The organism is Priestia sp. P5_B4 (assembly GCF_056400385.1).
On the sequence record NZ_JBFULJ010000002.1, the window covers coordinates 1 to 57,671 of the forward strand.

At 38.6% G+C, this 57,671-nt stretch carries 59 protein-coding genes, 2 pseudogenes, 2 riboswitches and 1 other annotated feature (1 of these 64 running past the window's edge); of the genes and pseudogenes, 21 read left to right on the forward strand and 40 right to left on the reverse strand.

Features of this window, described 5'->3' with window-relative positions:
* The 3 genes and pseudogenes from AC1DRF_RS00535 to thpR all read right to left on the reverse strand — a co-directional run.
* Positions 1 to 548, reverse strand: a pseudogene (locus AC1DRF_RS00535) (type I pullulanase); the annotation flags it as partial.
* Positions 549 to 640: 92 nt separating this feature from the next.
* On the reverse strand, positions 641 to 1,567 hold the full coding sequence (locus AC1DRF_RS00540) for a hypothetical protein (protein WP_477740230.1): 927 nt from the start codon (positions 1,565 to 1,567) through the stop codon (positions 641 to 643).
* A 135-nt stretch (positions 1,568 to 1,702) separates the two neighbouring features.
* Complete coding sequence (gene thpR, locus AC1DRF_RS00545) at positions 1,703 to 2,257, reverse strand: RNA 2',3'-cyclic phosphodiesterase (protein ID WP_043975930.1); 555 nt, start codon at positions 2,255 to 2,257, stop codon at positions 1,703 to 1,705.
* Positions 2,258 to 2,447: 190 nt separating this feature from the next.
* Here thpR and cysK point away from each other — a divergent pair, with 190 nt between their 5' ends.
* Positions 2,448 to 3,380: a cysteine synthase A gene (gene cysK, locus AC1DRF_RS00550; RefSeq protein WP_013085245.1), complete on the forward strand. Its 933-nt coding sequence runs from the start codon at positions 2,448 to 2,450 to the stop codon at positions 3,378 to 3,380.
* A gap of 32 nt (positions 3,381 to 3,412) precedes the next feature.
* Here the strand turns inward: cysK and pepV are convergent, their stop codons facing one another.
* Entirely contained in the window at positions 3,413 to 4,816 is a 1,404-nt protein-coding gene (gene pepV / locus AC1DRF_RS00555; protein ID WP_043975928.1) for a dipeptidase PepV, read from the reverse strand.
* Positions 4,817 to 5,224: 408 nt separating this feature from the next.
* Here pepV and AC1DRF_RS00560 point away from each other — a divergent pair, with 408 nt between their 5' ends.
* Positions 5,225 to 5,446 carry a DeoR family transcriptional regulator gene (locus AC1DRF_RS00560; protein WP_013059517.1) on the forward strand — a complete coding sequence of 74 codons (222 nt, stop codon included), beginning with the start codon at positions 5,225 to 5,227 and terminating at the stop codon, positions 5,444 to 5,446.
* Positions 5,447 to 5,669: 223 nt separating this feature from the next.
* On the opposite strand, the gene AC1DRF_RS00565 is transcribed toward AC1DRF_RS00560, so the two are convergent.
* Together AC1DRF_RS00565 and AC1DRF_RS00570 are read right to left on the reverse strand one after the other, a co-directional pair.
* Complete coding sequence (locus AC1DRF_RS00565; RefSeq protein WP_427075357.1) at positions 5,670 to 6,389, reverse strand: pseudouridine synthase; 720 nt, start codon at positions 6,387 to 6,389, stop codon at positions 5,670 to 5,672.
* 51 nt (positions 6,390 to 6,440) lie between these two features.
* Positions 6,441 to 8,084: a putative polysaccharide biosynthesis protein gene (locus AC1DRF_RS00570; protein ID WP_043975924.1), complete on the reverse strand. Its 1,644-nt coding sequence runs from the start codon at positions 8,082 to 8,084 to the stop codon at positions 6,441 to 6,443.
* Between the two features lie 211 nt (positions 8,085 to 8,295).
* Here AC1DRF_RS00570 and AC1DRF_RS00575 point away from each other — a divergent pair, with 211 nt between their 5' ends.
* A complete protein-coding gene (locus AC1DRF_RS00575) occupies positions 8,296 to 9,567 on the forward strand; it encodes a BaiN/RdsA family NAD(P)/FAD-dependent oxidoreductase (protein ID WP_057244945.1) in 1,272 nt (423 codons plus the stop codon).
* 4 nt (positions 9,568 to 9,571) lie between these two features.
* Here the strand turns inward: AC1DRF_RS00575 and AC1DRF_RS00580 are convergent, their stop codons facing one another.
* The 9 genes and pseudogenes from AC1DRF_RS00580 to AC1DRF_RS00620 form a co-directional block, all read right to left on the reverse strand.
* Complete coding sequence (locus AC1DRF_RS00580) at positions 9,572 to 9,751, reverse strand: sporulation protein Cse60 (protein ID WP_013059521.1); 180 nt, start codon at positions 9,749 to 9,751, stop codon at positions 9,572 to 9,574.
* A gap of 210 nt (positions 9,752 to 9,961) precedes the next feature.
* A pseudogene (locus AC1DRF_RS00585) lies at positions 9,962 to 10,144 on the reverse strand (hypothetical protein).
* Positions 10,145 to 10,245: 101 nt separating this feature from the next.
* Positions 10,246 to 10,557 (reverse strand): rhodanese-like domain-containing protein, encoded by a 312-nt coding sequence (locus AC1DRF_RS00590; protein ID WP_013085250.1) that lies wholly within the window; start codon positions 10,555 to 10,557, stop codon positions 10,246 to 10,248.
* A 238-nt stretch (positions 10,558 to 10,795) separates the two neighbouring features.
* Complete coding sequence (gene leuS, locus AC1DRF_RS00595; protein WP_477740231.1) at positions 10,796 to 13,210, reverse strand: leucine--tRNA ligase; 2,415 nt, start codon at positions 13,208 to 13,210, stop codon at positions 10,796 to 10,798.
* Between the two features lie 64 nt (positions 13,211 to 13,274).
* Positions 13,275 to 13,493 (reverse strand) — a binding site (T-box leader).
* A gap of 197 nt (positions 13,494 to 13,690) precedes the next feature.
* Positions 13,691 to 13,933, reverse strand: a complete 243-nt coding sequence (locus AC1DRF_RS00600) for a hypothetical protein (protein WP_427075358.1) — start codon at positions 13,931 to 13,933, stop codon at positions 13,691 to 13,693.
* A gap of 64 nt (positions 13,934 to 13,997) precedes the next feature.
* Positions 13,998 to 15,320 carry a GntP family permease gene (locus AC1DRF_RS00605; protein WP_427075359.1) on the reverse strand — a complete coding sequence of 441 codons (1,323 nt, stop codon included), beginning with the start codon at positions 15,318 to 15,320 and terminating at the stop codon, positions 13,998 to 14,000.
* A 156-nt stretch (positions 15,321 to 15,476) separates the two neighbouring features.
* A complete protein-coding gene (locus tag AC1DRF_RS00610; RefSeq protein WP_427075360.1) occupies positions 15,477 to 16,664 on the reverse strand; it encodes an MDR family MFS transporter in 1,188 nt (395 codons plus the stop codon).
* 158 nt (positions 16,665 to 16,822) lie between these two features.
* On the reverse strand, positions 16,823 to 16,978 hold the full coding sequence (locus AC1DRF_RS00615) for a hypothetical protein (RefSeq protein WP_013059527.1): 156 nt from the start codon (positions 16,976 to 16,978) through the stop codon (positions 16,823 to 16,825).
* Between the two features lie 12 nt (positions 16,979 to 16,990).
* Entirely contained in the window at positions 16,991 to 17,254 is a 264-nt protein-coding gene (locus AC1DRF_RS00620) for a YtzC family protein (protein WP_013059528.1), read from the reverse strand.
* A 169-nt stretch (positions 17,255 to 17,423) separates the two neighbouring features.
* On the opposite strand from AC1DRF_RS00620, the gene mnmL reads away from it, so the two are divergent.
* Both mnmL and mnmM read left to right on the forward strand, forming a co-directional pair.
* Positions 17,424 to 18,386: a tRNA modification radical SAM protein MnmL/YtqA gene (mnmL, locus tag AC1DRF_RS00625; RefSeq protein WP_230183015.1), complete on the forward strand. Its 963-nt coding sequence runs from the start codon at positions 17,424 to 17,426 to the stop codon at positions 18,384 to 18,386.
* Entirely contained in the window at positions 18,383 to 18,952 is a 570-nt protein-coding gene (gene mnmM, locus AC1DRF_RS00630; RefSeq protein ID WP_043975906.1) for a tRNA 5-(aminomethyl)-2-thiouridylate-methyltransferase MnmM, read from the forward strand. Before mnmL ends, mnmM begins: the two co-directional genes overlap by 4 nt.
* A 12-nt stretch (positions 18,953 to 18,964) precedes the next feature.
* On the opposite strand, the gene AC1DRF_RS00635 is transcribed toward mnmM, so the two are convergent.
* Both AC1DRF_RS00635 and AC1DRF_RS00640 read right to left on the reverse strand, forming a co-directional pair.
* Positions 18,965 to 20,023 carry a tetraprenyl-beta-curcumene synthase family protein gene (locus AC1DRF_RS00635; RefSeq protein ID WP_013059531.1) on the reverse strand — a complete coding sequence of 353 codons (1,059 nt, stop codon included), beginning with the start codon at positions 20,021 to 20,023 and terminating at the stop codon, positions 18,965 to 18,967.
* 31 nt (positions 20,024 to 20,054) lie between these two features.
* Complete coding sequence (locus AC1DRF_RS00640; RefSeq protein WP_013059532.1) at positions 20,055 to 20,831, reverse strand: alpha/beta fold hydrolase; 777 nt, start codon at positions 20,829 to 20,831, stop codon at positions 20,055 to 20,057.
* A gap of 107 nt (positions 20,832 to 20,938) precedes the next feature.
* Between AC1DRF_RS00640 and AC1DRF_RS00645 the strand changes: the two genes are divergently transcribed.
* From AC1DRF_RS00645 to AC1DRF_RS00655, 3 genes are all read left to right on the forward strand, one after another.
* Entirely contained in the window at positions 20,939 to 21,466 is a 528-nt protein-coding gene (locus tag AC1DRF_RS00645; protein ID WP_014457969.1) for a gamma carbonic anhydrase, read from the forward strand.
* A gap of 191 nt (positions 21,467 to 21,657) precedes the next feature.
* Positions 21,658 to 22,182: a phosphatase PAP2 family protein gene (locus tag AC1DRF_RS00650; RefSeq protein ID WP_043975902.1), complete on the forward strand. Its 525-nt coding sequence runs from the start codon at positions 21,658 to 21,660 to the stop codon at positions 22,180 to 22,182.
* 18 nt (positions 22,183 to 22,200) lie between these two features.
* The gene (locus tag AC1DRF_RS00655; RefSeq protein WP_427075361.1) at positions 22,201 to 23,346 is read left to right on the forward strand and encodes a glycosyltransferase family 4 protein; all 1,146 of its coding nucleotides are present in this window, start codon (positions 22,201 to 22,203) and stop codon (positions 23,344 to 23,346) included.
* 31 nt (positions 23,347 to 23,377) lie between these two features.
* Here AC1DRF_RS00655 and metK read toward each other — a convergent pair whose 3' ends face one another.
* A complete protein-coding gene (gene metK, locus AC1DRF_RS00660) occupies positions 23,378 to 24,580 on the reverse strand; it encodes a methionine adenosyltransferase (protein WP_013059536.1) in 1,203 nt (400 codons plus the stop codon).
* A gap of 132 nt (positions 24,581 to 24,712) precedes the next feature.
* A riboswitch (SAM riboswitch) is annotated at positions 24,713 to 24,830 on the reverse strand.
* 374 nt (positions 24,831 to 25,204) lie between these two features.
* On the opposite strand from metK, the gene pckA reads away from it, so the two are divergent.
* The gene (gene pckA, locus AC1DRF_RS00665) at positions 25,205 to 26,794 is read left to right on the forward strand and encodes a phosphoenolpyruvate carboxykinase (ATP) (protein WP_427075362.1); all 1,590 of its coding nucleotides are present in this window, start codon (positions 25,205 to 25,207) and stop codon (positions 26,792 to 26,794) included.
* Between the two features lie 34 nt (positions 26,795 to 26,828).
* On the opposite strand, the gene AC1DRF_RS00670 is transcribed toward pckA, so the two are convergent.
* Together AC1DRF_RS00670 and AC1DRF_RS00675 are read right to left on the reverse strand one after the other, a co-directional pair.
* Positions 26,829 to 27,071 (reverse strand): DUF2584 domain-containing protein, encoded by a 243-nt coding sequence (locus AC1DRF_RS00670; protein ID WP_025750711.1) that lies wholly within the window; start codon positions 27,069 to 27,071, stop codon positions 26,829 to 26,831.
* Between the two features lie 54 nt (positions 27,072 to 27,125).
* Positions 27,126 to 27,908, reverse strand: coding sequence for an alpha/beta hydrolase family protein (locus AC1DRF_RS00675; protein ID WP_230183012.1), 783 nt, complete (start codon positions 27,906 to 27,908; stop codon positions 27,126 to 27,128).
* A 172-nt stretch (positions 27,909 to 28,080) separates the two neighbouring features.
* On the opposite strand from AC1DRF_RS00675, the gene AC1DRF_RS00680 reads away from it, so the two are divergent.
* From AC1DRF_RS00680 to AC1DRF_RS00690, 3 genes are read left to right on the forward strand one after another with little or no spacing between them, the layout of a single operon-like run.
* Positions 28,081 to 29,079, forward strand: a complete 999-nt coding sequence (locus tag AC1DRF_RS00680; RefSeq protein WP_427075363.1) for an ABC transporter substrate-binding protein — start codon at positions 28,081 to 28,083, stop codon at positions 29,077 to 29,079.
* A 1-nt stretch (position 29,080) separates the two neighbouring features.
* Positions 29,081 to 29,851: an ABC transporter ATP-binding protein gene (locus AC1DRF_RS00685; RefSeq protein ID WP_075419758.1), complete on the forward strand. Its 771-nt coding sequence runs from the start codon at positions 29,081 to 29,083 to the stop codon at positions 29,849 to 29,851.
* Positions 29,838 to 30,644: an ABC transporter permease gene (locus tag AC1DRF_RS00690; RefSeq protein WP_427075364.1), complete on the forward strand. Its 807-nt coding sequence runs from the start codon at positions 29,838 to 29,840 to the stop codon at positions 30,642 to 30,644. Before AC1DRF_RS00685 ends, AC1DRF_RS00690 begins: the two co-directional genes overlap by 14 nt.
* 46 nt (positions 30,645 to 30,690) lie before the next feature.
* On the opposite strand, the gene ytkD is transcribed toward AC1DRF_RS00690, so the two are convergent.
* From ytkD to AC1DRF_RS00715, 5 genes are all read right to left on the reverse strand, one after another.
* Positions 30,691 to 31,161, reverse strand: a complete 471-nt coding sequence (gene ytkD / locus AC1DRF_RS00695; RefSeq protein WP_013059543.1) for an RNA deprotection pyrophosphohydrolase — start codon at positions 31,159 to 31,161, stop codon at positions 30,691 to 30,693.
* 104 nt (positions 31,162 to 31,265) lie between these two features.
* Positions 31,266 to 31,586, reverse strand: coding sequence for a hydrolase (locus AC1DRF_RS00700; protein ID WP_477740232.1), 321 nt, complete (start codon positions 31,584 to 31,586; stop codon positions 31,266 to 31,268).
* Positions 31,587 to 31,660: 74 nt separating this feature from the next.
* Entirely contained in the window at positions 31,661 to 32,086 is a 426-nt protein-coding gene (locus AC1DRF_RS00705) for a phage holin family protein (RefSeq protein WP_477740233.1), read from the reverse strand.
* 81 nt (positions 32,087 to 32,167) lie between these two features.
* Positions 32,168 to 32,608, reverse strand: coding sequence for a Dps family protein (locus tag AC1DRF_RS00710; protein ID WP_013085268.1), 441 nt, complete (start codon positions 32,606 to 32,608; stop codon positions 32,168 to 32,170).
* Positions 32,609 to 32,769: 161 nt separating this feature from the next.
* Positions 32,770 to 33,243 (reverse strand): S-ribosylhomocysteine lyase, encoded by a 474-nt coding sequence (locus AC1DRF_RS00715; RefSeq protein ID WP_013059547.1) that lies wholly within the window; start codon positions 33,241 to 33,243, stop codon positions 32,770 to 32,772.
* Between the two features lie 150 nt (positions 33,244 to 33,393).
* On the opposite strand from AC1DRF_RS00715, the gene yidD reads away from it, so the two are divergent.
* The gene (gene yidD, locus AC1DRF_RS00720) at positions 33,394 to 33,621 is read left to right on the forward strand and encodes a membrane protein insertion efficiency factor YidD (protein ID WP_013059548.1); all 228 of its coding nucleotides are present in this window, start codon (positions 33,394 to 33,396) and stop codon (positions 33,619 to 33,621) included.
* Between the two features lie 3 nt (positions 33,622 to 33,624).
* Here yidD and AC1DRF_RS00725 read toward each other — a convergent pair whose 3' ends face one another.
* Positions 33,625 to 34,197, reverse strand: a complete 573-nt coding sequence (locus tag AC1DRF_RS00725; RefSeq protein ID WP_013085269.1) for a beta-class carbonic anhydrase — start codon at positions 34,195 to 34,197, stop codon at positions 33,625 to 33,627.
* Between the two features lie 119 nt (positions 34,198 to 34,316).
* Here AC1DRF_RS00725 and AC1DRF_RS00730 point away from each other — a divergent pair, with 119 nt between their 5' ends.
* A complete protein-coding gene (locus tag AC1DRF_RS00730; RefSeq protein WP_477740234.1) occupies positions 34,317 to 35,504 on the forward strand; it encodes a GTP-binding protein in 1,188 nt (395 codons plus the stop codon).
* An 83-nt stretch (positions 35,505 to 35,587) separates the two neighbouring features.
* A complete protein-coding gene (locus AC1DRF_RS00735; RefSeq protein ID WP_427075367.1) occupies positions 35,588 to 36,547 on the forward strand; it encodes a metal ABC transporter substrate-binding protein in 960 nt (319 codons plus the stop codon).
* A 29-nt stretch (positions 36,548 to 36,576) separates the two neighbouring features.
* Here AC1DRF_RS00735 and AC1DRF_RS00740 read toward each other — a convergent pair whose 3' ends face one another.
* Complete coding sequence (locus AC1DRF_RS00740; protein WP_013059552.1) at positions 36,577 to 36,822, reverse strand: type B 50S ribosomal protein L31; 246 nt, start codon at positions 36,820 to 36,822, stop codon at positions 36,577 to 36,579.
* Between the two features lie 152 nt (positions 36,823 to 36,974).
* Between AC1DRF_RS00740 and AC1DRF_RS00745 the strand changes: the two genes are divergently transcribed.
* The gene (locus tag AC1DRF_RS00745) at positions 36,975 to 38,309 is read left to right on the forward strand and encodes a cytochrome ubiquinol oxidase subunit I (protein ID WP_013059553.1); all 1,335 of its coding nucleotides are present in this window, start codon (positions 36,975 to 36,977) and stop codon (positions 38,307 to 38,309) included.
* A 15-nt stretch (positions 38,310 to 38,324) separates the two neighbouring features.
* Positions 38,325 to 39,362 carry a cytochrome d ubiquinol oxidase subunit II gene (locus AC1DRF_RS00750; RefSeq protein WP_016765774.1) on the forward strand — a complete coding sequence of 346 codons (1,038 nt, stop codon included), beginning with the start codon at positions 38,325 to 38,327 and terminating at the stop codon, positions 39,360 to 39,362.
* Between the two features lie 30 nt (positions 39,363 to 39,392).
* On the opposite strand, the gene AC1DRF_RS00755 is transcribed toward AC1DRF_RS00750, so the two are convergent.
* The 3 genes from AC1DRF_RS00755 to AC1DRF_RS00765 form a co-directional block, all read right to left on the reverse strand.
* Positions 39,393 to 39,851, reverse strand: coding sequence for a flavodoxin (locus tag AC1DRF_RS00755; protein WP_477740235.1), 459 nt, complete (start codon positions 39,849 to 39,851; stop codon positions 39,393 to 39,395).
* A gap of 15 nt (positions 39,852 to 39,866) precedes the next feature.
* Positions 39,867 to 40,607: a hypothetical protein gene (locus AC1DRF_RS00760; RefSeq protein ID WP_477740236.1), complete on the reverse strand. Its 741-nt coding sequence runs from the start codon at positions 40,605 to 40,607 to the stop codon at positions 39,867 to 39,869.
* Positions 40,608 to 40,676: 69 nt separating this feature from the next.
* On the reverse strand, positions 40,677 to 40,958 hold the full coding sequence (locus tag AC1DRF_RS00765; protein ID WP_043975879.1) for a DUF2325 domain-containing protein: 282 nt from the start codon (positions 40,956 to 40,958) through the stop codon (positions 40,677 to 40,679).
* A gap of 207 nt (positions 40,959 to 41,165) precedes the next feature.
* Between AC1DRF_RS00765 and AC1DRF_RS00770 the strand changes: the two genes are divergently transcribed.
* Positions 41,166 to 41,324: a DUF1540 domain-containing protein gene (locus tag AC1DRF_RS00770; RefSeq protein ID WP_013059558.1), complete on the forward strand. Its 159-nt coding sequence runs from the start codon at positions 41,166 to 41,168 to the stop codon at positions 41,322 to 41,324.
* A 66-nt stretch (positions 41,325 to 41,390) separates the two neighbouring features.
* Entirely contained in the window at positions 41,391 to 41,594 is a 204-nt protein-coding gene (locus tag AC1DRF_RS00775) for a hypothetical protein (RefSeq protein WP_013059559.1), read from the forward strand.
* Positions 41,595 to 41,623: 29 nt separating this feature from the next.
* Here the strand turns inward: AC1DRF_RS00775 and AC1DRF_RS00780 are convergent, their stop codons facing one another.
* The 8 genes from AC1DRF_RS00780 to AC1DRF_RS00815 form a co-directional block, all read right to left on the reverse strand.
* Entirely contained in the window at positions 41,624 to 42,667 is a 1,044-nt protein-coding gene (locus AC1DRF_RS00780) for a ribonucleotide-diphosphate reductase subunit beta (protein WP_477740237.1), read from the reverse strand.
* 16 nt (positions 42,668 to 42,683) lie between these two features.
* Complete coding sequence (locus AC1DRF_RS00785; RefSeq protein WP_016765778.1) at positions 42,684 to 44,927, reverse strand: ribonucleoside-diphosphate reductase subunit alpha; 2,244 nt, start codon at positions 44,925 to 44,927, stop codon at positions 42,684 to 42,686.
* A gap of 133 nt (positions 44,928 to 45,060) precedes the next feature.
* A riboswitch (cobalamin riboswitch) is annotated at positions 45,061 to 45,246 on the reverse strand.
* 280 nt (positions 45,247 to 45,526) lie between these two features.
* Positions 45,527 to 46,630, reverse strand: coding sequence for an o-succinylbenzoate synthase (menC, locus tag AC1DRF_RS00790; RefSeq protein ID WP_427075369.1), 1,104 nt, complete (start codon positions 46,628 to 46,630; stop codon positions 45,527 to 45,529).
* A gap of 3 nt (positions 46,631 to 46,633) precedes the next feature.
* On the reverse strand, positions 46,634 to 48,097 hold the full coding sequence (locus tag AC1DRF_RS00795) for an o-succinylbenzoate--CoA ligase (RefSeq protein ID WP_477740238.1): 1,464 nt from the start codon (positions 48,095 to 48,097) through the stop codon (positions 46,634 to 46,636).
* A gap of 82 nt (positions 48,098 to 48,179) precedes the next feature.
* Entirely contained in the window at positions 48,180 to 48,998 is an 819-nt protein-coding gene (gene menB, locus AC1DRF_RS00800) for a 1,4-dihydroxy-2-naphthoyl-CoA synthase (protein ID WP_013059564.1), read from the reverse strand.
* Between the two features lie 16 nt (positions 48,999 to 49,014).
* The gene (gene menH, locus AC1DRF_RS00805) at positions 49,015 to 49,824 is read right to left on the reverse strand and encodes a 2-succinyl-6-hydroxy-2,4-cyclohexadiene-1-carboxylate synthase (protein WP_477740239.1); all 810 of its coding nucleotides are present in this window, start codon (positions 49,822 to 49,824) and stop codon (positions 49,015 to 49,017) included.
* 3 nt (positions 49,825 to 49,827) lie between these two features.
* A complete protein-coding gene (menD, locus tag AC1DRF_RS00810) occupies positions 49,828 to 51,582 on the reverse strand; it encodes a 2-succinyl-5-enolpyruvyl-6-hydroxy-3-cyclohexene-1-carboxylic-acid synthase (protein WP_477740240.1) in 1,755 nt (584 codons plus the stop codon).
* Positions 51,569 to 52,990, reverse strand: a complete 1,422-nt coding sequence (locus AC1DRF_RS00815; RefSeq protein ID WP_477740241.1) for an isochorismate synthase — start codon at positions 52,988 to 52,990, stop codon at positions 51,569 to 51,571. Before AC1DRF_RS00815 ends, menD begins: the two co-directional genes overlap by 14 nt.
* Positions 52,991 to 53,342: 352 nt before the next feature.
* Between AC1DRF_RS00815 and AC1DRF_RS00820 the strand changes: the two genes are divergently transcribed.
* Positions 53,343 to 54,095 carry a TraR/DksA C4-type zinc finger protein gene (locus AC1DRF_RS00820; protein WP_097824722.1) on the forward strand — a complete coding sequence of 251 codons (753 nt, stop codon included), beginning with the start codon at positions 53,343 to 53,345 and terminating at the stop codon, positions 54,093 to 54,095.
* A gap of 94 nt (positions 54,096 to 54,189) precedes the next feature.
* On the forward strand, positions 54,190 to 54,987 hold the full coding sequence (locus AC1DRF_RS00825; protein ID WP_477740242.1) for a TIGR00266 family protein: 798 nt from the start codon (positions 54,190 to 54,192) through the stop codon (positions 54,985 to 54,987).
* 38 nt (positions 54,988 to 55,025) lie between these two features.
* Here the strand turns inward: AC1DRF_RS00825 and AC1DRF_RS00830 are convergent, their stop codons facing one another.
* Both AC1DRF_RS00830 and glgA read right to left on the reverse strand, forming a co-directional pair.
* Positions 55,026 to 57,437 (reverse strand): glycogen/starch/alpha-glucan phosphorylase, encoded by a 2,412-nt coding sequence (locus tag AC1DRF_RS00830; RefSeq protein ID WP_016765785.1) that lies wholly within the window; start codon positions 57,435 to 57,437, stop codon positions 55,026 to 55,028.
* A gap of 13 nt (positions 57,438 to 57,450) precedes the next feature.
* Positions 57,451 to 57,671: the final stretch of a glycogen synthase GlgA gene (gene glgA / locus AC1DRF_RS00835; protein WP_097824723.1), read on the reverse strand. The gene runs 1,210 nt beyond the window's last position; the window shows 221 of its 1,431 coding nt (coding positions 1,211-1,431); the start codon falls outside the window, past its right edge; the stop codon is at positions 57,451 to 57,453.

Below are 57,671 nucleotides of genomic sequence, written 5' to 3' on the forward strand. Positions count from 1 at the left end.
GTATAAGGATCCACCGCTTCATTTGTCCGGCCGTTTACATCTATTAAAAATCGATAATAATACCCTTCTTTATCTAAGGGAAGTTTCTTTTCCCATACGCCTTTTCTTTGACGAGCCATGACGTACAGTTCTTCTTTGCCGCTGTTTGCATGTATTAATTTTAAAATCACTGCTGATGCAGTCGGAGCCCAAATTTTTATCATAATATGATCTGAATAAAAGGCTGCACCCAAATCATTTTGATTATAATAAAATCTCTCATCAAACTCTTTGGTTCGTATAACAGCCCCTACCTGCAGCGGAACTTTCTCTCCGTAATTATCACAGATAACGTACGACTGTCCAATTTCTATGCTACCTTCAACCTTGCCTTCATATTTGATAAAACCTTCTAATTCATGTACGTTTTCAATAGAGATGGTCTCATGCATTTGTGTACTTTTAATCACAAAAAAATCAATTTGACCTTCATGATAAGAAGTTGGAACTAAAAGAGTAATACGATCTATTTGATCTAAATAAGCTTGAAACTTATTATCACCAGTCATCCTTTTCTCCTCCTTATGCCAATTACCTCTTTAGTAGCATTATATGTAGTAAACGCAAAAACGAAAGCACTTTCACAGCGTGAATGTTCGTATTATTCACCTGCTTTGAATTCCCGGTCAAAATAAATACTCTGGCTGTGTTCGAGCAATACTTGAGCTGCTTTCATCTGCTTAAACTTTAAAGGTGCTTTAGATTTCCTAAGTTCATAAAACCATTCTTCATACTTTCTAGCATCTACAAATTCAACCTGATAAGGCTCCGCAGCGTAATCAATGTATCCATTTCTGCTCAGTAATATTTTCTTTACGTTATGTTCAATATCGTGAATACGATAGATGCTTCGGACAATTTGCTCCGTTCGATTTAACCCAATTAAAGGATTTAATATCTTTTTTTGATCTCTTCCTCTTAACTCTGTCCAAAAATTTTCTTTTGAATACTGAAAAACAGCACTTTTATATGTTTCTATTAAACAAATACAGAGGGTTTCCGTTGGAGTAACAATAATGATATCTCCTTCTACCGGAGCTTTATTAATCAGGAAAACAGGCTTGTACATCACGAGACATGTATCAGGAAGGCGCTGAATAAAATAACGGAGAGCTTCATCATGGTAATATTTACGATCTGCTTGTGAGAACTCAAATAAAGTGGATGTAGCCCATTTCATTTGAAGATCAAATACATTTTCTAAAAACAATATTTTCAAGTCTTCCGCTGTTTGTGGAAGAGTTGTAAACCTCAATAGCTCTTGATTTTCCACGCTATCGCTAGAGAACGCTTCTTCCACTTCACACGTTTCTTTTTTTCTTGTAAACCGCTCTTTTGCTTTTTGCAAAAATGAACGTTGAGCTTTTGTTTCTTCTTGTACAGGCGGCTCATGTAATAGCCCTTCTTCAAATAATTGCTTTGCTTTCTTCCAATTATGCTTTTTTAAGTGATTAAACTGAGACGTATAGTGATAAACGTCTTTTTCATAACGGGAAATATAATCTTGCACCTTAAGTAGCTGCGCCACGTTTACATCAATCCCCTAATTAAAATTCCTCTAAAACTTTGTTCGCCGATGATTTCTCTATTATCATCGGCGTTTTCTTTCCTTTGATAAGAGCGATTTTTAAATAACCTCTCTCCATGCTTGTATGTTCATATGCTACTGTGACTGCAAGGAAAAAGATAGTATTTTTTTATATTTAGGTTTGCTAGCAGGATGAACTTCAAAAAGGGCAAATGAACTTACTTGAAACTGTTCTTCAATCGACGTTTGCTTTAACTGTTCTTCCAAAAGTCCGGCTTCCCCTCCCCACTTCTTTGCAATCGTAATATGAGGACGATAAGGACGTTTTTCGTATAAGCCGCTTAGATCTCCCCATACGGCCTGTATATCCCTTTGCAGATTCATAAGCTTATCATTTGGCCTAAGGCTTACATAAAGCACTCTAGGCTTGTTATACGCGCCGAACACATCGTACTGACCTGTCTGCAGCGAAAAACTTGAATGACGGGAGGCTACTTCTTTTAAGCGCGTAATCAGCTTTTCCTTTTTGTCATCTAAAAACCCTAAAAATTGTAGCGTTATATGATAATCGTCAGGGTATGTCCATTGTTTGAAAGGAAAAGGTATTAATTCCTTTGCCCAATTTTCTGCCTGATGTGCAATGGATACAGGCACGTTGATTCCAATAAAATAATGTTTATCGCCTTTCATCAAATCGCTCCTTTTCTTTTTATTATCTTTCCCCAATTGGTTATGTTCAAAAAGAGCTAGATCTATTTTAAAGGTTTTTTCCGATGAAATAGAGAGGTTTTTCTGAAAATTTGTCATGTGCTTAAAAAATAAGAATTTGTGTTATCATAGAAACAATACAGAGAATTTTTATAAGAAAAGGATGAGAAAAATGAAAGTTGTTAACAATATGGCTGATTTGATTGGCGAAACACCTCTTGTTAAGTTGAATCGTCTTCAACCTGCAGATGGAGCATCCGTTTACTTAAAACTAGAATTTTTTAATCCAAGCCGTAGTGTAAAAGACCGTGCTGCTTTTAATATGATCGTGGAAGCTGAAAAAGCAGGCTTACTCAATGAAAATTCTACTATTATTGAACCAACGAGCGGAAATACAGGTATTGGCTTAGCAATGAATGCAGCGGCAAGAGGTTATCGTTCTATTTTAGTTATGCCAGATACCATGACTCAAGAACGAATTAACTTGTTAAAAGCATATGGTGCTGAAGTTGTTCTAACACCGGGCGATGAGAAAATGCCTGGAGCAATTCGCAAGGCAGAAGAGCTTACAAAAGAAATTCCAAATGCATTTATGCCCATGCAGTTTGAAAATAATGCAAACCCTGACGCTCATCGAAAAACGACTGCTAAAGAAATTATCGAGGCAATGAACGAGTTAGGCAAAGACTTATCTGCTTTTGTTGCTACTGCTGGAACAGGCGGAACGATTACAGGAACTGGTGAAGTACTAAGAGAAAACTACCCAAATATGACCGTTCATGTTGTGGAACCAGCTGGGTCTCCTGTATTATCTGGAGGAAGACCTGGGAAGCACAAGCTTGTAGGAACAAGCCCTGGATTTATTCCTGATACGCTTAATGTAGATGTTTACGACGAAATTTTAAAAATTAAAGATGAACAAGCCTACGATATTACGCGACGCTTGGCTTCTGAAGAAGGAATTTTAGTCGGTCCTTCATCTGGCGCTGCGTGCTATGCTGCTATCGAGGTAGCCAAAAAATTATCTCCTGATCAAGTGGTCGTATGTATTGCTTGCGATACAGGTGAACGTTATTTATCAAGCGACCTGTTCTCATTTGAATAATAAAAAAGCGAACGCAAAGGCGTTCGCTTTTTTTATTTAGCTAATTCGTAAATAGCCTGTGCATAAATAGCTGTTGCACGAAGTAAATCTTCAATTACCATGTACTCGTCTTTTTCGTGCGCTACTTCTTCACGGCCTGGGAAAAGAGGTCCAAATGCCACCCCCGCTTCCAATGCTCTGGCATACGTTCCTCCTCCAATTGAAATAAGTGTAGGTTCTTCATTTGTTTGTTCTTGGTAAACCTTTTGAAGCGTTTGAATAAGCTCATGTTTTTGATCGACATGATGTGGTTTAGAATCTGTAAAATGTTTGATGGTCATTTGATAAGATTCACTTTTTTCTTTAATCGTATCAATAATGTCGTCAATATGAGCTGATACAGGATAGCGAATGTTTAAACCAAAGTGCCCCGCTTCTTCTTGATTGTAAGACATGATTCCAACATTTATCGTTAAATCACCCGTGACCTCATCTTTGCGATTTAAGCCCATTTTTTCTCCTAATGCATCTTGAACTAAATACGCATTTGCATAACCTACAAACTGATTAGCTTGTTCATCAAGTTCTAATGTGTGTAAAAAGCGAAGAAGCGTAAGTCCAGCATTTTTCCCTTTATCAGGCACACTGCCATGTGCTGAAACGCCTTCTAAAGTAAGTGTGTATACACCGCTCTTTTCTGTTATTGAACCTTTTAAAGACTGATCCTTTAAAAATTGATCATATTTATTTTTAATATCCGTTTCACTATGGAATTCAAGAACAGCTGTTGCAAGATCAGGAACCATATTGTAACGTCGCCCAGAGACAAATGATGTAAGCTGAACGCTTCCCTTTGTTCCTTCAATTGGCTGCTGGCGAATTTCTACGTCTGTAATTCCTTTTTCAGCAAAAATGATAGGAAAATCCGCATCGGGCGCAAACCCCATAGTTGGCATCTCTTCATGATTGAAGTAGTGGTCCACACATCTCCAGTCACTTTCTTCATCCGTTCCAATGATCATTCGAACCCGTTTAGATAGAGGAAGCCCTAAATCTTTCACAATTTTCATCGCATAATAAGCAGCCATCGTTGGGCCTTTGTCATCGATTGCTCCTCTAGCAAAAATTTTCCCGTCTTTTATTTCACCGCCGTATGGATCAACCGACCACCCGTCTCCTTCAGGAACAACGTCTACGTGACAAAGAATGCCAAGAAGTTCTTTCCCTTCTCCTGCTTCAATATGACCAGCATATCCGTCTACGTTCTTGACGGAAAACCCGTCATTTTTTCCTTTATTTAAAAGAAAGTCAAGCGCTTGAGCAATTCCAGGTCCAAATGGCTCTTCTTGTTTTTCTGTGCTTGTCAAAACACTTTTAATTTGTAGAAAACGCTGCGTCTCAGCTAGAATTTCAGCTTCTCTTTTTTGAACTTCCTCTTTCCAATTAATTGCCGTCATCTGTTTGTCTCCTTTTCCTGCTTTTACAGATTGTATCTATCATTACTATTGGTAAATTTAACTTTATCATACCTTTATATAGAAAGAAATAATTGTCTCTTTCCTTTCATATCAAAGGTTTACAGAGTCAAAATTCCGGGAAATAAATTGTAGGCACAATCGATAAAAACGGATTCTATTTGTTTATTGTTTACATATACTATAAAAAATGTGCAAATAGAGGAAGGAGATGTTACGAAAGGATTACATATTTATATCATTTTTTGTAAATATTGTGTTAATTTGCGTTTTCTCTTTTATTTTTCTGTCGATTTTGTGTACAATAAGGATAAGGACTGAAATAGTGCTTGACATCTCAGAGTTATAAAGAAGTTGTGCCTTACGAAAAACGAATAAGGAAGTGGTTTTTTGAAACCTTCAACTAATCGAATGCTAACTCGTATCAAATCGGTCTATATGTTCATTTGTAAAAATGGAACAGTTACAACGCAAGAGCTCGTAGACGAATTTGGTATTACACCAAGAACCATTCAGCGTGACTTGAATGTGTTAGCATATAATGATTTAGTTCGCAGCCCAAGTCGCGGTACATGGACGACTACGCAAAAGAAGGTCAAGATGTCATCCTAGTAAGTTTATTTCAAGGGTAGTAAGTGATTTATATATAGAGATAAAATTCTACGCAGTAGAAAGTCAAGACTTGGACGAGTGCATAGTCCCCCGCTCCATTTGCACGTCAAGCAGAGTTGGTACTCGTTTAAGTGCTTTAACGTGAAATGTTTCACTTGTCTAACAAAGTGGACAAAAAAAAGGAACCATTTTAGACTTAGGTTCCTTTTTCTTTCGCCTCTTCTTAGGCATTTGAGTTTTGCAATAAAGCTAGTTCTTCTTCCGTTAACTCCCTATACTCTCCTAAATCTAACGACTCGTCTAATAGCAAAGCTCCCATAGATAAACGTTTTAAATACGTTACTTTTTTTCCTCTTGCTTCAAACATACGCTTCACTTGATGAAATTTTCCTTCAACGATCGTTAATTCAATTTCTGATTCCACACCGCTTGTTAGTATCTTTAACTCTGCTGATTTTGTTACATATCCATCATCATCAAGAGTGACACCTTGCCTAAATGCTTCAGCATCTTCTTCAGTCACCGGTGCATTAATTTTTGCAAAATACGTTTTAGGAACGTGCTTTTTAGGAGATAGCAGCTGATGTGCAAGCTGACCGTCATTCGTCAGCAGCAAGAGCCCTTCTGTATCTTTATCTAAACGCCCTACCGGAAATGGGTTATACACAGCATCATCAAGTTCAAGCAAGTCCAAAACTGTTTCATGAAGAGAATCTTCTGTCGCTGATATGACGCCTTGCGGCTTATGAAGCATAAAGTAAACAAATTCTCGGTAAGAAACGGCTTCGCCATGCACAGTTATTTCTTGTTCATCTGGATTAACGTGGACCTTAGCATCTTTAACTGCTGTACCGTCTACCTTAACAGCCCCAGTCTTTAAAAGACCTTTAACTTCTTTTCGGCTTCCGTACCCAATGGTAGAAAGCAATTTATCCAAACGCATGTAATATCCTCCTCTTTTTTGAAAAGAAGATGACTCTAACGAGTCATCTTCTTAGGCACTGCGCTGTTTATTTCGGCGCAGTATCTTTCGTTCAATTGCACCTGTTACCCTCGCTCCCATTACTTTTTCAAGCAGGCTTGTACGATAGGTAATAATAAAGTAAATAAGGCCGCCTACTGCTGCTCCTATAATCGTAATAACAGTGGCAGAGAATCGTCCTGGCGTTGTAAACAGACCAATCACTGCTGCGACAATTTTTACGCTGATTCCCATAATCGCAACAAAAATGAGAATAAGCACAGAGCGTTTTATAAACTCACTGTAGTTATATTTTGCGTGTTTTTGAATAAGCGCAAACATATAAACAAGAGATACGATATAGCCTAGTGCAGTCGCTAAAACTGAACCAATCTCGTGGAACATAAGAATAAATGGAACGTTCACGACAATTTTCACAATCAATCCAAATAATAGACTTAAAACAGCATATTTTTGTTTGTTGATGCCTTGTAAAATAGCTCCATTCACCGTAAAAAATGAGAACAATAAAGCTACCGGTGCATAGTAAAGCAAGACATTCCCACCCGCATCCGATGCATCTGTTCCAAAGAAAAACGTATAGGCTGGGCCAGCTAAAGCCATTAATCCTACAGATGCTGGCAGCACAAGAAACATAATCGTTTGATATGTTTGGTCAATTTGCTTTTGCAGTACGTTATAATCTTTATTCACAAAGGAACGTGTAATCGTTGGTACAAGAGTCAAACCGAACGCAGTAGCTAATGAAACGGGAATCATCACAAGCTTTGGAACATAAGACTGAACAATTCCGTTCATTGACTCTGCTATTTCTTTTTGTCCAGCCGCTACCATTGCACGGTTAAATGTGAATTGGTCCACATACTGATAAAGCGGAATAGCCAAGCTGACAAAGACATATGGCAATGAATACGTAAGCAGCTCTTTAAAAATGGATACGGTAGAAATACGCGTAGGCGTTACCGTCTGCTCGTTCACCATTTTATCAAGATAAGGCTTTCGTTTTTTCCAGTACCAAATCAATACAGCCAGTCCAGCAAGAGCTCCTACAAAAGCCCCCATCGTAGCAAATCCAACGGCTAATGCAAGACTCCCGTGGACAACTTTGATGACGATATAGGTAGATGCCAATAAAAAGACAACCCGCACAAGCTGTTCAACTACTTGTGAAACAGCTGTTGGTCCCATAGACTGGTGACCTTGGAAAAATCCTCGCATTAAACTCATCATCGGTACTACAATTAACGCAACACTAACCATTCGCATAACCATTACTACATCTTCTAAGGAGTTATTTAAATCAGAACCTCCCAGTGTAATTCTAGACATAACAGGAGCTAACGAATATAAAAGTAAAAATGCAAGTATTCCTGTGACAAGCATTAATTTCATGCCGGCCCGGTACATTCTTCTACTCGTATAGTAATCACCGAGTGCATTATATTTTGATACAAATTTCGATACGGCCATTGGCATACCGGCTGTAGCAATACTTAAATAAATAGCATATTGGTTATATCCGTAACCAAACAGTGCTCCCCCTACGGTTCCAACAAGGATCGCAAATGGAAATAAATAAATCATTCCCAAGATTCGGGATACATAGGTGCCAAGCGTTAGCACAAAGGTCCCTCTTAACAATTTTGAATCAGACATACGTTTGCCTCCGATACTTAATGTTACATACTGATAATAATGATAGAATTGAAAAGAAGCAAGTGACAGTATACACTAAGAAAGGTCTTATACTCACTCGCACTCGTCAACAAACTAGAAAAACAAAGACTATAGCCCATTTTATCCAATGTTGAGAGATTTGTCAGTGAACAAAATAAAATTTTTTAAGAATAGACAGGTTGGTGAAAGTATGATATATGATGTAGTCGTAATCGGAGGAGGACCTTCTGGTTTGATGGCATCGATTGCAGCTGGTGAGTCAGGTGCAAACGTATTATTAATTGATAAAGGCAATAAACTTGGACGAAAGCTTGCCATTTCTGGAGGCGGACGCTGTAATGTGACGAACCGTCTTCCCATTGATGAACTTATTAAACACATTCCAGGAAACGGACGCTTTTTATACAGTGCGTTTTCTGTTTTTAATAACGAAGATATCATCTCTTATTTTGAAGGCCTTGGAATTAAATTAAAAGAAGAAGATCACGGCCGTATGTTTCCGGTCAGCAATAAAGCGCAATCTGTTGTTGACGCATTAATTAGCGAACTTCACCGTCTTCGCGTGACAATTCGCACAAACACAGCCGTTAAACGCGTACACTATGAGAACAACACCGTGAAAGAAGTTGTGCTTCAAAACGGGGAAGCAATCCAAACGAAAAGCGTTGTGATTGCAGTAGGTGGAAAATCAGTACCTCATACAGGTTCGACAGGAGACGGTTATCAATGGGCAAAAGATGCAGGGCATAAAATTACTGAACTTTACCCAACAGAAGTTCCTATTACATCTAGCGAACACTTTATTAAAACCAAAACGCTTCAAGGTCTATCGCTTCGCAATGTAGGACTAAGCGTGCTTAATAAAAAAGGCAAGCCTGTCATTACTCATCAAATGGATATGATTTTCACTCACTTTGGCATCTCTGGCCCTGCCGCTCTTCGCTGTAGCCAATATGTTGTTAAAGAGTTAAAGAAACAAAAGAGCAACACTGTTCAAATGTCTCTTGATTTATTTCCTAGCCAAAACGAAGAAGATATTTTTCAACAATTAGTCAAAACAACAAAAGAAGAGCCGAAAAAAGCAATTAAAAATGTCTTAAAAGGTTTTGTATCTGAACGCTATCTATTGTTTTTACTCGAGCAGACAGGCATTGATAGCCAAGCACTAGCAGGACAGCTTCAGCATGAGAAACTGAGAGAATTTGCAAGACTGTGCAAACGATTTGAATTTGCTGTAAACGGCACGCTTTCTTTAGAAAAAGCATTCGTCACAGGAGGCGGCGTATCTGTTAAAGAAATTCACCCAAAAGAAATGTCTTCGAAATTTATGCAAGGCCTTTACTTCTGCGGGGAAATTCTTGATATCCATGGATACACTGGAGGATACAATATCACTTCTGCTCTTGTAACAGGCCGTTTGGCTGGAAGTAATGCAGGAGAATTTGCAACAAGCCTAGCATAATATGCTAGGCTTTATACATAACCATGGCTGAAAAACAGTACACCTGCTCATCACGATCAACATCCACTGTCACTTGGTATTTAATATCAACGACGTCTTCATCCTCTAATTTCCGTAAAAATCGGTTCACCGCAAATTCTAAATCTTTTTCATGCTCTTTATCAAACATTTTTACTTGTATCACAGCTTCTACCACCTTGTCCTATCAAATTTGTTTCAATCAGAATGGACTGTTTCTCTTGATGATGGTTTTTGTACGGATTTTCAATCTGTTACTACCTCTATTTTTATGAGGGCTTTTATAGATTTAGTCATCATTTGTTTTCCTGCTATCATTTTAGTCGGATGGCAGAAGTTTCATTCAAAAAAGMGGTTGARACATAACGAAATKAMTTYAATCTAAAGACAAACAAATGGGATAMATGAGCTGAACCGCTTGTAACACGGCAGTCGATTTCCTTGCAAGACTTGGCTTTCCGCGGGCGGCCGGTGATCCTCCTCCTCCTCGCTTGCGCTCCTAGGGGGTCTCACCTGTTCCGCTTTTCTCGCAGGAGTCTTCGCCTTGCCTTCCAATCAACTGCTAGAAGAAACGAAACAAAAAAATGAACCACTAATCAAACATGTTGATCAATGGTTCATTTTTCACTTCAGCTAAGATACTTTTGTCCCAGCCTCTTTTTATTTATTAACCGTTTTTCCTTCCCACTCTAACATACCGCCAACCATATTTGTTACTTTATATCCTTGTTCTTGAAGGTAGTAACATACGTTTTCACTGCGGCGGCCCGAACGGCAAATGAAAATATATTCTTTGTCTTTATCGAAATAATCCACATTACCTGGAATATCATTCATACGAATGTGTTTAGCAGTTGGAATCATTCCTTCTGCTACTTCTTCATCTTCGCGCACATCAACTAAATGAAGTTCTTCTCCATTTTCAACTCGTTTTTGAAGTTCTTCAGGCGTAATTACTTTTACTTCTTCCATCTTCGTCATTCCTCTCTATTCTTTCATTCAGCTTGCTATCGCTATTGTAGCAAATTCAAATACCTTTATGCCACTAAATAAGAAAAGCTTAAGCAGCAGCCTGCCTAAGCTTTTCCAATCGTAGTTAAAGGTTTGACTAAGCGCCTGATGTCAACCCGAAAGGTGGACATCAGGCGCTTAGGTCTAGAACAGAACCCCTGACTAAAGAACTGTCAGGGGTTCTGTTCTACATCAATACTTAATTAGCTACGATGTTTACTAATTTACCAGGCACAGCAATCACTTTGCGCACTGTCTTACCTTCAATGAACTCTTGAACATCTTGATTAGCCATTGCAATATCTTGAAGCTCTTCACGAGATGCCTCAGCAGGTACGTTTACTTTCGCACGTACTTTACCGTTAATTTGAACGACAATTTCCACTTCATCATCTACAAGTTTTGCTTCGTCAAACGCAGGCCAAGCCTCATACGAAATTGTATCTTCGTGACCTAGTTTGCTCCATAATTCCTCAGTCGTATGAGGACAAATTGGTGCTAATAGCTTCACAAATCCTTCTACGTATTGCTTTGGCAGCACGTCAACTTTGTATGCATCATTGATGAATACCATAAGCTGAGAGATACCTGTATTAAAACGGAGGCCTTCGTAATCTTCCGTTACTTTTTTCACCGTTTGGTGATACACGCGTTCAAGCGTAGTGTCATTGCTTTCTTGAACCTTGCTGCTTAATTCACCGTTATCGTCAACAAGTAAGCGCCATACACGATCTAAGAAACGGCGTGCACCATCAAGCCCTTTTGTTGACCAGGCGATTGACGCATCTAAAGGCCCCATGAACATTTCATAAAGGCGAAGCGTATCTGCACCGTGGCTTTCTACGATCTCGTCTGGGTTTACAACGTTACCTTTTGACTTACTCATTTTTTCGTTATTTTCTCCAAGAATCATACCTTGGTTAAACAGTTTTTGGAACGGCTCTTTTGTTGGAACTACGCCGATATCATATAAAAACTTATGCCAGAAACGAGCATATAATAAGTGAAGAACAGCGTGTTCAGCTCCACCGATATAAATATCAACCGGCAACCATTCTTTTAATTTATCTGCATCTGCTAACGCTTCACTGTTTGTTGGATCAATGTAGCGTAAGTAATACCAGCAGCTGCCTGCCCATTGAGGCATTGTATTTGTTTCACGGCGCCCTTTTTTGCCTGTTTCCGGATCTACAACGTTCACCCAGTCATCAATGTTTGCTAACGGAGATTCACCTGTGCCTGACGGTTTGATTTCAGTCGTTTTTGGTAACACAAGCGGAAGTTGATCTTCAGGAACTGCAGTCGTTGTGCCGTCTTCCCAGTGAATAACAGGAATTGGTTCACCCCAGTAGCGCTGACGGCTGAATAACCAGTCACGCAGACGGTATGTTACTTGTTTTTCACCTTTTTCATTTGTTTGAAGCCACTGAATCATATTTGAAATTGCTTCTTCTTTATCTAAACCATTTAAGAAGTCTGAATTAACGTGCTCGCCGTCGCCTGTATAAGCTTCTTTTGAAACGTCTCCGCCCGCTACTACTTCTTTAATCGGCAGTTCAAATTTAACAGCAAATTCATAATCACGCTCATCATGAGCCGGAACAGCCATAATTGCACCTGTGCMATAGCTCATTAGAACATAGTCAGCAATCCAAATTGGCATTCTCTCGCCGTTTACAGGGTTAATTGCATAAGCACCAGTGAATACGCCAGTTTTGTCTTTAGCTAAGTCTGTACGTTCTAAATCGCTTTTGCTTTTAATTTGATCTAAATACGCTTCTACCGCTTCTTTTTGTTCGGCTGTTGTAATTTTTTCTACAAACGGATGTTCAGGTGCTAAAACGGCATACGTTGCCCCAAATAGCGTGTCAGGACGCGTTGTGAACACAGTAAATGTGTCCTCGTATCCATCGATTGTGAAGTGCACGTGAGCTCCTTCAGAGCGGCCAATCCAGTTGCGCTGCATTTCTTTAATACTTTCTGGCCAATCAAGCTCATCTAAATCTTCTAGTAAACGATCTGCATAAGCTGTGATTTTAAGCATCCACTGCTTCATTGGACGACGCTCAACCGGATGTCCCCCACGCTCACTTTTGCCGTCAATAACTTCTTCGTTCGCAAGTACTGTTCCTAGAGCAGGACACCAGTTAACAGCTACTTCATCCACATAAGCTAAGCCGTTTTTATATAGCTGTAAGAAAATCCACTGCGTCCATTTGTAGTAGTTTGGATCAGTTGTATTAATTTCTCGCTCCCAATCGTAAGAGAAACCTAACGATTTGATTTGACGACGGAAATTATTAATGTTAAGTTCGGTGAATTCAGCCGGGTCGTTTCCTGTATCTAATGCATACTGTTCAGCAGGTAGTCCGAATGCATCCCATCCCATCGGATGAAGTACATTGTATCCTTGCATACGCTTCATACGAGATAAAATATCCGTTGCTGTATAACCTTCTGGATGCCCAACGTGTAAACCAGCGCCAGATGGATAAGGGAACATATCTAATGCGTAAAATTTACGCTTTCCTTCATCTTCTGTTGTTCTAAATGTTTTATTTTCTTCCCAAACTTTTTGCCATTTTTGTTCGATCTTTTCATGATTAAAAGCCATACATAATCCTCCTTGTACGCTCCAGCTGTATTTAATTAAACTAAAAAACCCCTCATCCCTCAAACAAAGGGACGAGAGGTTGAATAAACTTCCCGCGGTACCACCCAAATTAGCACAATTATGTACTCACTCATTTTCCTTAACGCGGATAGACGGCAAATGTTACTTTACTTCACATTTACAACTCCAAGGTGAGTTCATGAACGCTCGTTTGCTGACTCGCACCACCCGTCAGCTCTCTTAGCTCGCTTCGTTCACTACTATTCCTTATCATAGTTTTTACATCATACTACCTTGTATTGTAAATAATATGTTCGTAAACTGCAAGTTGTTCAAGGGATTTTGTAAAAGTTTCTGCAATGCAGCACTGCTTTGTTGCTAAATCCTCTCTTTCATTCTTATATATGAACAACTTCTCCCAAAAACATACATCGACGGCCAAACAAAAAAGGGATTGAGACATAATTAAATCAATCCAATTTAAAGACGAACAAATAGGATAAATGCGCTAGTATGAATCTCTTGGTTACACCGCTGTTGATTTCCGTGCAGGACTTCTCTTTCCGCTGGCAGCCGATGAGCCTCCTCGTTGCTTACACTCATGCGGGGTCTCACCTCACCTATTTCAGGAGTCTTTGTCTTGCCCTCCACTTCGCAGCTAGAAGCACCTAAACAAATGAAATCTACGTTCACCATAAGCATGAAAAGATCCGAACGATTCATCGTTCGGATCTTCCTTCAACTAAAATACTTTTATCCCAGCCCCTGCTTTCTTTAGCTGCTATTATTAAATGCCAAATCCAAAAGAAAACAGGATGATCGCAAGTACAAGACCAACAAGCGGCACAATCACCGTCATTGCTGCAACTGATCCATACGCATCTTTATGAGTTTCTCCGCAAATAGAATTAATGGTTGTTACGACATAACCATTATGAGGCAAGGAATCTAGTACTCCAGAGGAAATAGCTACTACGCGATGGAGAGCTTCTGGATTTACACCAGCATCTAGATAGTGAGGTGCTAAAATTGGCAAAGCAATCGCCTGACCTCCTGAAGCCGAACCTGTCATCCCCGCGATAACACTCACGGCAATAGCTCCTCCGATCAACGGACTTCCTGGAATATGCGTCATGGCATCTACAGCCACTCCAAACGCGGGAACAGCCTTAGCAACTCCTCCAAAACCTACGACAGCGGCTGTATTCCCAATAGCAATTAACGCACCCAGCGTTCCTTCTGAAGCTGCATTCCAAAATCCTTTAAAATGCTTTCGGTTCACAATATAAGTGACAATGATCCCGCTTAAAAGTGCGACAATCAGCGCAGATTGCTGAAGTGGCTTATGAAGTGCAAAAGAAATAATGAGCACGACCACAAGCGGAAGCAAACTTAATAAAGGATTAGGAAGAGACTGATTTTCCGTTACTACTGGATCTTTCTCGCGTGATATAAAACGCTCTCCATTTTTAACTGCTTTTGAAATCAAGCGCTTTAACCACCAGTAGCCGAATACAGCCATCACTACTGCTACAACTAAACTAACTTCCCATCCTGCATACGGACTAGTCTTCAAATATTCAATTGGAATCCAGTTTTGGATTTCAGGCGACCCAGCCGAGGTCATCGTAAACGTAACGGAACCAAATGCTAAAGCAGCAGGAATAAACCGCCTCGGCAAATCGGCTTGTTTGAATAAGCTCAAAGCCATTGGATAGACAGAGAATGCTACTACAAACAAACTGACTCCTCCATATGTCAAGACCGCACAGGCAAGTACAATCGCCAACACTGCTCTTTTCATTCCTAGTTTACTGACAATCCAGCGAGAAATACTATCAGCAGCCCCGCTGTCTTCCATCACTTTTCCAAAGACGGCGCCCAATAGAAACATTAAATACCAAGAAGCAATAAATCCTGTGAAACCAGACATGTAATTTCCAACAAAATTTGCTTCTCCTTCTTTCACCAGCTGTGGAAATAAAGGCATTCCGCTTGTTAACGCAACAACTAAAGCACTGAGCGGACCTGCTATAAATAAATTCATGCCTCTCATCGTTAATACAATGAGTAGCAATAATCCTCCAATTAATCCAATCATACTAAGCATGTTTAGCCCCCCATGAAGTCATATAATCAGAAAACGCTTACATATTTACAGGTATATACTCCTTCCTTTGCTTGTCACGACCCTTACTATATTATTAAAGGAATACTGAAGACATTCCTACGTTTATTAAGCAGTCAAAAATAAAACCATCTCTATTTATTTAGAGATGGTTAACGAACGCTGACGTTTTTCTTTTAATTTATAATCGTATATCCATGTTGTACACATGCTGAATAGCAATAGCCCAATTAATAAATAGCACAGCGTAGACATATTAAACGCATCGAAAATAACGCCTCCAAAGAGAGGACCAATCATTTTACCTGCAGTAGCCATGCTGTTAACTACACCTTGATAAAATCCTTCTTTTCCAGATGGTGCCAACTGACTTGCAACAGCTGGAATGGCTGGCCAAACGAACATTTCTCCAATTGTTAACACAACCATGGCTGTTAAGAACTGCGGAAATGTTGTAGCATTCACCACGATAACAAAAGAAGCCACAAAAATAACCGTTCCAATTAGGACCTGTACTTTTAATGTTTTTGCTACTTTTTGAATGATGGGTACAATCAAAGGCTGACCGACTACAATTAAAACCCCGTTAATCGTCCAAAGCAAACTGTAGCTAGAAAGAGGTATATTCAGCTCACGTGTATGCGTAGCAATCGTTGTTTGCCACTGAACATACGCCACCCAGCATAAGACATACCCCGTACATAAAATAAGAAGAGCAGTCAGCTTCGTTTTATGCCCAATGCTCCCAGCTTCATTAAGGACATTCGTTTGCCCAACTGTAACCGAAATATGGCGATATGAAAAAATAGCAATAAGCAGAAAAATAACGTATAAAATTGTATTAGCTAAGAAAATATACGTAAATGAATAAGACGCTACAATGCCTCCTACCGCGGCGCCAATAGCTACTCCTGCATTTTGAGCAACGTACATCGCATTAAATGCTTTTCTTCCGCCCTGTGGCCAAACGGACCCTGCCATTGCATACATAGATGGAAACACAATACCAGATCCAAACCCTACAACAACCAAGAGAACAACGTATGTAGGCCAACCATGGAAAAACACGAGTCCCACTAATGCAATAAGAGTAATAATAATTCCTGATAAAATGGATTTATATCCTCCGATTTTGTCAAAAAGCGTTCCTCCAAGCAAATTTCCTACTACGCTTGCAGCAGAATTCAGCATAAGAACCACTCCTGCGACGGACAACGACTTTCCTAAATGTTCATTTATATAAATTGTATTGAGAGGCCATAAAAATGAAGCTCCCGTTACGTTTACAAGCATACCAATAATCAAAAACCAAAGTGATTTAGGCATTGATCTCCCCCCTATCTATTCGAATGCCAACGTACATTCTAGTCTTTTCTTAACGGGTTCGCAATGCTTTTACATATAGACAATTTATTTAAAATTCGCTGACTATTTAAAAAGGTGATTTCACATGACAATATCATGCAAAACCACCTTTTTATCGCTTACTTTTGCTTCGAACGAACCGGCTGTGCACGCTTGCTGTTTCGTGCTTTTAATTCTTTTACCGGATCAAAATCTTTTCCTAGCTCAATGTCATTGCTGTTGATCCCGTTTTTTGTTTTTTGTTCCGGATTATTTTGATTTGAACGCGTTGCCATAAAATCCTCCCCTTAATGCTGAGTTGTGATCAATTTATTTTGCAGCTGCTGAACTTGCAGGCGCATGCGATATAGCTGCTCTCTTTGCTGTGCATTTGCACTGTGAGAAAACTCTTCAATTTCTTTATAAGCATTTTCTAATTTTTCTTGTGCTTTTGTATATTCAGTGTCGTTATAATGTTCTTGCTTCATGCCTTCCTGCAACTGGCCTTGTCCAAAGCGAATAGCATCTTCACACTGTTGCATAAGTTGATCCACTGCTTGACGAGTTGTCATTCTCTATTCCTCCTATTCGTTCATTTCTGTCTTATTTTGCGCAACTTTACTTCTCTTTACGACAAGAAGAACCTGTTAAATATAAGCATCCTTAAATTTGTTTGGCACTTTTTCACGTTTTTGATACAATTTGTTGATGTATATTGCATGTAAAAAGGAGGTTGCTGATTTGAGTCAGACAAACCCATTTCCGTATAAATCTGAAAACAAACGTTATCACACCTGGAATTACCACTTACGTAACCACTTTGGCCATAAGGTATTTAAAGTAGCCTTAGATGGAGGATTTGATTGTCCAAACAGAGACGGCACGGTAGCTCACGGCGGCTGTACGTTTTGCAGTGCTGCTGGCTCAGGGGATTTTGCCGGAAACAGAGCGGATGACCTCGTGACACAATTTAATGAAATCCGTGAAAAAATGCATCATAAGTGGAAAGACGGAAAATACGTTGCTTACTTTCAAGCATTTACTAATACTCATGCTCCTGTCGAGGAGCTTCGTGAAAAATATGAAGCCGTCTTAAAGCTTCCTGGAGTTGTTGGGCTTTCTATCGCCACGCGCCCTGACTGTCTCCCGGACGATGTGGTGGAATACTTGGCTGAATTAAATGAACGAACTTATCTATGGGTAGAACTTGGACTGCAAACTGTTCATGAACGAACTTCACTGCTTATTAACCGGGCACACGATCATCAATGCTATGTAGATGGGGTAGCAAAGCTTCGAAAACACGGTATTCGCGTTTGTTCTCACATCATTAATGGTTTGCCTTTAGAAACACCTGATATGATGATGGAAACCGTACGTGAAGTAGCAAAATTAGACGTTCAAGGAATCAAGATTCATCTGCTTCATTTATTAAAAGGAACTCCTATGGTCAAACAGTATGAAAAGGGCCTTGTTGAATTTCTTTCATTTGAAGAATACGTAAAGCTTGTATGCGATCAGCTCGAAGTAATCCCTCCTGAGATGATTGTTCATCGTATTACAGGCGATGGACCGATAGACCTCATGGTTGGACCGATGTGGAGCGTAAATAAGTGGAGCGTATTAAATGCCATTGATCAAGAGCTCCAACATCGTCAAAGCTATCAAGGAAAATATTACGAAAAAGAGTTGATGGAAAGATGAAAATAGAACGTATCCTGCCTTTTGCCCGCACATTGCTCACTAATGCTGTGGCCCAAGGAGATGTCGCGATTGATGCCACAGCAGGAAATGGACATGATACATTGTTCTTAGCTAACTTAGTCGGAGATACAGGTCATGTATATGGATTTGATATTCAACCTCAAGCTATTCAAGCAACTCAACAGCGATTGACAGAATACCATGTAGAAAACAGAGTAACACTTATCCAAGAAAGCCACAGCAATATAAACATGCTTCCTCGTTCTATTAAAGGACGAGTCACGGGCGCTGTCTTTAATTTAGGTTATTTACCAGGTGGAGATAAAGACATTGTCACCACTTCTGAAACAACAATCTCTGCAATTGAGCAGTTACTTGATTTGCTAGCACCTGAAGGAGTGATTGTGCTCGTTATTTATCATGGACACGAACAAGGGAAACAAGAAAGAGACGATTTACTAACGCATGTCCAAAATCTTGATCAAAAAGACGTTCACGTTTTACAATATCGTTTCATGAATCAGCAAAACAATCCTCCCTTCATCATTGCTATTGAAAAAAGATAAGCCGCATATGGCTTATCTTTTTAACATTCGGTACAAGCGTCCGTTGATATAGAAAAAGTAGCTGAGGGCTCCCCCCGCTTTTATTAACCTACGTGCATTCACATGAACATGTTTTTGTGCCCGCACTTTTTGATCCGACAAATAAACGCCCAAGAGTCCTTTATAGATAAAGCAGTGAAAGTGATAATCTGGCAGTTTTTTAGCATATTCGTCCGCTTTTACGACAAAATGCAAAAAGCGATCCATCATTTGCTGATAATGAGGATAATAAAAACAAAAGTTCAAATCTCCTCCTGCTTTATCTTCTTCTTGGTCAATTAAATAATCGAGTAAAATATGTAAGCCTTGAATATAAGGAAAATATCCCGCTTTTATTTTCTGCGTCATTTCTTCGGTCATCTCTTCTTGAAAGCTATAAGCAACTAAACAAAAAATTCCTAACGTTGAACCAGAGCACGCTGAAAATTCATACCACTCCATTTCAGGAACACTGTGCCGGTGAGCATCGAACCAATTCTCTAATCGTGGAACTCTTTCCTTGATTTCAACATGCTTATGTATTTGTAAATCACAATAATAATTAGCTAGTTCTAATAAATGTGAAGAGACTATATGGTAATTACAAGCTTTTCGCAAGGACTGCTGACAAGTCTGGACAAGTCCAGCTAAGTATCCTCCGTCGTCTTTATCCGCTCGAAAACGATAGTAATCCCCAAGAGGTGCATGAGGAGTCAACGCATCTGGCATCGATTCATGTAAGGCGGCAAAATCTTTAGGGTCTAGCGAATTGCTGCGGTCACATAAGTTATCTAAGTAATCGCTGATTGTTTGGTAGGCAACAATAAATTTCACGCATTCAATCATGTTTTCTTTCGCTAAAATCGATAGGATACCGCCTCCTTCACAATGAAAAGTTTTTGTATCGATACTTGCCAATGCTTGAGTACGCAATTCTTTATTAGGAATCTCTTTTGCTCGTTCGCGCCAATGATTAAGCTCATGATGAACGACAGGAAACACTTCTCGATAAATTTTTCTCATTAATGAAATAGGATGAGACGGAATCTTCATTTATTTTCACCTCAATTTCTTACCGCACTTATTAAATGTGAAGATCCACAAAACTTTTCGCATATGTAAAAACGTATTCTCTTTCAGGCTCATTAAAGATTTCGTGATACAGCTGAGACCATTCTTTGTAGATTTTTTCACTTAGCTCTATTTCATCAAACCACTGCCTAACAATCAGCTTTTCAATAATTTTATCTTCTCCTGCCTGCATCACAAGAAGTGGGACATCAGGCAAACGATCGATATCTTTAAAAGCTAAGTTGACAGCTTGGATCAATTCCCGGTACCATCTTACAGAAACTTTTGTAACATACAGTGAGTCATTTTCATCTTCATCTCGAACTTCTTGGTTTCTTGTTGCTTTTTCAACAGTGAGACCTAAATCGAAAAGTTTGTTCGGCATGACTTTATTTAACCCTTTAGATAGCATATCTAAATAAGCCGGTACTTGCTCTTTTAATCCTAGACAAGGAGAGGAAAGAATCGCACCCCATATAGGGAGGTTTTTTGTCTGGAGCGTACGAATAACCGCTAGTCCTCCCATACTGTGACCTAACAGGAAAATAGGCAAATCATATTTTTGCGCTTCACGTACCCATTCTTCCACTTCATACACATATTCATCAAAGGATAGGATATGTCCTCTTCTTCTTGTTGTTAAGCCTTGGCCAGGAAGGTCTCCCATAATTACGTGCATTCCAACCGAACGCCACATCTCAATCAGCCAGCGATAGCGTCCGTGATGCTCCGCTGCTCCATGGACCATGACAATAACGCCTTTTGGATTTACTGCTTCCCATTTATGCATTTGAGTTACTCCTTCTTCCTTTTTTTGTTTACCTGCTTAAAAAACCTTTGTACACTTACATTAGAAGATTTACTACTTTTTTTCAACTAATAAAGGGAGATGATTTGATGATTTATCCGTATAAAGAAAAAATGCCTACCATTGCACCCAGCTGCTTCATCGCAGACTATGTCACGATTACTGGAGATGTCACCATTGGTGAAGAAAGCAGCATTTGGTTTAACACTGTTATTAGAGGAGATGTTTCACCTACGATTATTGGTAAACGAGTAAACATACAAGATCAATCAACACTCCATCAAAGCCCAAATGCTCCTTTGCTTATTGAGGATGATGTAACAGTAGGACATCAAGTTATTTTACATAGCTCCATCATCCGCAAACGCGCGCTCATTGGCATGGGTTCTATTATTTTAGACGGTGCGGAAATTGGTGAAGGTGCTTTTATCGGTGCTGGAAGCTTAGTGCCTCCCGGTAAAAAAATACCCCCCAATACTCTCGCACTCGGCCGACCTGCTAAAGTGATCCGCACTCTGACAGAAGAGGATTTAAAAGATATGCAGCGCATTCGTACAGAATATGTAGAAAAAGGGCAGTATTATAAATCTATTAAGAAATCTGATTCTTCATTATAAAGGAAACGTTCCCTCAGAAAGTCATACTGAGGGAATTTTTTTAGTATCTCCACAAACTCTCCAATCATGTTCTATTCTCTCCACAATTGTAAAGAAATTTCCATATTAATTTACATCGTTTTAGTACTGCCTACACAATTAAAGATTAAACTGAATAATAAAGACGTATTTATTGAAAAGGGAGCGACTCTATGAAAGCCAAGTTAATTCAGTATGTATATGATGCCGAATGCCGATTATTCAAAAGCGTAAACCAACATTTTGATCGAAAGCACTTAAATAGATTTTTACGTTTACTAACTCACACTGGCGGAGCCACGTTTACCATTGTGATAGCGTGCTTGCTGCTATTTCTGCATCCTTCATCCGTCGCTTACGCTTGTGCGTTTTCTCTAGCCGTTAGTCATATTCCTGTCGCCATTGCTAAAAAACTATATCCGAGAAAACGACCTTATATTCAATTAAAATATACAAAAGTATTAGAAAATCCCTTAAAAGATCATTCATTTCCGTCTGGGCATACAACAGCTATTTTTTCGTTGGTTACCCCTCTTATGATTGTTTATCCAGCCTTCACTGCCGTTCTTTTGCCTCTTGCAGTAACGGTAGGAATTTCAAGAATTTATCTCGGTCTGCACTATCCGACGGATGTCATGGTAGGCCTGATACTGGGCATCTTTTCAGGTGCTGTGTCACTGAACATATTTTTAACTTAATTGATAGGAGGAGTACTAATGAGAATTGCTTTATTTACGGATACATTTGCTCCAGAAGTTAACGGAGCTGCTAAAACACTTTATCAATTTACCCAGTATGTCAAATCAAAGCAAATTCCCATCCAGGTATTTGCTCCTGAATTTGCTCATGATCAGTCATTTTCAACGTATGTTCACCGTTCGCTCAGCATGCCGTTTTTCCTTTATCCAAACAGCCGCTTTTCATTGCCAAACGTTCTAAAAATTAAAAAGCAGCTGCAGGAATTCAATCCTTCTATTATTCATTTGGCCACTCCTTTTACAATGGGGCTTTGCGGCTCCTATTACGGGAAAAGATTAGGTGTTCCTCTTGTCGGCTCTTATCATACCAAGTTTGATGATTATTTATCTCACTATGAACTTGAAAAAATGCGTGTACCACTGCAAAAATATATGAAATGGTTTTATAAACCTGTACAAAAAATATTCGCTCCCTCTGAAGTGACCAAACAGCAGCTAGAAGAACAAGGGTTTCACAACGTATCTATTTGGTCGCGAGGAGTAAATCATAAATTATTTCACCCCCACTATGACCGCTTTGATATTCGTATTAAATATAATATTAAAAAGCCCTACATTTTAACGTATGTAGGAAGATTAGCTAAAGAAAAGAACGCTGATTTTTTAATAAAAATCGCACGATCTCTACCGGATCATATCCGCCATCAAATTCACTGGGTTATTGTAGGAGACGGCCCTTTAAAAGAACAAATGCAGCAGCAAGCATCTGAGCATATGACATTTACAGGCTTCCTTGAAGGTAAGCAACTTGCTCATATCTATTCATCATCTGATTTGTTTGTTTTTCCTTCAGAAACAGAAACCTTCGGAAATGTTGTACTGGAGTCTCTTGCTTCTGGAACTCCTGTAGTGGCAGCAAATGCAGGAGGAGTTAAACAGATGGTTCAGCACGGGCGAAACGGCTATCTTTGCAAACCTCACTCCTTAGAAGAATTCAGTTCGGCTATTACAGGTTTACTCGATGATTTGCACCAGCGGCTTCACTTTGGCCATGCAGCGAGACACTATGCTCTTACTCAATCATGGGACGCCATTTTTCAGCATTTGCTTTCAGAATATGAAGGTGTCGTAGAAAAATCTGCTGCAGATATTCAATTGGCATAAAAAAATCTCCGTTTTCACGGAGATTTTTTTATTATTTAGCTAAAGCTTGAGTTTTTAATGCTTCCGCTTTGTCTGTGAACTCCCAAGGAAGCTCCACATCCGTACGACCAAAGTGGCCGTAAGCTGCTGTTTGCTTATAAATTGGGCGACGTAAATCAAGCATTTTAATGATGCCTGCTGGACGTAGGTCAAAGTTTTTGCGTACTACGTCTACTAGTACTTCTTCAGAAACTTTTCCTGTACCGAATGTATCAATTGAAATAGATACTGGTTGTGCAACACCAATTGCATATGCTAGTTGTACTTCACATTTATCAGCAAGATCAGCTGCTACAATGTTTTTCGCAACATAACGAGCTGCATAAGCTGCTGAACGGTCTACTTTTGTTGCATCCTTACCAGAGAATGCACCGCCGCCGTGACGAGCATATCCGCCGTAAGTATCAACGATAATTTTACGACCAGTTAAACCAGCATCTCCTTGAGGACCGCCGATTACGAAACGTCCTGTTGGGTTAATGAAATACTTTGTATTTTCATCAATTAACTCGTTTGGAACAACTGGATTAATAACATATTCTTTTAAGTTACGTTGAATTTGCTCTAACGTTACTTCTGGATGATGCTGAGTTGAAATAACAATTGTATCGATGCGAACAGGTTTGTTGTTTTCATCATATTCAACTGTTACTTGTGTTTTACCATCCGGGCGAAGGTAAGGAAGAATTTCTTCTTTACGTACTTCTGTTAGACGGCGAGCAAGTTTATGAGCTAATGAAATTGGAAGAGGCATTAATTCTTTTGTTTCGTTACATGCATAACCAAACATTAAGCCTTGGTCTCCAGCTCCGATTGCTTCGATTTCTTCATCTGACATTTGACCTTCACGTGCTTCTAACGCTTGGTCTACACCAGCAGCGATATCAGCTGACTGCTCGTCGATAGATGTTAATACTGCACAAGTTTCAGCATCAAATCCGTATTTTGCACGAGTATAGCCAATTCCTTTAATTGTTTCACGAACTGTTTTAGGAATATCCACGTAAGTAGAAGTTGTAATTTCACCACTTACTAAAACTAAACCAGTTGTTACGCTTGTTTCACAAGCAACACGAGCATTTGGATCCTTTGCTAGGATAGCATCAAGAATTGAGTCAGAAATTTGGTCACAAATTTTATCGGGATGTCCCTCTGTAACAGATTCTGACGTGAACAGACGACGTTGTGTTGACATCAGTTTTCCTCCTTATAAATACGATACATTGTGATACGGTACTCATTCCCTTATTTTCATTACACGTTAAAAAATATAAAAAAACCTTTCCTTGTATCGAGGAAAGGTATCAAATTCTACATAAGCCTTTCACTCTTATCGATCAAGGTTGTGCCCTTGCATCAGGTTAGCACCTTATCGTCTACACAAAAAAATGACGATGGTTGCTGGGTTTCATAGGGCCTGTCCCTCCACCAGCTCGGGATAAGAGAGTATCCGTTCAAGGACATATAATACATGAAAAAGCGCTTCACTGTCAACAACATTCAAATGGAAATCATCTCTTTATGTTTGAATCTGTTTTAATGTAACATACTCAAATTCCGAAATAGTACACCTTATTAAGAATCATCACTAAGTTTAGTTAATAAGACAGATCAAAATGAGGCTTTCACTTAAAATAGCTTCACTTTTTTCGCTCCTAGCACATATACATGTGTCTAAAATAGGTATAACGTACATTTTTTTATAATACACAAACATTTTTAGTTAAATAGTATAGAATAATTAAATAAATGTGTTATACTAATTATAAATTTCAAACATTAATGAATAAATAATAGCTAAAAAAGGAAGGTAGTGCACATGAGTACTGTTGATATGTCTATCGAATTAAATGGTTTGCTTCAATTAAAAACAACAAAACACCAATTATCTGTTCCACAACTTGTTGAAAAAATTCTAGCTCGACGCGAAGGAATGCTGACTTCTACAGGTGCTGTGTCAGTCGAAACCGGAAAATATACAGGTCGCTCTCCTTTAGATAAATTTATTGTAAGCGATGCTGTGTCTTCAAAAACGGTTGAATGGGGACCTGTCAATCAGCCAATTTCTGCTCAGCGATTCGATGCGCTATACAAAAAAGTCTTAACCCACTTAAAGAAGCAGGATGAACTTTTTGTTTTTAATGGATATGCTGGAGCTGATAAAAAGTATCAGTTACCAATTCAAGTAGTTAATGAATTTGCATGGCACAACCTATTCGCTCAGCAGTTATTCATTCGCCCTTCAGCCGAACAAAAAACAAATGATGATGTGAAGCCGTTTACAATTGTAGCAGCTCCAACGTTCAAAGCTGACCCTGAAACAGACGGGACGAATTCTGAAACCTTCATTATTCTTTCGTTAGAGCGACGCATTGTGCTAATTGGAGGAACTGAATACGCTGGTGAAATGAAAAAATCTATTTTCTCAGTGATGAACTTCTTACTTCCTCAAAACAATATTCTATCCATGCACTGTTCTGCTAACGTAGGAGAAGAAGGTGACGTTGCATTATTCTTTGGTTTATCTGGAACGGGTAAAACAACGCTTTCTGCTGATGCAAACCGTCGTTTAATCGGAGATGACGAGCACGGTTGGTCAAGCTCTGGTGTATTTAATATTGAAGGAGGATGCTACGCGAAGTGCATTCAGCTTTCCGAAGAAAAAGAACCGCAAATCTTCAATGCAATTCGCTTCGGCGCCGTACTGGAAAATGTAGTGTTAAATCAAAATACGAAAGTAGCAGATTACAATGATAATAGTTTAACAGAGAATACTCGTGCCGCTTATTCAATTGACTCTATTGATAATACGGTATTGCCAAGCGTTGCCGGGCACCCTACAGCTATTGTCTTTTTAACTGCTGATGCTTTCGGTGTCTTGCCTCCAATCAGCAAGCTTACAAAAGAACAAGCAATGTACCATTTTCTGAGCGGATACACTAGTAAGTTAGCTGGAACAGAGCGCGGCGTAACATCGCCACAGGCTACTTTCTCTACATGCTTTGGTGAGCCTTTCTTACCTCTTGCTCCAACAACTTATGCAGAAATGCTAGGAAAGAAAATCGATGAACATAATGTAAATGTCTACCTTGTAAATACTGGATGGACCGGCGGTGAATACGGGGTGGGCGAACGAATGAAGTTAAGTTACACTCGAGCTATGGTTCAAGCAGCCCTTGAAGGAGAACTCGCTAATACCGAAACAGTAACAGATGCTATTTTTGGTTTATCGATTCCAACTCATGTTCCGGGCGTTCCTGATGAAGTGCTTCAGCCTTCTAAAGCATGGAACGATGCAACAGCTTATAACCAAAAGGCAACTGAGCTTGCTGCTAAATTCAAAGCTAATTTCAAGCGTTTTAACGATGTAGCATCTGACATTTCAACATTAGGCGGACCTAGAGTCTAATAAAAAAACGATCGTCTTATAGACGATCGTTTTTTTAGTTAGTCGAATGTAATTTTGTCAGTTCATATGTGACAATGGTTTTTTCCTGCTCCATTTCTACCTTACGCACAACAGCAGTTCCAATACATTCTCCATTTTTCGTTTTGTGAACGTTTAATGGAATATCTAACGGATACAAGCGATATCCTTTTTTCTCAATTTGAAAAATGTTATCCGTTACACGCTTTTCGTTGCCTTTTGTCACAATCATTGTATTTAATTCTAGCGGCATCCCCATTTTTTCTCACTCCTCACTGTTATTCTACTTGTTTTCTCTATCGTAGCATATCTTTTATTGCGCTTTCATCCACTTCGTTAACTTCTTCACCGTTTCTCGGTTTTCTTTTGGTGGAAAAGCATGTGGAAAGTTTTCGAAGTACCAGCTGGTAACTTTTTTATTGGCCTTCTTTAGTTTAGATTCGAGCTGATAGGAATGATCAATCGACACGTTTTTATCTTCTAAACCATGAATAAGCAAGACCGGCGGCTCGACGAGATGAGCACGGTGCAAAGGGGTCCTCCATTCGTATCTTTCAGGATATTTAGAAGGAGTTCCTCCAATCACCCGCTTCATCATTCTTCTTAAATCTTCTCTTTCTTCATATGTCAGCACCATATCCGTGACGCCTCCCCATAACACAAGAGAGCGGCTGTCGGTTTTTTCAATGGCTGTGAGTAAAGCCATCACTCCCCCTCTTGAAAACCCAAAAATATGAATGCGGTCATGGTGGACGTTAGGGAGCTGTTTCAGTAAATCGTAAGCAGCAAAAGCATCGTAACGATCATCTCCAGCAAAATCTTCGTTTCCTTCGCCTCCTTGATTTCCCCTGTAGAACGGAGCCATCACAATAAAACCTTGAGAAGCAAATTGAATGAGTCGAGCAGGACGAACCGTTCCTACGTTCTTAATACCTCCTCTTAAGTATAAAAAGCCGTCATACATTCCTTTTTCTTTTGGCTCTGCGAGCATTCCTTTAATCTTAAGTCCTTGACATGCATATGTAATCACCCACAGCGCCACGCGAGGGTTTGATGATGGGAAACGCTGTTTATGAAGAATTGTTCCATCTTTCATTTTTTTCCTCCATTCTTTATATAACTAGCCTGCTTTCTCCCGCTAAGGTGTACTTTCAATTGTTGACTAATAGTTCTTTGATTTTCCACATAGTTATATAGGCACTCACCTTCTTCCACTTCTTTACATACATTATCATAAAATATTTTATTATTTTAAGGGGGTTTGCTTTATGAAACCAATCAAATGGCTTTTTTCTTTGCTTGCTATTATGATTTTATTCATTCCACTAATTAGCTGCGGCAAAACAACATCTGTACAAACGGTTCGTGTTGGCGAAGTAACTCGTTCTATCTTTTATGCTCCCCAGTACGTCGCTATTTCAAAAGGCTTTTTTGAAGAAGAAGGACTAAAGGTAGATTTAAAAACAACGTGGGGCGGAGATAAGACAATGACGTCACTTTTATCTGACGGCATCGACGTCGCCCTAGTCGGCTCGGAAACTTCAATCTACGTATATGCACAGGGGTCTAGTGATCCCGTCATCAACTTTGCACAACTAACCCAAACCGACGGAACATTTCTAGTAGCACGTAAAAAAGTCGATCACTTCTCATGGGATCAGCTTAAAGGCAAAACGTTTCTTGGTCAACGTAAAGGCGGCATGCCGCAAATGGTAGGGGAATATGTGTTGAAACAGCATAATATTGATCCTAAAAAAGATGTAAAACTCGTTCAAAACATTGATTTTGCTAACGTTGCGAATGCTTTTGCTTCTGGTACTGGAGATTACGTTCAATTATTTGAGCCAACGGCTAGTATTTTAGAGAAACAAGGAAAAGGACATATCGTTGCTTCCTTTGGAAAAGAATCAGGAACAGTTCCTTATACAACATTTATGGCCAAAGAAAGCTATTTAAAAGATAACCCTGAAGCAGCAGCTAAATTTACTCGAGCTATGTACAAAGCACAAAAATGGGTGAATACACATAGCACAGATGAAATTGCTGAAGTGGTTGCACCGTATTTCGAAGATACGCCTAAAGAAACGCTGAAAACTGTTATTGACCGCTATAAATCCCAAAAATCTTTTGCAACTAACCCTTTATTAGATCAAAAAGAGTGGGATCATTTACAAAAAATAATGGATGAATCTGGAGAACTTCCAAGACACATCGATCACAACAAGCTAGTCAACACAAAATTCGCAAAAGATGCAATGAGTGAGTAATATGACAAAACTTCACATTCAAGATGTTCAGCATATGTATCTTACGACAAAGTCTGCTACCACTGCACTTGAACATATTAATTTGTCTATTGAAGAAGGAGAATTTGTTTCCTTTCTCGGCCCAAGCGGATGTGGAAAAACAACGCTTCTATCGATTATTGCAGGCTTGATTGAACCAACGTCCGGCTCTGTCACAATAGACGGTGAAAATATCGGAACATCAGTCCCAAACATCGGTTATATGCTTCAACAAGATTATTTGTTTCCGTGGAAAACCATTAAAGAAAATATTTTACTTGGGCTTGAAATTCGCGGACAGCTAACAGATAAAACAGAGAGTAACGCACTGTTACTCCTAAAAGAAATTGGTTTACAGGGCGTAGATGACCTATATCCGCATCAGTTATCCGGAGGCATGAGACAACGTGTCGCTTTAGTCCGAACACTTGCCATTGACCCCGCTATTTTACTCTTAGATGAACCTTTTTCAGCACTTGATTTTCAAACAAAACTCAAGCTTGAAGAACTTGTCTCCAAAACGCTGATGACCTATCAAAAAACGGCCGTTTTGGTCACGCACGATATCGGCGAAGCTATTGCCATGAGCAGCCGAATCTTTTTATTCTCAGCAAAGCCGGGAAAAATCGCAAAAACATTTACGGTTCCTTCTATTTTACGAACCCTCTCTCCGTTTGAAGCACGACAGCACCCTGTCTATAACGACTTATTTATGGATATATGGAAGGAGCTTGATCAACTTGAAACCTACTAGCTCCCTAGATACTCTTCATGAAAGCTACCTTCGCAAGGTTTTGGTCGAAAAACGATTAGTACTGAGCGTGCAGCTGATAATTTTCTTAGCCTTTTTTAGCTTATGGGAACTGGCTTCTCGTTTAAAGTGGATTGACCCTTTAATCTTCAGTTCCCCTACTAAAGTATGGCATTTATTTTTAATTAAACTTGCCGACGGCTCGCTGGCAGAACATATTGGTTTTACGTTATTTGAAACAGTTCTTGGCTTCATTTTAGGCACAGTGCTAGGTATTTTACTTGCAACGGCCCTTTGGTATTCAACGAGGCTTGCAAACATATTAGACCCTTACCTCGTTATTTTAAACGCCATGCCAAAAGTAGCGCTGGGCCCTATTTTAATTGTAGCGATCGGTCCAGGTTTTTTCTCAATCTTAACGATGGGGGCGATTATATCCGTTATTATTACATCCATCGTCGTTTACACAGCATTTAAAGAAGTTGATCCAAACTATATTAAATTACTAAAAAGCTTTGGGGCAACGAAAACCCGCTGTTTTAAAGAAGCTATTTTGCCAGCTTCCATGCCTGCTATTATTTCCACATTTAAAGTAAATGTGGGCTTATCTTGGGTAGGCGTCATCGTAGGAGAATTTTTAGTTTCTTCAAAAGGGCTTGGATATATGATTATTTATGGTTTCCAAGTCTTCAACTTTACTCTTGTTCTTCTCAGCTTATTATTAATTGCCATTTTCGCTACGATTATGTATCAAGGCGTTGCTTATTTAGAAAAGAAATTGATCCGACGCTCATAAAAAATCCCCCCGTACAAACGGGGGGATTTTCATTGATAGGATACTTTTACAAAAATGTTCGCTTTACATATTTCATTACATATTGTAAAACATTATCTTTCATGATGAAGCTGTATGCATCATCTTGTTGAATGCCCGAAGGTAGTTCATCAATCATTACGGGACCATCCGTTTCCATGTAGTCTTCTTTTTTAATTACATTTCCAATAGTAGCAAAATAAATGTTTTTAATAATGGTCTTTCCTTTACTTACTACTTTATATTGCCCAATATAAGTTAAAGAAGAGACTTCTCCGCCTGTTTCTTCGAATACTTCTCGAACCGCTGCTTCTTCTGGTACTTCATTGCCTTCTAGTTTTCCTCCGGGAAATTCTAAACCTCGTTTTGAGTGATTCGTTAGCAACCATTGATTTTCATACCTGCATACGACCCAAACATGACGTGGAGTTTTCGAGAATGGATTTTTTTCAAATGATAAAAATACTTGATTATGATATGCATCCTTAAATGTGTACATGGTCGACTCAAACTCCATTTGATTTTTCCCTTATTTTATCATACATTACGGCCATACCTGATAAGAAAAGTATGCTCGTACTTTTTTTCTTTGCTTTTTACCCCTTATTCCATTCTATCTGAAGATAAAATATTCATCTGTTTGATATGTGATTTTGTTTCATCGTCTCCTAGCTGATAAAGCATGGCATATATTTCAACTGTCGTTTTATCGTACATATCATTTTGAGAATCATGATGATATTCCAGATACGGAATATGTGATCGCCAAAAGCTTGACCAATCGCTTGAAGCACGCTGATCTAAATACGTTCTCAGCTTCTCCACTTCTTCATCTGTTGCTTCAATCGCATAATTCCAATCTGAAGCAGTATTTGACTGATTGATTTCTCCTGAACTCAGAGATAGATAATATTTTTTTGTCATGAAAGATATTCAGCTCCTTCTTTCTAGTGCCAACTTATCTTTCTTATTTGTATCTTATTCTTTTTTTATACACTCTACGATTTAAAGCGGTCTTTTAAAATCGCTATTGCTTTTTTTAGCGGCGCTGGAATTGGAATTCCTACAATTCCTGCATTTTCTGTAATTGAAATCATTTCGTTTAAAATATAGAACAAAATAGCTCCATCTCGAATAATATGACCGTTTTCCCAGAATACGGAATCGATAAAGTTTGCTACAGCAATCATGGCAAAAATAAAAATCTTTTTCGCAATTCCTTTAAAACCTACTTTGCTAGATAAACGTTTATTTATAAAAGCTGCGATCGTGCCTGTCAAATAATCCATTGTCACTAACGCTACTAAAGCCATTAGTAAATAGTCCCACTCTCCAAATAAAAAAAAAGCCAGTGAACCTAAACTTGAAATTATCAAGACAGAAAGCTTCTGCATATCCACTTTTTTCACCCTTTCAGCAGTCATATCCCTACAGTATATGCCGGTAAAAAAAAAGTGTTCGTCCATCTTATCATAAAAAAACCTGCGATTACTCGCAGGTTTTAATTACTTGCCTAGGAATGATTTTAACATCCACGTATGCTTTTCTAAGCTTTGATGAATGGCTAACAGCATGTCTCCTGTTGTTTCGTCGCCCGCTTCACCGGCTGCGTCCATTCCTTCTTTTAATTCAGCAGTTAGCGTATCAAAATCGCTTACTAAAGAAGCAACCATATCTTTAGCCGTTTCGCTTCCATCCGCTTCTTTAATAGAAGAAAGTTCTAACGATTCTTTCATTGTTGCCACAGGTTTTCCTTCTAATGCTAAAAGGCGTTCTGCAAGGTCATCAATAATTGTAGCTGTTTCCGTATACAGCTCTTCAAACTTTTCATGAAGAGTGAAGAATTGTTCACCTTTTACGTACCAGTGAAAGTTATGAAGTTTTATGTACATTACACTAAAATTCGCTACTTGTTTATTAACGATTTCATTTACATTTACTGCCATGTTTTTCGCTCCTTTGTGAACTCTTTATATAATATAGTTGTACCCTTTTTTAGTTGATTAAAACATTTTTTATAAAAAGAGACATTTCCCTTTCTTTAGACTTAGAGAAACTTCTTCATCTTTTTTCAAATAAAATAAGCAGCCCAGCGGACTGCTTATTTTTAGCCAAATACTTTTTCTAAATCTTCTTTGTCCTGTTCTAGCCAGAACTTCATCAAGCGTTTTGCTCCTTCTAAATCGTGAAGTTTCGCTTGACCGCACTGCTTTTCGTTTGCTGCTGGAATTTCAGTAATGTTAATTGCATCTTTTAACGTATCGTCTAACAAATCAATAATTTCACGTACAGTCGGCTCACCGCTCACTACTAAGTAGTACCCTGTTTGACATCCCATAGGCGAAATATCAATAATATCAAAGTGATCATATTTTTCTACATGAGTACGAATATTAAAAGCTAATAAATGCTCTAGCGTATGAATAACGTCCGGCTTCATTGCTTGTTTGTTTGGCTGGCAAAAACGAATATCAAATTTATTTACAACGCCGTCGCTTCCCACTTTGTGAACACCGCAGTGTCTTACGTAAGGTGCTTTAACCGCATTATGATCTAGCTCAAAACTTTCTACTGATGGCATAATACCACTCCTTTTTTCTTCTTTCACCTATCATAACATGCAATTCCGATATATTTCATCCATTTAATAACCTTTATTTCTTTTAGTTGCTTTTTATTCCTTCTATCCCTTATAGTATGAGCAAACACGAAAGAAAGAACGTGATAATAAATGATTGCAAAGCTTTTGCTTTTACTTATAAAAGGATATCAAAAAGGAATTTCACCTTTTCTTCCGGCAAGGTGCCGGTTTTACCCTACTTGCTCCCAGTACGGAGTTGAATCCATTAAACGCTTTGGTGCCGTAAAGGGATCTTATTTGACTGTAAAACGAATTTTAAAATGCCACCCATTCCATCCGGGTGGCATCGATGAAGTACCTGAGAAAAAATCACACTAAGCTTTAGTTGTTTTCGATTGCTTCATACCCATTTACAACAACATCTAGCTTTCCTGTATTTGGATCAATAACTAGTCCATGTACAGGAGTATCTTTTGAAAATAGAGGATGATTACGGATTGTCTCTACACTATGCTGAACAGTCTCTTCTACTGAATCAAAACCCGTTAACCATTGTTTCAAGTCCATAGAATATTCAATGGTATTAATCACTTCATCTGAGATGCCTTTTGCTCTTACTTTCTCTAAAAAAGGTTCCGCCTGAAGTTTACCTGCTCCACAGTCGTGGTGACCAATTACACATACCTCATCTGCTTGAAGCTCGTACACAGCTACTAAAATGCTTCGCATAATACTTCCAAATGGATGTGAAACAAGCGCTCCTGCGTTTTTAACAATTTTCACGTCTCCGTTGCGCAAATTCAAAGCGTGTGGAAGTAATTCTACCAATCTTGTGTCCATACACGATAAAATAACCATTTTTTTATCAGGGAATTTGCTTGTTTCGTAAAGTTCATACTTCTTTTCTTCTACAAATTTTTGGTTGAATTCTAAAACATCTTGTAATAAGCTCATCTGCTGTCTTCTCCTTCATAAAAAAAATTCTTTCTTGTATTATAATACTTTTTCCTATAAGATGAAAAGTGTTAAATCGTAATCATTATTATTTATAAACAAGAAAGTAGGTTATAACAGTGAAAAAAATTCCMGTTACCGTTTTAAGCGGATACCTTGGTTCAGGTAAAACAACTCTTTTGAACCATATTTTAAAAAATAAAGAAGGTTTAAAAGTCGCGGTCATTGTCAATGACATGAGCGAAGTAAATATTGATGCAGACTTAGTTAAACAAGGCGGATTCTCTCGAACAGAAGAAAAACTTGTTGAAATGCAAAATGGCTGTATTTGCTGTACGCTTCGAGACGATCTAATGAAAGAGGTAGAACGCCTAGTAGACAATGGTGATATTGATTATATTGTCATTGAATCTTCCGGAATCAGCGAACCTATCCCTGTTGCTCAAACATTTACTTATATTGATGAAGAGCTGGGAATTGATTTAACTCAGAAATGTTCGTTAGATACGATGGTCACTGTAGTAGATGCCAATCGCTTTTGGGAAGACTTTTCATCCAGCGAAAGCTTATTAGACCGCAAAGAAGGAACAGATGAAAACGATACAAGAGAAGTGATTGATTTGTTAATCGATCAAATTGAATTTGCAAACGTCATTTTGTTAAACAAAGTTGATTTGTTAACAAAAGATGATGCAGATGAGCTGGAGGCTGTTCTTCACAAATTAAACTCAGAAGCCACTGTTATCCAAACAATTAATAGTGAAGTAAGCCTTGAAGCCATACTTCATACCGACTTATTCGACTTTGAAAAAGCTAGTCAAGGAGCCGGATGGATTAAAGAATTAAATGAGGAGCACCATACGCCTGAAACGGAAGAGTTCGGTATTTCTTCTTTTGTATACAGAAGGAACCGTCCCCTTCATCCTGAACGCTTCATGAAATGGTTAGAGAACTGGCCGGTTGATATTGTACGTGCAAAGGGATTTTTCTGGCTTGCTTCACGTAATAATATGGCAGGACTTCTTTCTCAAGCCGGTACGTCCATTATGATTCAAGCAGCGGGTGAATGGATAGCAACTTACGCCCCGGAAGAAAGAGAACAAACCTTAAAAGAAGAGCCTGAATTACGAGCAAAATGGGATGAACAATTTGGAGATCGTATTAACGAGCTTGTGTTCATTGGTATTGATATGAACAAAGCTGAAATAATTGAAACTTTAGACCGCTGTTTGCTGACAAATGAGGAAATGAATCAAGATTGGGCTACTCTCAAAGATCCCCTTCCTAAATTTACAGTAGGTGCGTAAATTTTTAGTTTTCAAATCGTAATAATTACGATATAATAACATAGGTCATAAATGGTTACGATACGAACGGAAGGAGCAACATAATGAAATTCAAACCACTTTTAATGGTGCTTGCATTAGGAATTGGAACAGCTCTTGCGGGGTGCAGTTCAAGCAGTGCAAATAACGCATCTGATAATAAAAACAAAAAATTAGAAGTTTATACAACAATCTACCCTTTACAGGACTTTACTGAAAAAATCGGTGGAAAATATGTAGAAGCTAAAAGCATTTTACCAACCGGTGTAGATGCGCACTCATTTGAGCCTACAACAAAAACAATGGTCAAAATCGCCAACGCGGACGCATTTGTTTACTCAGGAATTGGGCTTGAAGGTTTTGCAGATAAAGCACAGTCTACACTTAAAAATGAAGATGTAGCTTTAGTAGAAGCTGCAAAAGGAATTAAATTAGCAAAGAGTTCTGAAGATGAGCATGCCCACGAAAACGAACATGCCCATGAAGAAGAGCATAACCACGGAGATACAGACCCTCACGTTTGGCTTGATCCTGTTTTAGCTATTCAATTAGCAGAAAATATTAAAGACGAACTTATTGAATTAAAACCAGATAAAAAAGCAGAGTTTGAAAAGAACTTCCAATCGTTAAAGACTCAGCTTGAAGATGTGGACCAAGAGTTAAAAACAACGATTGGCGACGCACCTCATAAAGAAATTTTAGTATCACATGCAGCCTATGGCTACTGGGAAAAACGATACGGCTTAAAGCAAATTAGCGTAGCGGGTTTATCTCCTACAAATGAGCCGTCTCAGAAACAATTAGAAAACATCGTAAAACAAGCAAAAAAAGACCATATCAAATACTTTATCTTTGACCAAAATTTAAAGCCTAAAGTGTCTACGCTTGTAAAAAATGAAGTAGGAGCTCAACCTTTAACACTTCATAACTTAGAGTCATTAACAAAAAACGATGTTAAAAATAAAGAAGATTATTTCTCCATTATGCAACACAATATTGATACGTTGAAAAAAGCATTATATTAATAAAAAAACTAGCCTCCCGGCTAGTTTTTTTATTGTAATTTATATTTTTGCTTAAAGCGTTCTACACGGCCGCCTTTATCAGCAAATTTTTGTTTTCCTGTATAAAATGGATGTGTATCCGAACTGATTTCAACTTTTAAAAGCGGATATGTGTTGCCATCTTCCCATTGAACGGTCTCATTTGATTGTTTTGTAGATCCTGATAAAAATGATGTTCCGCTATTTGTATCCATAAATACAACTTTACGATAGTCTGGATGAATATTTGTTTTCATTAAATATCTCTCCTTTAAAACAATATATACTCATTATAATCGTAATGATTACTATTTTCAAGTTATATGTTTTACCAATTCTGATGCATAAAGCGTGGTAAAAAGTGGACAATAAGGTTTATCAATACTTTACTGGAAAGGTTGAAAAATGAATGGATCATTTAGTTACTGCACGTTCAATGTTTGGTCTGAACATGGGAGTACATATCATTTTTGCCACTCTTGGCGTCGGCATTCCTCTCATGATTTTATTGGCTGAAATTCTTTACTACAAAACAAAAGATAAAGATTATGAACTTATGGCACAGCGTTGGACAAAAGGAGCTGCTGTCCTGCTTGGAGTCGCCATTCCTACGGGAACGATTGCTGGTGTACAATTAGCTTTGCTTTGGCCGGGTTTTATGGAAATCGTAGGAAAAGTGATGGCTCTTCCCTTTCAAATTGAAATTTATGCTTTCTTTATTGAGGCTCTGTTTCTCTCTATTTACGTATACGCAGCGGACCGTATTTCTCGAAAAATGAGGATTATCAGTCTAATTTTAGTAGCAATAGGCGCTCTTGCCTCTGCCGTTTTAATTACAAACGTGCACGCATTTGAAGGAACACCTGCTGGCTTTCGAATTTTAAATGGCGAAATTGTAAGCGTAGATCCTTGGGCAGCTTTCTTTAATCCGAGTTTCTTTGTAACGTCCGGTCACGTAGCCGTTTCTGCTTATACAACCGGAGGCTTTGTCATTGCTTCAGTCGCTGCCTTTAAAATGCTTCGTGCGCGAAAACATAATCCAAGAGAATATAAATTTCATCATAAAGCGCTGATGATGGGATTAGTAATCGGCGGGATTTTTTCTTTTGTAACAGCTTTGAATGGACATGAATCTATGCAAAAAGTATACGAATATCAACCCGAAAAACTTGCAGCAGCTGAAGGTCTATTTGAAACGCAAGATCATGCGCCATTAGCTTTAGGTGGATTCACAGATGAAAAAGAACAGCGAGTCAAGTATGGAATTGAGTTTCCATGGATGCTCAGCTTCTTGTCGGGTAATAGCTTTAATACAGTGATTACTGGACTTAATGACTTCCCTAGGGATTATTGGCCGCCGCTTTTTGTGCATACCTTGTTTAACGGTATGGTCATTATCGGATCGATTTTAATTTTAGTGGCGCTAGTGGGCGTTGTTTGGTACAAGTTTTTAAAGAAGAAAAGCTTCCCTAAAATTTTCATGTGGGCATTTGTCGCAACGGGCCCTCTCGCGATCATGGGCATTGAATTCGGATGGATTTTCGCATGTACCGGAAGACAGCCCTGGGTCATTTACCGCATCATGCGTACATCAGAAGCAGTTACCACTTCTGCTAATTTGCATATTTTATTTTTTTTATTTTTGCTTGTTTATATCGTACTCGTGGCCGCAGTCGCCCTTGTACTGGTGTTTTATTTCAGAAGAAATCCGCTTTCTAAAGAGCTTGCTGCGCAAGCAGATTAAAAAGGATGTGAGAATATGGGTGATTCATTACTAGCAATTACTGTAATATGGGGCTTCATTTTTATCTATGCCGTAATGGGAACGATGGACTTTGGAGCTGGCTTTTGGTCGATGGTATATATTAATCGTACGAAAACAAATGCTACAGATGTAGCAAACAGATATCTATCACCTACTTGGGAAGTAACCAATGTATTTATCGTTGCGATTGTTGTTGCGCTGTTTAGTTTTTTTCCTCGAGCTACATTTACGCTTGGCACAGTGTTACTAATACCCGGAAGTATCATTTTACTTCTCTTATCTATTCGAAGCGGATTTTTAGTGTTTTCACACTATGCTAGCAGCTTCAAATATCGGAGAGCGTTGGTTTATATATCCGGTATATCCGGCGTGTTAATTCCTGCTTTTTTAATCGCTGTACTGCCAGTAAGTCAAGGTGGGTTTATTGATATAATTGATGGCACGCAGCAATTAAACTTAGCAAAAGTATTTTCAAGTCCGCACGTCTATTCATTTATCGGATTTGCCATAAGCTCTTCGCTGTTTCTATCGTCTCTGTTATTAGCAGATTACTCGAAGTCATCTGACGAAATGGAAGCTTATGCGGTCTATCGGCGTGATGCGCTCATTACAGGACCTCTTTCCCTGCTAATGGCTATCTTTATTATGATTACAATGCAATCAGAAGCAAGCTGGTTATATGATAAAATGATGCAGTTTAAGCCCCTTCTTTACGGATCTGTAGGTCTATTTGTAGTAGCTGGTATTGCTCTGCTGCTACCTTCTCAAAAAGGAAAAGGCATGCCTCGTTTAGCCGTGGTATCCATTATCCTTCAATATTTCTTAGCAAGTTACGTATACGGACGAAGTCATTTACCTTATGTTGTCTATCCAAACGTAACGATTGAGAATGGATTTACACATCCCGATGCATTTCATTCTTTATTTATTGTGTATATTGTTGGTTTTGCTATTTTATTTCCTGGATTCTTTTATTTCTGGCGTCTATTTATGAAAGACAATAAAGAATACAGCAAAAAGAAACCATATTAAAAAACCCGGTCAGCACTTGACCGGGTTTTCTTATGAAGCAGCAGATTTTACTACTACTTCAGCAAAACCTTTAGCAAATACCTTACATTTTTCTACATCTTCCCCAAAGGGGGAGAGCTCGATTTTCAAACCGGGAACGGCTATATTTCCGTTACGTTTCTTTATTTTTTCTTCAATTAAATCAACTGCTCCGCAAAAAACATCATATGATGAATCACCTGAGCCAAATACAGCCATCTGCTTTTGACTGAGATCTATATCATCCATTTCATCATAAAGATCTAAAAAATCATCTGGTAGCTCTCCATCTCCCCACGTATAAGCTCCAAAGATAATAGATTCTGCAGATACAAGGTCAGAAGCATCAATGTCATATACTTCTGCTCGTTTCACATGCAATCCATGCTTGACTAATTCTTCTTCGATCAAATCGGCTATCGCTTCTGTGTTACCTGACATACTCGCATAAGCTAGTAAGATTTCCTTCATGTAAATGACGCTCCTTTACACCAGCAGTGTCGGCCGCATATCCCCTTCTTCAGCGCATTCTCGTTGAAGAGGACAGTTTTCACACTCACTGKATGCATAATTCTTTTGAAAATGTTTTGGTTCCATTAACACACTTTTGACAATATGTAGTTGAAGTATGGCTTTTTGATAATCGTCTGGTGCAATATGATAAGTTGTTGTTTCTCCAGTTAATAATGAATAAAAACGAATTTGTTCAGGAACCTTTTTAAAAGCTTGTTTCGAAAAAACGATAATAAAGTCTTTCATGGCGTTTTTCACTTCTTCATGGTCATCTAGAATGAATTTTGTTACCGTATAAGACTTCTCTGTCCATGCAGCAAAATCAATGGTTAGAGAAAGGTTGCTTTGAATTTCTTCTACATAAACGCTGTATTTCTCAAACACAAAAAGCGGTAATTCTACATGTGCTTTCTTTCCTAAAAACCTTAGTAAATAATCGCTTACTTTAGCTAACACATCGTAATAGTGAACGGGTGATGAAAACATATTTGGCTTTAGGCGCCAATATTTTTCAATGAGCTGTAAAACATAGAGGTTTGAGCGATACTCAACTGGCTTGCTATAGTATGTTTTAATGATTTGATGGACAGTTACTTGAACGAGCTGTTTCCAATCTATAGATGTTTTTTTCAAAAGAAGCTGCTGCTGATAAAATTTGTATGGACATCGAATAAATTGTTCGATGTGGTCGTTAGAGAGTGTCTTTATGTTCACTTTTATCGGTTCCACCTATGTCTCACCACCCTAATTGAAATTCATTCTCAATAATAAATAAAAATTAAATCATGAAATTTGCTCAATCACTTGACGAATAGCACTCCATGAATGTTTGACGAAATAAATCGGTTTTTTTTGTTTTTTTGCTTTCTCTTTAATGACTTTTGCCATATTGTGATTAATAAAATCCGTAATAACTAATACAAACCCAATATGTTCGGGTATTTCTCGCTTCACCATATTGCTTTTACGGCCATCTAAATGAATTACTTCATTAAATCCTTCTCCCGCTAAACGATCTGTAATATGCTTTAACCTGTCTCCTCCTACAACCATAACTGATGACATGTTTGTTCCCTCCCAATTAATTATTCATTTAATGATTTGCCAACAACTTGTATTCTTTACTATATACACAGTTTAATTGAGAATGATTCTCTTTGTCAATGTTTAATTGATAAAAATTCTCAATTAAAATGAAAGTCTACCACCTTTCTTATAAGTTAGTTGAATTTTGACCATACTATAGCTATCACATACAAAGGAGGGTTAACGTTGGAACAAAACATTCTTTGTGAAGTAAATAACTGTCACTTTTGGAAAAATGGAAATCACTGCAGCGCAGAAGAAATTTACGTGGTAAGTCATAGCGGAAAACATGCAGCAAGCAGTTATGAAACAGACTGTAAAACGTTCAAGCCAACTGAAGCGTAACCCGCAAAAGGACAGCCTCTGGGTTGTCTTTTTTCTCTCTTCAAGATCATAAAAAAGGAGACTACTATGAAAACTGAACAACTGATTCATTTTTTTAAAGAAGAAGCAATAAAAGCAAATGAACAAACCTTTCCAATCTATGTACAATCGTTTACTCATTTATGGACATATAAATGGGGAACACTTGAAAACATTCCAGAAGAAATTGATGACTTAATTACCACACGTGCGTTAGAACTTGGACTTATTCACTTAAAAAAAGCTGACTAATCAATAAGAAAATTAGTCAGCTTTTGTATTTATAGATCATCAAATCCATTCGCATCTGATGCTTTTGTATATTGTCTTGATTTCTGTTCAAAGAAATCTGTTTTCCCTAAATCTACCTCTTGATAAGCAATAATCCAACGAAGAGGATTTTCAATCGGTGCTTCTGGGAAAGCAGCTCGGCCGAAGCCTAATTGATTACAGCGTTTATTAGCCATGTATTCAATATACTGCTGCAGTTCTTTCATCGTGATGCCGTCGAATTTTTCTCCAATAACAGATTCCGCCCATTCAATTTCAAGACGAGCTGCCTCTTGGAACGTTTCAACTACAAACGTTTCTAGCTCCTCCGTACGATAAGCTGGATTTTCATTTAGTACTTCCTTGAAAATCTTTTCAAATAACCCAACGTGAAGCTGTTCATCACGATTGATATAGTTAATCATCGTAGATGTCGCCACCATCTTTTGATTTCTCGCAAGATTATAGAAAAAAGCAAATCCGCTATAGAAGAAAAGGCCTTCTAAAATAACATCATATACCATAGACTTCAAAAAGTTTTCAACCGTTGCTTCTTCGCTAAATGCTTTATATCCGTTTGTAATAAAGTCATTTCGAGCGCGAAGCTTTTCGTCTGTGCGCCAGTATTCAAATACTTCATCTTGTTTTCCTTTTGGTACAAGACTTGATAAAACATATGAATACGAATGATTATGAACCACTTCTTGCTGCGCTAAAATAATCATTAGAGCATTAATCGAAGAATCGGTTACATAGTCAGCTACTTTGCTAGCATAATCTGATTGAATACTGTCCAGTAGCGCCAGCAAGCCAATAATTTTCAAAAAGCTCTCTTGTTCGTCAGCCGTTAACTGAGGGAACTGCTTAATATCTTGACCCATATTAATTTCAAACGGCGTCCAAAAGTTAGCTAGCATACGTTTGTATTTAGGGAACGCCCATAAAAATCGGACGTCATCCCAGTTTAGAATATTTGAGCTCTTGCCGTTAATGATTCCTGTCGAACGGTTCGGAGCTGTTTCGTTCATTAATTCTCGTTTTAACATGCTTGTCATCAATTATTCACTCCTTTTAACTATGACAGCTTTCACATTCTTCAATGACTTCACTTGATGTTGAACGTACGTAGTAGGTCGTTTTTAACTTTTCTTTCCATGCCGTCATATGAAGATCCAGCAGCTCTTTTGCTCGGATATCATTTTGCACATATAAGTTGAATGAAATGGATTGATCAATATGGCGCTGGCGCTTGGCGTTTTGCTTAATGCTCCAGTGCTGATCAATTAAATAAACGGACTTATAATACCAGTTTGTTGCTGGTGATAAATCTGGTGCCGTCACCGGGATTTTATAGTTTTTCTTTTCCTCTGAATAAAACTTACGGAAAATCGGATCAATACTTGCAGTAGAACCCGCGATAATAGATGTTGATGAATTAGGTGCTACAGCCATTAAGTAGCCATTTCTTATCCCATTGCTTTGAACTTCGTTACGCAGTTCACTCCACGCTTCGCTTGTGTATTTACGTGTTTCAAAATAAGCGCCTGACTCAAAATCTGAGCCTTTAAATAATGGATATGCACCTTTTTCTTTAGCTAAGTTCATGCTTGCCTGTACGGTTAAGTAAGCAATTTGCTCGTACAATTCATCGCAATATGCTACCGCTTCATCTGTTTCCCATGCTATTTTCTTTAAGGCAAGCAGATGGTTCCAACCAAATGTGCCAAGTCCTACTGCGCGGTACTTTTGGTTTGTTAGTTTTGCTTGAAGTACTGGCAAATCATTTAACTCAATAACGTTATCAAGCATGCGTACTTGAATTGGAATTAAACGTTCAAGCACATCTTCAGTTACGGCTCTCGCTAAGTTGATAGAAGAAAGATTACATACAACAAAATCGCCCGGATTCTTTGTAATAATAATTTTTCCGTCTTCTGTAATTTCCTCTGTTACGACCGTTGTGCTTTGATTTTGCGTAATTTCTGTACATAAGTTGCTGCAGTAGATCATGCCCTCGTGGCGGTTTTGATTAGCTCGGTTAACCGTATCACGATAAAACATATAAGGCGTTCCGGTTTCAAGCTGGGAAAGCATAATGCGCTTGAAGATTTCAATAGCTGGTACTGTTTCTCTTGAAAGCTGTTCATTATTTACACACTCAGCGTAACGAGTGCGGAACGAACCGCTGCCTTCTTCTTCATCATAAAAATCTTCTAACGAGTAGCCCATCAGCGTACGAACTTCGTGAGGATCGAATAAGTGCCAGTCTTCACGTGCCTCTACTTTTTCCATAAACAAATCTGGCAAACATACGCCAGTGAATAAATCATGCGTGCGCTGACGTTCGTCACCATTGTTCAAACGCGCGTCTAAGAATGAAAAGATGTCTTTGTGCCATACGTCTAAATATACGGCAATAGCTCCTTGTCGTTGACCTAGCTGATCGACACTTACAGCCGTATTATTTAGCTGTTTCATCCATGGAATTGTTCCTGATGATACGCCTTTAAAACCTTTTATATCACTTCCTCGGCTTCTAATATGACCGAGGTAGACACCAATTCCGCCTCCATTTTTACTAAGCGTGGCCAAATCTGTATTGCTATCATAAATACCGCGTAAGCTGTCATCAATCGTATCAATAAAGCAGCTAGATAGCTGTCCGTAGCTCTTTCCTGCGTTTGAAAGTGTTGGTGTGGCAACCGTCATATATAGACTAGAAAGCGCCCAATACGCTTCTTTTACTAATGCTGTTCGATTTTCTTTCTTTTCTTGAGACATCAGCGTCATAGCAATGATAAGAAAACGTTCTTGCGGTAATTCGTATACGCGCTTATCATGTGATGTCGCTAAATAGCGATCTGCTAATGTCAACAATCCAATGTATGTAAATAAACGATCGCGTTCAGGAATAATGACTGAAGCAATTTCATTAATTTCTTCTTCTGTATATGTTTTTAATAGCTGCTTATTATAAATGCCGATTTTTGTTAGTTCTTGAATAAGCTGATAAAACGAACCGTACTTCTCTTTTTTATCGTAACCTCGGTTGTCCGCTGCTTTTCGATATAGTTCGTTTAAGTAGACGTCTGCCGCTACGTATGTCCAATCGGGTTCTTCCATTGAAATACGCTCTAAGGCTGCCAAAATTAGGACGTTTGCAACCTTTTCGTCCGTCATATTTTCCTTTACTGTAACAGTTTGAATAACCTTTTCCTCATACAAAGAAAAATCAAGCTGCGTAAATTCTTTTTTTAAACGTTCAATATATGCAGTTAATTCATGTAGAATTGTAGGCTTTAATGTATTCACCATAAATATGGCTCCTCTCTTCACTTCAAAATAAAAAATCGCTCACCGTACCTCGGTGAGCGAATAGAACGAAGATAGAAGAAGACACTAAGTCTTTTCTCAATCCTCGCTCTACCCTCTCACCTCCCGAAGAAGATAAAACGACATAAAAAAGGCAGGTCTCCTGACTTATGCTTCTTTTTACTTTAAGGCCTTCCCATGATGTTTACTCACAGTGGATTTCCTTATTTCATCAGCATTCACAGTTGCGGGGACAGCTTTGGATTTTCACCAAATTCCCTTTTAAGTCTTTTTATCAGACACCTTTTTCACTGGAAAACACAAAATATAGTATTTTATTATGGATTTCAAAACAACATATTGTGTTATGTTATAAACACATTATATAGGACAACTTAGAAAACTATCAACCTATTTTCAAAAATAATTTTGTTTTTTACGATAAAACTCTTCGACTTTTTTCATCAAACTATTCCATCATAACATGTTTTGACACGCTTGATGGAACAATGTGCTCTTTTTAAAAAATTTGTCCTATTTTTCTACTAAACATTGACAACCTCAATAAAAAAAACCGTTTTTCATCAAAAAACGGTTGTTAATTATTTGTATTCTTTTTCAAATGCTGTGATTGTTTTGATAAACTCTTTATCAATATCGTATCCTATCCCCGGTTTTCCCTTCACCTTTATTACTCCAGCTTCTACCTCTACTTCGGGCTTAATAATATCTTTTTCCCAATAGCGAGACGACGCAGAAATATCACCTGGTATCGTGAAAGAAGGCAGTGTGGCAAGGGCAATGTTATGAGCTCGTGAAATCCCTGCTTCTAACATTCCTCCAACCCAAAGTTTTACACCATGCTGGGCGCATAAATTATGAATTTGCTTTGCTACGGACATTCCGCCAACTCGCCCGATTTTCACATTGATAATCTTACAGCTTTCTTGTTCGATTGCATGACGTGCATCTTCATAGCTCACAATACTTTCATCTAAGCAAATCGGCGTCTTTATTTGCTTTTGTAACAATCGATGATCAAGGATATCATCAGAACTTAACGGCTGTTCGATCATCATTAAATTCAATTCATCTAGTTTCTTCAATGAATCCCTATCGCTTAACGTATAAGCTGAATTGGCATCAGCCATAAGAGGAATGCTTGGAAATTCATCTCGAATTTGTTTCAGTAGCTCATAGTCAGCACCCGGCTTAATTTTCACTTTAAAGCGCTTATAGCCATCTTTCATGTAAGTCTTTATTTGTTCTTTCATTACGGAAATGTCATTTAAGCCAACTACCACTCCAGCTTCTACAGCAGGCCTTACTCCGCCAATTACTTCAGATAACGGCTTATTTTGCCGCTTTGCATACAAATCCCATACAGCACAGTCCAAAGCTGCTTTAGCCATGTTATTTCGCTTTAGAGGTTTGAATAGCTTTTGAACATCCTCTGGTTTTTGAAGCTGCTTATGAAGAAGCGAGGGAATTAAAAAATCGTCTAACATATGAAAACACGTCTGAATCGTTTCTTCCGTATACCAAGGAGATGAAAAAGCAACGACTTCTCCCCACCCTGTAAATCCTTGTTCATCTTCTACTTCAAGCAAAATCAATTCTCGATCCTGCACCGTACCATAGCTTGTTGAAAAAGGAGAAAGAAGCTTCATGTCAATTTTATAAAGATGTACTTTTTTTATAATCATCGATTAGCTCCCTTTCTGTATGAACGATGATAGCTTCCGGCGTATGATTTTATTAGAAGCCGTTCGCGGCAGCTCCTCTACTCGAACGAAATACTTTGGAAGTTTGTACTTTGCTAAAAATTGTTGAATGTGTAAAGATAATTCTTCATCTGAAACGTCTTCGTTTACAACAACACATGCAGCTGGCACTTGTCCCCATTTTTCATCAGCTACTCCCGTTACACCGGCCTCTTTAACAGCGGGATGCTTCAACAAAACATTTTCAATTTCAGCTGGATATACATTTTCTCCACCTGAAATAATAAGGTCTGAACGTCTGTCTAACACATATAGAAAGCCTTCTTCATCCACTTTCCCGATATCTCCTGTATAGAACCAGCCTTGTTGAATTGCTTTTTGAGTAGCCTCAGGTTTATTTAGGTATCCTTTTGTAACATTTGGACCTTTAACAATGATTTCTCCTGCTTCGCTGGTCTCATTTCCTTTTTCATCTACAATTTTCATTGCACATGGAAATAATGGTTTACCTGCTGATCCCAGTTTTCGCAAACTGTCTTCAGGTGAAAGCGTAACGAACTGTGAAGATGTTTCTGTCATTCCATACGTTTGATAAACAGGAATTTCTTTATTCACACAAGCCTCTAAAATAGTAAGCGGTGCAGGTCCTCCTCCTAAAAGCATACAGCGAAACGTATTTGGATACTTGCGTTCAGCTAATTCATCAAGCATATTGGACAGCATAGAAGTAACAACCGAAATAATCGTTACCCCTTTGTTTTCAATGGCTTCATTTACTGCTCTTACTTCAAACCGTTCTTCTAAAATGATTTTCATTCCGTAAAAGACGCTCCGCATTAAAATAGATAAGCCACTAATATGAAACAAAGGAACTGCTATAAGCCAGCAGTCTTTTTCATTTAATCCTAAATTAAGCGCTGAGCCAACGGAACTCCACCAGTGATTTCCATATGTCTGCAGCACTCCTTTTGGATGACCTGTTGTTCCAGACGTATACATAATGGTGAATGTGTCCTCGAGATTCCACGTTTTTTGAAAACCTGTTTCTGCTTCTGGAGAACTTTTTAAAGCAGGTAAAGTAAGCTGAGTAATGGAACTTTGGAATTCTCTAATTAAAAATGTTTCATCCGCAATAAGCAACGACACGTTTGCATCTGTTAGCTGATAATTAATTTCTTCGTTTGTCAAACGCGTGTTGACGAGCAGCAACCGGGCGCCAATATAAGAAATCGCATGTAAAATCTCGATAAACTCCACTCTATTTTTCATGTATAAAGCAATGGTATCACCTTGCTTTACACCGTTAAACGAAAGCTGCTGTGCTACTTTTTGAACACGTTTATGAAGCTCTTGAAACGTAAGAGACGTTTGCGGTGTTTCTACCGCCACTCGATTTGGCGTCAAATATGCTCTTTGCATAAGCCCATTAGGAATCGTTTGGCTACTCATGAATTTCTCTCCTTTTTATACTGATTAACTAAATTAAATTGAAAAAACAGCCTGATGATAATCACCAAGCTGTTTCAGCTGTTTAAGGGAAACGTGGGAACTGTTGGAAGTCTGGATTGCGTTTTTCCTTAAATGCATCGCGACCTTCTTTTGCCTCATCGGTTGTGTAATAAAGAAGCGTTGCGTCACCCGCAAATTGCTGGATACCAGCTAAGCCATCCGTATCAGCATTAAATGCTGCTTTTAAGAAACGAAGAGCGGTTGGACTTTTTTCTAACATCTCTTCACACCATTGAATTGTTTCAGCTTCAAGCTGTTCTAATGGAACGACCGTGTTTACTAATCCCATGTCTAGTGCTTCTTGAGCGTTGTACTGACGGCATAAGAACCAGATCTCACGCGCTTTCTTATGACCTACGATGCGAGCTAAGTAACCAGAGCCATATCCTGCATCGAAGCTTCCCACTTTAGGACCTGTTTGTCCAAAGACTGCGTTATCCGCTGCAATTGTTAAGTCACATACAACATGAAGAACGTGGCCTCCGCCAATTGCATAGCCTGATACCATCGCAACAACCGGCTTTGGAATTACGCGAATTAAACGCTGTAAATCCAGAACGTTTAGACGTGGAATTTCATCTTCTCCTACATAGCCGCCGTGGCCGCGAACTTTTTGGTCTCCGCCTGAGCAAAATGCTTTATCTCCAGCACCTGCTAATACAATTACTCCAATACTTGCATCGTCACGAGCATAAGCAAATGCATCGATCAATTCCATTACCGTTTTTGGACGGAATGCATTGTGAACTTCCGGACGGTTAATCGTAATTTTAGCGATTCCGTTATATGTTTCGTATAAAATGTCTTCATACTGACGTGCTGATGTCCATTCAACTGTCATCTTTATTTCCTCCTAATTATGTAGTAGCTAAGAACTCACTTACTATTCTACCAAAAATCTCGGGTTGTTCCACGTGAATTGCATGGCCTGTCCCTAAAATAATTCTAGAAGTAGCATTTGGTATTAATGTTTGCATTTCTTTGGAAATTAAACAAAACTTTTGATCTACTTCTCCTGTAATAAGCAAAACCGGCATCAACAGATCGTCCAGCTTCTCCCAAAGGGACGGCTGGACTCCTGTTCCCATTCCTTTCAAACTGTTGGAAAGGCCGATTCCTGTATGCGAAAGTCTTTCTTTACGCACCGCTTCTTGAACATGACTAGGCAATTGCTTTTGAGAACTAAAAAGAGGAATTCCCTCCCAAAAGTTCACAAATTCTTCAATTCCATTTTTCATAATGCGGCTCGCCAGCTGTTCATCTTTTTCTTTTCTTAGCTTTTGTTCTTCTCGCGTTTTTAAACCAGGCGATGCGCTTTCTAATACCAACTTTTTCACATGGTGTGGATATCGCTGGGCAAATGAAAGAGCAAGCCTTCCTCCCATCGAATATCCAATTACATTCACCTGTGATAAAGATAGCTGTTGAAGAAGCTCATGCAGTGCTTCAACAACTGCTTCCATTGAATATGGTTTGATTTCTTTGGGAGCTGCTGATTGGCCATGACCAATAATATCAACAGCAATTACCTGATAGTCTTTAGCGAATTTCTTCATAAAGGTACGCCAAGTTTGAGAAGAGCCGGTAAAGCCGTGAAGCAGAAGCAGCGGCTCTCCTTTTCCCTCGGTGTGCACATAGTAAGATACACCACTTAATTGATACATCATTGCCTATTCCTCACCGTTTGACAAATTTATTTCCTCGGAAACAAGTTTCCACAAACTGCGATGAGTCTCTACATTTTCTGTACGAGTTGTACGAATCTCTACAACATGCAAACCGCCTTTTGTGAAAGCATGGTTCATTGCATGTCGAAATTCTTCCCAGCTGCTTGCTGAAGAAAATGTGCCATCATACAGACGAGTGGCATGCTCAAAGTTTAATCCAGTTGGCGTACCGAATAGAAATTCAAAGTGCTTTTCTTGTTTTGACTGCGGTAAAAATGAAAAAATTCCTCCGCCGTCATTGTTAACTAGCACAACGGTTAAATTTAAATTATGCATTTTAGCTGCCAGTAGACCATTTAAATCGTGATAAAACGATAAGTCACCAATAAATAAAACGGTGTGATCGTAAGCCGTGCTTACGCCTAGAGCAGACGAAACTACACCATCAATTCCATTTGCGCCCCGATTTACAAAGAGTGGAATATCTTTTTCCGTATTTAAGAAGAAAGAATCAATATCTCGAACAGGCATTGAATTTCCAGCAAACAAAGCCGTGCCTTCAGGTACTACATCAACAATTTCTTGAACTACTTGTCCTTCGAACCATTCCTGGCCGGAAGTTAATGTTCTCAGAGCCTGTGCAGTTTGAGCATTAATCTTTTTCCACAGACTCAGCCATGAAGTAGACTCCTCTTGATTCGCTGAAAGACGCTTGATCAGTTCTTCACAAAATAATGTCTCATCAGCTTCAATCATCACTGTCGAACGTAAAGTAGGGTCTCTCCAGCCTTTACCTTGGTCAACTACAAACATTTCTGTCGGCTCGTGGGCTTTCAAAAATTGCAATAGCGGTTTCGATACCGGCATCGCGCCAAAACGAATGACAACTTCCGGATAAAAACGCTCATCAACCTTATCACTTTTTAAAAATGTATCATATGTCTCTATTACATTTTCTTTTGAATGCTTGCCGCTTCTTAATTGTGATAACGGATCTGCGATCACTGGAAAGCTTAAAGATTCAGCTAAACGGCATACGCTGTCTGCTGCTTTTAAAGACATTTGATCTCCGCATATAATAAGTCCTTTTGTTGTTCCCTCTAAGCGCTTCGCAATTTCTTCGAAACCTTTTTCAGATAGAGATGCTTCTCCATGAATAGCAAACACATATGATTTATCGCGTTTCCCTTGACTCCATAAATCTTCAATAGATAAATCTGGTACAATCGGTTCACGTAAAGGTACGTTAATGTGTACAGGACCGCTCGGTATAGCTTGAGCTGTATGAACAGCCCTTGAAGCTACTGTTCGAATATAACGATTCATATCTGCACTTTCTTCTGGTAAAGCTGTATCTACAAACCACTTCGCATATTGACCGAAAAGATGATTCTGATTAATGGCCTGCGGGGCACCTATATCCCTTAACTCATGCGGCCGATCCGCTGTGATAACTACTAAAGGAATGCGTGAATAGTGAGCTTCAATTACTGCAGGATAATAATTCGCTGCAGCTGTTCCAGATGTACATACAAGCACCACTGGTTTTTTCTTTGCTTTTGCTATTCCTAGAGCAAAAAAGCCGGCGGAACGCTCATCAATATTTAAGTGCACATGAATATCAGGGTGCTCAGCCATAAGCATCGCAATAGGCGTTGAACGTGACCCTGGACTRACCACTACTTCTTCAACATTTGCTTCTACTAATTCATCCACGAATGACGCAATATACGTTGTTAATGATTTAATGTGTTCCACGCATAATCCCTCCTAAAGCTGAAAGCATCGGGTTGAATTTAATTCTTGTTTCTTCATATTCACTTTCAGGCGTAGAATCTGCTACAATTCCACAGCCCGCAAATAAAACGGCTTCTTGCTGCTGAATAACAGCGGAGCGGATTCCTACTATAAATTCACCGTTTCCGTTGATATCCATCCATCCTAAAGGAGCTGCATACCACCCTCGGTCAAAGGATTCTAGCTGTCGAATAATAGGCAAGGCCTCCTGTTGAGGATATCCTCCTAGCGCTGGTGTTGGATGGAGCTTTTGAATAAATGAAAATAGCGTTACATCTTCCTTTATACGCCCTTTAACAGGTGTATACAAATGTTGAATATGCTTTGTTTTATATAAACTTGGCGTACTTGGAATTTCTACTTCATAACAATAAGAATTCATCGCTTCTTTAATCATATGAACAACAACATCGTGTTCAATTAAGTTCTTGGGATCTTGAAGCAATTCCTCACCTAGTTCATGATCTTCCTGCCTTGTCTTTCCTCTTGGAATCGAACCCGCTAAACATGTGGAAAACACATAATCTCCTTGTTTTTGCACTAGCCTTTCTGGGGAAGCGCCGATAAAATGCTGATGCTCTCCCTCTAAAATATATGTGTAGCTAGTTGGCTGTTCCTTTAACAGACGCTGAAGCACGTATTCAGTAGAAATATCTTCATTAAATTTTACTTTTAATTGACGAGCAAGAACTACTTTCTCTATAGCCTCTTGCTTAATTAAAGTAGTAGCTCTTTCAATATTTCCTTTAAATTTCTCTACCCCAATTTCCTCTTTTCCCAACAGCAAAGGTGAAATATGGGATTCCCCGTCGTACTCTTCACAAAGAACAAGTTTTTGGACCTCTTCGAAATAATTGATGTGCTTTTTAACAGAATCTTGTCCTTTAACCATCATATTAACGGTAAGGTATCCTTCTTTGTCTGCCTGAGTATATAACACAGTTGGAATCATAAATTTTGAACTCGGGAAATCACTCCAATAGTTTTCTCGATACTGATTTGGGTCAAATGAAAATCCTCCAAATAAAAGAGGACCTGTCCCATCAGGGGAAATTTGGTTATTTTTATAAAAGTCTTCTTTTATAAAGCGCTTCCATTCATTTTCAATGTGGAAATAACGTTCTTTTGCCGCATTGGTGCAAATAGTATGCGCATATCCTAATCCAACAAATGTATAATAACTGTTGGGATCTTTCCAAAAAAAGCGTTCTTTATAAAACTGGTCATGTCCGTTCGCATAAAAAATAAGGGGGTCAATAGGTCTTACTTTTTTCACTAAACTGACCAATTTTGGCTGATTTTCATTTTTTGCACACTCAATCGCATCTTTAATGTATTCTTGTACTAACTGTTCGGTCGTTGCAATCACACTACGTCCCCCCGTTCATCTTTTTTTCTTAAGTCTGTAACTAACTTATTATAAACTTTCAGTTCAAAAAAATCTAGCATCGCGATTCACGAGAAAAAATTAATTTCGCTTGTCTAAATTATGCCTTTTCATTAAATGAATCAAAAATCTTTATGATCTATTCAGTACTCTTTAGACCTCGAGAACATTATTTTTATCATACCCTTTTCTATAACCTTTAACTTTCTTTAATTTTCCACTCCTTTTCTCTCTTAGCTTCATGAATATCCCAAATACTCCTAACATGAATCGTGTTTTTTTGAATTTTTAACACATACTACAAAAGCACAATAAATTTTTAAGGGGGAGCTTCATGACACTTTCAAAACAAGAAATCAGTCAGTTAAAACAAAATTTACAGCAGCAGCAGGCTGATATTCAATCGCACTTTGATCAAAATGATCATTTTGGTCTAACTCGAAGCGACGCTCACGATGCTGTAGGAGAACTTTCAAGCTACGATAACCACCCTGGTGACACAGCCACGGAAACATACGAGCGTGAAAAAGACCTTGCACTAAATGAACATGCAAAACAAGAGCTACATGAAATAGAAGAAGCACTTCAGGCAATCGCTCACAGCACGTATGGAACGTGCAAAGTATGTGGGGAAGATATCTCGTTTGAAAGACTTCAGGCTGTACCAACTACTTTATACTGTAGAGAACATAGCCCATCACAGGATATTCCAAAGCACAGACCTGTAGAAGAAAATGTTCTCCATCACCCATTTGGTCAATACGACTATGACGATACCGAAACAACAGGATATGACGCAGAAGATTCTTGGCAAGACGTTGCGCGTTACGGGACGTCTGAATCTCCTTCTGATTTTATAGAAGATACGTCTAACTATAGTGAAACCTATATTGAGGCAGATGAAGCTATTGGGTACGTTGAAGATTATGAAAACTTTGCCGCTACCGATTTATATGGACAGCCTCTTCCTATTTACCCTTCAAAAGAGCATGAGCGATATGAAAATGCACTGGATGAAGAAGGTACGATGACCATATTTGGAGATTTACCAGCCTATGAGAAAGATCCATACACTGAAAAGGAGTAGTTCTTCATACTACTCTTTTTTCTATTTTTAGTAGGAGCTATAGGAGATGACATCGAATGAATAGGAGATTAGAATTAATAATGAGGTGAAAATGATGAATGCACATGAAATTGATTACAAATTGTATGGAGATGACATGCAGTTTGTTGAAATTGAATTAGATCCTTCAGAAAGTGTTATAGCAGAAGCTGGAGGAATGATGATGATGGAAGATGATATTGAGATGGAAACCATTTTTGGTGACGGTTCTTCCTCCAACAGCAGCGGGCTGTTTAATAAACTCAAAGGAGCTGGGAAACGCGTATTAACTGGTGAAAGTTTATTTATGACGGTATATACAAATAACGGATATCACAAACGAAAAGTATCTTTCGCTTCACCTTTTCCAGGCAAGATTATTCCTGTCGATTTAGAGCAGCTCGATCATAAAATCATTTGTCAAAAGAGCTCCTTTTTATGCGCTGCCAAAGGCGTATCCGTTGGCATTGATTTTCAAAAAAAACTAGGAACGGGCTTCYTTGGCGGTGAAGGTTTTATTATGCAAAAATTAGAAGGTAATGGCTTGGCATTTTTGCATGCAGGCGGAACCATTCATAAAAGACAGCTGCAGCCGGGTGAACGCCTTCGTGTGGATACTGGATGTTTAGTAGCCATGACCCGTGATGTAAACTACAACATCGAATATGTAGGGAAAATTAAAACAGCTCTGTTTGGAGGGGAAGGCATGTTTTTTGCTACTCTGTCAGGACCGGGAACAGTTTGGATTCAATCTCTTCCTTTTAGCAGACTAGCCGATCGCGTTTTATCAAGTGCAGTTTCCCCAACGGGAGGTAAAGGTGAAGGCAGTATCCTTGGTTCTTTAGGTGATTTCTTAAACGGTGACAACAGATAAAATAAAAAAGGTGTAGTCTTTGACTACACCTTTTCTATTTATTGATTTAATAAATTTTTAGTGGAATGAATTCCCCAAATATCAGATGCATATTCCTCAATCGTTCGATCACTAGAAAAAAAGCCGGAGTGTGCAATGTTCGTCGCACTCATTTGAAGCCATTTATTTTCATTTCTATAAGCTTCGTTTACTTTTTGCTGTGCCGTAACGTATGAGTCAAAGTCACGGAGTACATAGTATTCATCATTTTGCATTAATAATGAATCATATATAGGCTCGAATAAGTCATATGTGTCAGGCAGGAAGCCGTTGGTAAGCTGCTCGAGCACTTGTCGAATCCGCTTATCATGATGGTAGTAATCATAGGCACGGTATCCTCCATTTTGCTGATAGCTCAATACTTCTTCGGCTTTTAATCCAAAAATAAAGACATTATCTTTTCCTACTGCCTCGCTAATTTCGACGTTCGCTCCGTCCATCGTGCCAAGAGTTAACGCTCCGTTCATCATGAATTTCATATTTCCCGTTCCCGAAGCTTCTTTGCTGGCGGTTGAAATCTGTTCACTGACATCCGCTGCAGGAAAGATATACTCAGCAAGTGACACACGATAGTTTTCTAAAAAAACGACTTTTAAAAACGGTGATGTTTGTGGATCATTATTGACAACATCAGCTACAGAGTTAATTAGCTTGATGACTTTTTTTGCATAATAATAGCCGGGAGAAGCTTTCGCACCAAAAATAAATGTACGAGGAACGATTTGAAAATTAGGGTCTTCTTTTAATCGATTGTACAAATACATAATGTGCAGCACATTTAAAAGCTGCCTTTTGTAAGCATGAAGCCTTTTAACCTGTACATCAAAAATAGAATTAGAATCTATTTTAATTCCCGTTTGCTCTTGAATAATATCCGCAAGCAGCTTTTTACGCTGTTGTTTTACTGTTTTTAGTCCTTGTAAAAAACTTGGATCTTCCACGTACTCTTGGAGCTTTATAAGAGAATGCGGCTGTTTAATCCATTTATCTCCTATCACCTCGGTAATAAGGGAGGAAAGCTGTGGGTTAGCTTTTAACAACCAGCGCCGGTGGGTAATTCCGTTCGTTTTATTGTTAAATTTAGCAGGATAAAACTGATAAAAATCTTTCATTTCTCGTTCTTTTAAAATATCAGTATGAATCTTTGCCACACCGTTTACTTTATAACTTCCCACAATTGCTAAATGAGCCATCTTTACTAACCCGTGCGCTAAAATAGCCATATTTTCAATCCGCTGCCAGTCCCCTGGATATGATTCCCATAATTCTTTACAAAAGCGCTCATTAATTTCTTCAATAATCATATACACGCGTGGAAGCAAGGGTTGAAATAAATCAATCGGCCATTTCTCAAGGGCTTCAGAAAGAGTCGTATGATTTGTGTATGATATGGTATTGGACGTAATATGCCATGCATCTTCCCATTCCATTTTTTCTTCATCCAGTAAAATTCTCATTAGCTCAGGAATCGCAAGTACAGGATGAGTATCGTTAATATGAATGGCTACTTTTTCGTGAAAGTTTGTAAGTGTTTGATAGGTATTTCGATGTGCTCTGATAATACTTTGTAAGCTAGCTGATACAAGAAAATATTGCTGTTTCAATCTTAATATTTTACCATCTTCATGTGTATCATCTGGATATAAAAATTCTGATACAGCCTCTGTTTGACGCTTATACTCCATCACATCTTTATGTACTGGAAATGATGAAGGCTCCGCATTCCAAAGGCGAAGTGTATTCACTGTATCTGTTTTATACCCGATAACCGGGATGTCATAAGGAACAGCAGAGACGGGTTCTCCTTTTACATGACGAAAAGAGAATTTTTCGTCTTCCTGTACCATTTCAACTTCGCCCCAAAAGTTCACTTCTATGGCTTGATCTAATTTACGTACTTCCCATGAATTCCCATGCCTTAACCACTGTTCTGGGAGCTCAATTTGAAAGCCGTTTACAATCTTTTGATCAAACAAACCGTGTTTATAGCGAATCCCATAACCGTGGCCAGGAAGATTAAGTGAAGCAAGAGAATCTAAAAAACAAGCAGCAAGCCTGCCTAATCCGCCGTTTCCTAATCCTGCGTCTACTTCTATCTCTTCAATATTTTCAAGTGAAATATTCAGATCACTTAATCCTTCTTTTACAACTTCCCGAATTCCTAAGTTCAACAGATTTTGACCCAATAGTCTGCCTAGTAAAAATTCGATAGAAAGATAATACACTTGCTTTGTATGTGAAGACCTATGAATTTCATTGGTTGAAATCCAATCGCTGCTAATATACTCTCGCACCATATTTCCTAATGTATGATAGTGATCTTGAACAGTAGATTCTTTAAAGCTCTTTCCATATGTCATTTCCAGCTTTTTCAAAAAAGCCTCTTGAAAGCTTTTTTTATCAGAGAACAATCTGCTCACCCTTTCACGATGGAGTAGATGTCAAATTTGAATACAATTGATTATATTTAAATGCCGATTGCCCCCAGCTATAATCCTGACTCATAGCATCCATCATTAATTTTTTCCATACATCTTTCTGGTGATAAAATGAAACAGCTCTTTCTAACGTATGAAGCATGTCATGAGCATTATAATTCTTAAAAGAGAAGCCATTTCCCTCTCCGCTATATTCATTATAAGCTT

Bases quoted from the DNA above. Each gene is read 5' to 3' on its own strand.
- thpR (WP_043975930.1), bottom strand. From the start codon at position 2,257: ATGAAAGGCGATAAACATTATTTTATTGGAATCAACGTGCCTGTATCC.
- cysK (WP_013085245.1), top strand. From the start codon at position 2,448: ATGAAAGTTGTTAACAATATGGCTGATTTGATTGGCGAAACACCTCTT.
- pepV (WP_043975928.1), bottom strand. From the start codon at position 4,816: ATGACGGCAATTAATTGGAAAGAGGAAGTTCAAAAAAGAGAAGCTGAA.
- AC1DRF_RS00565 (WP_427075357.1), bottom strand. From the start codon at position 6,389: ATGCGTTTGGATAAATTGCTTTCTACCATTGGGTACGGAAGCCGAAAA.
- AC1DRF_RS00570 (WP_043975924.1), bottom strand. From the start codon at position 8,084: ATGTCTGATTCAAAATTGTTAAGAGGGACCTTTGTGCTAACGCTTGGC.
- AC1DRF_RS00575 (WP_057244945.1), top strand. From the start codon at position 8,296: ATGATATATGATGTAGTCGTAATCGGAGGAGGACCTTCTGGTTTGATG.
- AC1DRF_RS00590 (WP_013085250.1), bottom strand. From the start codon at position 10,557: ATGGAAGAAGTAAAAGTAATTACGCCTGAAGAACTTCAAAAACGAGTT.
- AC1DRF_RS00600 (WP_427075358.1), bottom strand. From the start codon at position 13,933: ATGAATCGTTCGGATCTTTTCATGCTTATGGTGAACGTAGATTTCATT.
- AC1DRF_RS00605 (WP_427075359.1), bottom strand. From the start codon at position 15,320: ATGCTTAGTATGATTGGATTAATTGGAGGATTATTGCTACTCATTGTA.
- AC1DRF_RS00610 (WP_427075360.1), bottom strand. From the start codon at position 16,664: ATGCCTAAATCACTTTGGTTTTTGATTATTGGTATGCTTGTAAACGTA.
- AC1DRF_RS00615 (WP_013059527.1), bottom strand. From the start codon at position 16,978: ATGGCAACGCGTTCAAATCAAAATAATCCGGAACAAAAAACAAAAAAC.
- AC1DRF_RS00620 (WP_013059528.1), bottom strand. From the start codon at position 17,254: ATGACAACTCGTCAAGCAGTGGATCAACTTATGCAACAGTGTGAAGAT.
- mnmM (WP_043975906.1), top strand. From the start codon at position 18,383: ATGAAAATAGAACGTATCCTGCCTTTTGCCCGCACATTGCTCACTAAT.
- AC1DRF_RS00635 (WP_013059531.1), bottom strand. From the start codon at position 20,023: ATGAAGATTCCGTCTCATCCTATTTCATTAATGAGAAAAATTTATCGA.
- AC1DRF_RS00640 (WP_013059532.1), bottom strand. From the start codon at position 20,831: ATGCATAAATGGGAAGCAGTAAATCCAAAAGGCGTTATTGTCATGGTC.
- AC1DRF_RS00645 (WP_014457969.1), top strand. From the start codon at position 20,939: ATGATTTATCCGTATAAAGAAAAAATGCCTACCATTGCACCCAGCTGC.
- AC1DRF_RS00650 (WP_043975902.1), top strand. From the start codon at position 21,658: ATGAAAGCCAAGTTAATTCAGTATGTATATGATGCCGAATGCCGATTA.
- AC1DRF_RS00655 (WP_427075361.1), top strand. From the start codon at position 22,201: ATGAGAATTGCTTTATTTACGGATACATTTGCTCCAGAAGTTAACGGA.
- metK (WP_013059536.1), bottom strand. From the start codon at position 24,580: ATGTCAACACAACGTCGTCTGTTCACGTCAGAATCTGTTACAGAGGGA.
- pckA (WP_427075362.1), top strand. From the start codon at position 25,205: ATGAGTACTGTTGATATGTCTATCGAATTAAATGGTTTGCTTCAATTA.
- AC1DRF_RS00670 (WP_025750711.1), bottom strand. From the start codon at position 27,071: ATGGGGATGCCGCTAGAATTAAATACAATGATTGTGACAAAAGGCAAC.
- AC1DRF_RS00675 (WP_230183012.1), bottom strand. From the start codon at position 27,908: ATGAAAGATGGAACAATTCTTCATAAACAGCGTTTCCCATCATCAAAC.
- AC1DRF_RS00680 (WP_427075363.1), top strand. From the start codon at position 28,081: ATGAAACCAATCAAATGGCTTTTTTCTTTGCTTGCTATTATGATTTTA.
- AC1DRF_RS00685 (WP_075419758.1), top strand. From the start codon at position 29,081: ATGACAAAACTTCACATTCAAGATGTTCAGCATATGTATCTTACGACA.
- ytkD (WP_013059543.1), bottom strand. From the start codon at position 31,161: ATGTACACATTTAAGGATGCATATCATAATCAAGTATTTTTATCATTT.
- AC1DRF_RS00700 (WP_477740232.1), bottom strand. From the start codon at position 31,586: ATGACAAAAAAATATTATCTATCTCTGAGTTCAGGAGAAATCAATCAG.
- AC1DRF_RS00705 (WP_477740233.1), bottom strand. From the start codon at position 32,086: ATGACTGCTGAAAGGGTGAAAAAAGTGGATATGCAGAAGCTTTCTGTC.
- AC1DRF_RS00710 (WP_013085268.1), bottom strand. From the start codon at position 32,608: ATGGCAGTAAATGTAAATGAAATCGTTAATAAACAAGTAGCGAATTTT.
- AC1DRF_RS00715 (WP_013059547.1), bottom strand. From the start codon at position 33,243: ATGCCATCAGTAGAAAGTTTTGAGCTAGATCATAATGCGGTTAAAGCA.
- yidD (WP_013059548.1), top strand. From the start codon at position 33,394: ATGATTGCAAAGCTTTTGCTTTTACTTATAAAAGGATATCAAAAAGGA.
- AC1DRF_RS00725 (WP_013085269.1), bottom strand. From the start codon at position 34,197: ATGAGCTTATTACAAGATGTTTTAGAATTCAACCAAAAATTTGTAGAA.
- AC1DRF_RS00735 (WP_427075367.1), top strand. From the start codon at position 35,588: ATGAAATTCAAACCACTTTTAATGGTGCTTGCATTAGGAATTGGAACA.
- AC1DRF_RS00740 (WP_013059552.1), bottom strand. From the start codon at position 36,822: ATGAAAACAAATATTCATCCAGACTATCGTAAAGTTGTATTTATGGAT.
- AC1DRF_RS00745 (WP_013059553.1), top strand. From the start codon at position 36,975: ATGGATCATTTAGTTACTGCACGTTCAATGTTTGGTCTGAACATGGGA.
- AC1DRF_RS00750 (WP_016765774.1), top strand. From the start codon at position 38,325: ATGGGTGATTCATTACTAGCAATTACTGTAATATGGGGCTTCATTTTT.
- AC1DRF_RS00755 (WP_477740235.1), bottom strand. From the start codon at position 39,851: ATGAAGGAAATCTTACTAGCTTATGCGAGTATGTCAGGTAACACAGAA.
- AC1DRF_RS00765 (WP_043975879.1), bottom strand. From the start codon at position 40,958: ATGTCATCAGTTATGGTTGTAGGAGGAGACAGGTTAAAGCATATTACA.
- AC1DRF_RS00775 (WP_013059559.1), top strand. From the start codon at position 41,391: ATGAAAACTGAACAACTGATTCATTTTTTTAAAGAAGAAGCAATAAAA.
- AC1DRF_RS00780 (WP_477740237.1), bottom strand. From the start codon at position 42,667: ATGACAAGCATGTTAAAACGAGAATTAATGAACGAAACAGCTCCGAAC.
- AC1DRF_RS00785 (WP_016765778.1), bottom strand. From the start codon at position 44,927: ATGGTGAATACATTAAAGCCTACAATTCTACATGAATTAACTGCATAT.
- menC (WP_427075369.1), bottom strand. From the start codon at position 46,630: ATGATTATAAAAAAAGTACATCTTTATAAAATTGACATGAAGCTTCTT.
- AC1DRF_RS00795 (WP_477740238.1), bottom strand. From the start codon at position 48,097: ATGAGTAGCCAAACGATTCCTAATGGGCTTATGCAAAGAGCATATTTG.
- menB (WP_013059564.1), bottom strand. From the start codon at position 48,998: ATGACAGTTGAATGGACATCAGCACGTCAGTATGAAGACATTTTATAC.
- menH (WP_477740239.1), bottom strand. From the start codon at position 49,824: ATGATGTATCAATTAAGTGGTGTATCTTACTATGTGCACACCGAGGGA.
- AC1DRF_RS00820 (WP_097824722.1), top strand. From the start codon at position 53,343: ATGACACTTTCAAAACAAGAAATCAGTCAGTTAAAACAAAATTTACAG.